The organism is Microbispora sp. ATCC PTA-5024 (assembly GCF_000511135.2).
Taxonomy (GTDB): Bacteria; Actinomycetota; Actinomycetes; order Streptosporangiales; family Streptosporangiaceae; genus Microbispora; species Microbispora corallina.
Map to the genome: position 1 here is coordinate 442,000 of NZ_KI866522.1, position 56,478 is coordinate 498,477.

Below are 56,478 nucleotides of genomic sequence, written 5' to 3' on the forward strand. Positions count from 1 at the left end.
CCCTAACCCCTCCATGTCGTAGATGGGCGCGCCCAGCTGAATGGGCACCCGCTCGTCCCAGTACGCCTTGTTCGACTCCCGCCGGCGTTCTGCCCGGCCACCCATGAATCCGGACGATACAGGGAAGCCGGCGAAGGCGCGCTGACGGGGATCGGGACACGAACGTTGCCAATCCGGCTGTCAACAGGCAACCCCCTGTGGGCCGGAACTCCCGGGCCCGATGATTGAGCGGCGACGCTGTGTTCCCGCCGTGCTGTCGAGGAGGTCAGCGTCGGCTCGCGGCCATCGCGCCACCGCCGCCGTACGGGACCGGGCTGCCGGCCGGCTCGCTGAGGGACCCTTGCAGCGGCCACCGGCGCTCCCCCACTGCGGCGAGCGTGTCGGCGCGAGAGGGTACGGGCGAACCGGTCAGGTGCGGGTGGGCGGATTGAGCGAGGTGTCGTGGGGCGACCAGAGCGTTTCATCGATGTCCACTTCGGACCGATAGCTTCCCTCGCTCGGGAACTGCGGGAGTTGAGAAGGAACGCCGGCAGCCCGCCCTACCGCGAACTGGCGCGGATGGCCGGCTACGCCCCCTCCACCCTGTCCACGGCTGCGAGCGGACGCGTGTTTCCCAGCAAGGAGGTCGTCGTCGCTTTCGCGCAGGCCTGTGGCGCGGATCCCGCCATGTGGGAGGAGCGATGGCGACTGGCCTCGGCGCTGCTCGGCTCGCGTCGCCGGCCCGATGACATCCAGTCCCGTCCGGAGCCGCTGGACGATGACGTCGAAGCCCACATGGCGCTGGTGCCGGAACGGACATCGCTCCCCGCGACGCTGCCTCCTGAGGTGGCGGACTTCGTGGGCCGCGGCCGCGAACTCGATACGGCGATCCGTGATCTGGGTGGTCGCGGAGCGAACCACGGCGGCCGGCGGGTACTGGTCATCACCGGTCCGCCCGGAGTCGGCAAGACCGCGTTCACAGTGCAGTTGGCGCACCGCCTGACGCCTGCGTTCCCCGAGGGCTGTCTTTTCGCCGATCTGCAGGACAAGCCCGGCGCGCCCGTCGACCCCGGCGAGATACTCACCAGGTTCCTGCGGGCGCTCGGCGTGCTTCCCGAGCACATTCCCGGCTCCGTGGAGGAGCAAAGCGCACTTTACATCGACATCGTTCGCAACCGGCGTCTCCTGATCGTGCTCGACAACGCGTTCAACGAGGTTCAGGTCAGGCCCCTGCTGCCCGGCAGTCCGACGTGCCGCGTGCTGATCACGAGCAGAAGGGTGCTGTACGGCCTGAGCAGCACTCGCACCCTTGTGCTCGACCCCCTGGTCGGAGACGAGGCCGTCGAGCTCTTCGTCCGCGTCTCCGCGCAGGGCTCCCCCACTCTCGACAGCGCGGAGGCCGAGGCGGTGGCCGAGCTGTGCGGCCGCTTTCCCCTCGCGCTCCGGATCGCGGGAGCCCGGCTGGAAGCACGGCGAAACTGGTCGGTCGGGCACATGGCCGATCGATTACGCGACGAACGGAGGCGGCTGAGTGAGCTGGTCGCCGGGGATCTGGCGGTCCGGGCCGCGTTCGCCCTCTCGTTCGAGCGCCTCGCAGTCGATGACCGGCTCATGTTCCGCCGTCTGGGGTTGATGCCCGGCGTGAACTTCGCGCCGGAGGCCGCAGCGGCCGTGGCCGGTGTCTCCGTCCTCGCCGCGGAGTTCAGCCTGGAGAGGCTGGTGGACGGCAACCTGCTCCAGTCCGTGGGGCCCCAGCGGTACCGCATGCACGACCTGTTGCGGTTGTACGCCGTGGAGCGAACGCGGATGGAGGACGGCGAGGCGGATCGGCTGGCGGCCGTGAGGCGGCTGCTGACCTGGTACGCCCGTACGAGCCATGCGGCGAGCATTGTGCTCATGCCGGCGCGTCGGCGCCCCCCACTTCAGACGCTCGACCCCGCGAGCGTGCCTCCGACGGCTTTCGGCGGATACGCGGACGCCATCGCCTGGTTCGAGGCCGAGCGTGCCAATCTGGTGGCCGCGACCACGCAGGCGGCGGACGTCGGCATGCCGAACGCCGCGTGGATCATCCCCTCGTCGTTGCTGGCCTTCTTCCAGTTGCGCAAGCACTGGCCCGACTGGATCGTCACGCACCGCGTCGGCCTCACAGAGGCCAGGGAGGCCGGAGACAAGTACGGCGAGGTCCTGATGCTTCAGGGACTCGGGATCGCCATGCGAGAGTTGCGCCGGTACGACGACGCCATCGAGCACCTCCTGTACGCCCAAGAGGCCGAGCACGACCTGGGCGACAAGTACGTCGAGGCCTCCATCCTCAACAGCCTCGCGGCCGTTCGATTCGACTGGGGACAGCCCGAACTCGCGGCGGAGGAGTACCAGCGTGTGCTTGCGATCTGCCGCGAGATCGGCAACACATGGGGTGAGGCCACGACGCTGAACAACCTCGGCGAGGTCTACTTCACCCTCCGCCGGTACGCCGACGCCGCCGCCTCGGCGGAGGCCGCGCTGTCGTTGTCCGGGGAGATCGGAAACCATTGGGGTGAAGGGTTCGCGCTCCACATTCTGGGCTGCACCCACGCGGAGTGGCAGCGACCCGACAGGGCGGCCGAGTACTTCACCAGGGCGCTCGAGACCAGGCAGGCGATCGGGGATCGGCAGGGCGAGGCCACCACCCTCACTCGCCTCGGAGATCTGCTGAACCGCGCGGGCCACCGCGGGGAGGCCAGGGAGCTGTGGCGGCGTGCGCTGACGATATTCAGGGAGATCGAGGACCCTCACGCCGGTGAGGTGGCCGCCCGGTTGGGGTCCTCCAGGAGCTCCGACGCGGACGCGAGGCCAGGTGAGGCGCTGGATGCGAGGGGGACGCAGTCGCCCGCGAGCACCAGCGTCAACTCGTCCGGATCGACGTGACGCGCGGCCGCGGCCACCACGGAGTGCGGCCGGATCCGGCCGATCGCCTTGGTACGCCGCTCCAGGAAGTCCGGCGACAGCCGACGTTCCAGTGCGGGTGCATAGAGATCGAGGGCCTGCTGGGTCGTCTGCGTCCGCACCGGCAGACTCCGGAGGAGGTTGTCCGCCGCGGCTCGTACGTCATCGGCGCGGACACGTCCCCTGCATACCCTTCCTATCTCCTGGAACATCGCCATGACGGCGGCCTCCGCCTTCGACGCGCCCACCGCGGTGAGGAAGAGCACCTGGCACTGGTATCCCCCGGGCACCGCCCGGGTGACCAGATCGGCCGTCACCCCGTACGTGTATCCCTTCTCCTCCCGGAGGACGGTGTTGAGCCTGGAGCCGGACCAGCCGCCGAGGGTGTGGACGGCGACCTCCAGAGCCGCGACGCCCGCGAGGTCGGGAACTCGAACGACACGCCCACAGGCCAGCACCGTCTGCGCCGACCGCGGCAGGTTCTCGATCACCACCCCGCTGCCGCCTGTGTCCGGCTGGGGAACCGGCTGGAGGGCCGGCCCGCTCCGGGGGCGCCATCCTCGGAAGGCACGGTTCGCCCATTCGCGGGCGTCCTGGGGGCCGAGGTCACCCGCGAGCAGCAGCGTCGCGCCTGACGGCGTGACGTGGCGACTCCACCAGGCGCGCGCGGCCGCCGCGTCGATTCTCTCGATGGTCTCCGGCACGCCACCGGGCGGCCGTCCGTATCCCGACACCGCCCCGTACGTCGCGGACGAGAACGCGCGCACGGCCCGCTCCCGCGGCTGGGCGGCCTCGCGCCGGGCTTCGACGAGGCGGCGGGCGACCAGCCGCGACACGTCCCCGGGGTCCAGCGCCGGCACGGTCACCGCCTCGGCCAGGAAGCTCAGTGCGGCATCGGCCTTGCTGATCGGCGCCGTCACGGTGAGGCTGGCCGCGTCCACAGTGGCCTCGGCGGTGAGCGCGGCCCCCTGACACTCCAGCCGGTGGGAGAAGGAGTTCGCGTCGTGCCGTATGGTCGCCATCGTCATCGCCTGGGCGGTCAGGCGGGCGACGCCCTGGAGGGCCGGCCCGTCGGCGACGGATCCGGTCGCGAGGATGAGTCGCGCCGAGAACATCCCCCGGCCCGGCATGGGAACGAGGAGGACCCGCAGCCCACCCTCGACCCCGTCCACCTGGACACCGGGAAGGTGGCAGGCCGCCCGGCGGGGCACGGCGGGGCGCGCCACCCGCGCCGGTTCCTTCGGCGCCTTGTCCGTGCTGCGCATGAATCCGCTCCTCTTGATCGGATGGGCGTCGTCAGGCGGGCTGATAGGTGAGCACGACTCTCCTCGACCGGTCGGCCAGCGCGCTGATCGCGTCGGCCACCTCCCGCGCGGGCACGGCGCGGATGCGCGCCATCACCTCTGAGGCCGACTCGGGAGAACCGGTCAGCATCGCGTGCCAGGAAAGCTCCTCCGCCTTGCCCCGTCCCAGATCGAGGCGGCTCAGCCAGCCCGCCTCGAGCTGCGCGATCGCGCGGTCGAGGTCACGCTGACAGACCCCGGTCTCGGCCAGCGTCTCCAGCTCGGCCTGACAGGCACGCTCGAGGACGCTCGGGCCCGTGCCGCCGCGCGGTGTGAGGCGGACGACGCCGAGGGAGGCGTCGCCGGCGAGGGGCACGACGTCGAACGTCGTCTCGGCGGCCAGGGCGCGTCCGCGGACGAGGCCGCGCGAGAGAACGCCGGCCGTTCCCCGCGCGAGCACCGCCGCGGCGAGGACGGCGGCATCGAGCGCGGTCGTGCCGGCGGGTGGGAGGCGGTGCGCCAGGAACACCTTCGGCGGAGCGTCCGAGGTCATGGTCATGCGGATCTCGTCACCGTCCGGGATACGCGGTGCGGTGACGAGGAGCGGAGCCTGACCTCGGCGGCTGATCCCGCCGAAGTAACGCTCGGCCCAGGCGAACGTCGTCTCGGCCTCGACCTGGCCGACCACGGTCAGCACGGCTCGGTCTGGGGAGTAGAACGTCTCGAAGAACGCTCGTGCGTCGTCGAGGGACGCCGAGTCGAGGTCGGCCATCGAGCCGATCGGCAGATGGTGATAGGGATGGCCGGCCGGGAAGAGGGCGGCGACCAGTAGCTCCAGCGCGGTGCCGTAGGGCACGGTGTCCATGGTCTGGCGACGCTCGTTCTTCACGACGTCGCGCTGCACGTCGAGGATGCGCTGGTCGAGCGCGTCGGGTAGTCCGGCGAGCCGGTCGGCCTCGAGCCAGAGCACCAGCTCCAGCGCACCGGACGGCACGGTTTCGAAGTAGCTCGTCGAGTCCATGGAGGTGGCCGCGTTCGCGAAGCCGCCGGCCTGCTGGATCAGGCGGGCGTGCTCGCCGTCCGCCGCACCCGGGGAGCCGGTGAACATCAGGTGCTCGAAGAGGTGTGCCAGGCCGGTGCGTCCCGGCCGCTCGTGCTTCGAGCCGACGAGGTACCTCAGATGAACCGCGGCCACCGATTGAGCGGGATCGGGACAGACGATCACCAGCATCCCGTTCGCGAGGCGCCGGGTCGCGCAGTCGAGCCGGACCCGGGACGCCGTATCCGGCATCGTCACCACTGATCCCTTTCAGCTTTCGTCGAATGATCCGGCGCGTTCAACGGCCTTTCTGCGAGCAGCTGAACGCGCCGGACCGATTTCACGAGCAGCAGATGACGTTGACGCTCGCGTGCCGCTCGAGAATGTCCTCGTCGTCGAACGAGTGGCCCTCGAGCTCACCCTGGCCACGGGACGCTGAATTGAGCTTCCTGGCCAGACGAACGGCGCTCTGAATGTCGGTGAGAGTTTCCTTCGAAACCTCGTCCTGCGGGTCGCCCTTGCTCATTTCTTTTCCTCCGAACGCAGTGGATGGACGGATGGTCAGGTGCAGCAGATGATGTTCGCGGCGGCGTGCCGGTCGAGGATGTCCTCGTCGTCGAACGAGTGTCCTTCGAGGTCACCGTCGGCCTTCGCCTCCTTGACGACCTGCGCCAGGCGAACCGCCGCCTGGATGTCGGAGCGGATCTGCGGGTCCAGTCCGTCCAGATCGATGTCGGCCATTTCCTCTCCCATCTTTACTCCGGGGCTTCGCCTCGAGATTAGATCGCCTTTTCTCGAGGCGTCAACCTCGTTTTTCCGAAGAAATTTACTTCCTGATTTCGGGCATGTTTGATCGACAGATGTCCCACGTATTTCCATCGCCTAGCGCCGTGAAATGAGAGACGCGGTGCGCTGGAATTCGAGAATGGGAACGGCGACGGCGCCGGCGCCGCGAACCATGCCGATCAGTTCCCGTGTCCTCTTCAGATGCGCCCCGGCCGCGGCGGAATCGCCCGCGTCGTGGGCCTGAAGGGCGCTGAGTTGCTCGCGCAGGATCCGCACATCCCAGCTGCCCGTGCCGTCCCCTGCCGGAGGCGCCGCCCCAGGCCAGTTCATCAGCGTCATTCTCGACCTGCACCGGAAGGCCGCCGCCACGAAGCCGATGCGCTCGTAAAGATCAGCGGCCGCGCCCGCCGCCTCGGCCGCCCTCGCGTGATCGCCGTCCAGTTCGGCGAGCATGGCTCCGAACTCGAGGGCTCCCGCCATGCCGGCGCGATGGTCGGCGTCCCTGAACACGTTCTCCGCCTCACGGAGCAGCCGCACGGCTTCGTCCCTGTCGCCGATGCGGCCGTGGAGGAACGCGGCGGGACAGCTCACCGCCGCCTGAAGCACCGGTGTGTCGGCCGTCCTCGCGCGCAGTTCGAGGCATTCCGCCAGTGCGGCCGGGACGGGTGTGTCGCCGTACGCCAGGCAGAGGGCGAGATTTCCATATATTTCGGCGACACCGAAGCAGTTTTCGGCGCCGAGTATCGTGAGGGCCTCTCTGAGCAGGTGCTCCGCCGTGGCGTAGTCACCCGCCCGCGCATGATGAAGTCCTTCGAACAGGAGAAGCCGGCTGCGTCCTCCGGCCTCACCGGCTCGCTCCGCGAGGCTCGTGGCCTCGGCGAGAAGGTCACCGTCCCATCCGCTCTCCGTGGACCGGATGGCGACTTCCGTCGCCTTGAGGTGGGCGGCCGCGGGGAGGTTGGCCTTGGCGGGGATCTCCCGCTGGAGCGCCGCGATCCGTTCCAGGGCGAGGGCGCCCTTACCCGCCGCCGCCAGGGCGTACGTCTCGACGGCGCCGATTTCGAGCCGGAGCGCCTGATCATCTCCGCACAGGTGTGCGGCTCTGCCCGCGAGCTCGAGAGCCAGCGGAATCTCCGATCGGGCCGCGACCAGCCGAGCCGCCGAGCACAAGGACATAGCCGCCCGTCTGCCCGCGTCACGCGCCTCGGGCGAGTCCGGGTCGAATTCACACAGGGCCCCGTACGCGCGCTCAGCGTGGACCGAGGCCGTTTCCATGGCGTCGGGCCGTTGCCTCGCCCGCTCCTGCAGCCGCCGCGTGATCCGACTGTGCACATCGGCCTGATCGGCCAGCGTCAGCCTCGAATACGCGACCTCGGCGACGACGCGCGAGCCCACATGGTGATCACGCGGATTGTCCAGCAGGAACCCCGCGGCGGACAACTCGCCCACCGCGAGATCGAAGTCCTTGTCGGCCAGACCGCAGGTGGCGGCCAGGTCGACCAGGTCGGCGTCGGCTCCCCAGGCCGCGCTGCAGGCCAGCACGCGTCGTGCCGCCGGGCCGAGGCGGTCCAGCCGGGCACCCAGGGCGGCCTCGGCCGACGGGGCTATGAGGTCGTCACCGCCCTCGGCGGCGAGCGCGACCAACTGCTCCAGGAAGAGCGGGTTGCCTCCGCCCCGCTTGACCACCTCGTCAGCCCGGTCGCGGGGCTCGGGAACACCGAGCGCGGCGGCGACATGGCCGAGCAGGTCGTAGGCGTCCTCGTCTTCCAGGGGCTCGAGGACCGCCCGCTCCGCCCGCGCCCCGTCGCCCAGCTTCACCTGCCGCCCGCTGAGCAGGAACGCCAGTGGTCCGAGCGACGCGTCGACGCCGTCCACGAACGCCCGGAGATGATCGGAGGCCCACTGATAGTCGTCGATCGCGACGAGCACGGGCCGCTCTCTGGACATCTCGGATAGGCGGCGCCGGATGGCCAGCCGAAGCTCGTCGGCGGCGCGCGGCACCTGGGGTCCTTCGCGCCCCTCGTCGCCGCGCCGTTCCGCGCCGGAGGCGAGCAGCCGATCGAGCCGGGTCAGCGGCCCCAGTCCCGAGTGATCCCCGATGGGCGGGCAGCTCAGCATGACCACGCGGCAGCCCGATGCGGTCTCCGCCTGTGCGCAGAGCTCGCGAACCAGGCGGGTCTTCCCCACGCCCACGTCCCCTTCGATCGCGAGCAGGGTGCCCGATGGTTCGGCCAGCATGCGGCTCAGCCGGTCGGAGAGGCGCTGCCGAAGGACGACCTGGTTGACATACCGGATCACTCCCTCACCGTTCGGGTCCTGCTCTCCGTCGTCGGAGGGCGGGCTGAGCCGCCACGCGCGGAGCGGCTTGTCGAAGCCCTTCGCCTGCACGGGGGGAAGGGGCCGGCACGGGACCGCGTGGCGTATGAGCAGCCAGGTCTTCAGATCGACGGCGGCACCGTTCTCGGGGGCGGCCGCCTGCAGCCGGGCCGCCCGGTTCATCACCGCGCCGATCGCGAATGAGGAGTCCCGCCCGGTCGCCACGACCCTTCCCGACGCGAGACCGAACCGGATGGACAGTTCGATGCCCCGTCTCCTGAGCGACTCGGCCTGTCCCGCCAGGCCGTCCATGGCGGCCCGAGCGGCGTTGGCCGCGTTGACGGCGTCGTCCTCACCGCCGTTGCCGGCTCCGAAGACCGCGACGATCGCGTCGCCGATGAACTTCTCCAGGCGCCCGCCCGCCCGGCTCAGCGCCCCGCCGACCTCGGTGAAGTACGCGTCGAGCACTCCGCTCCACACCTCGGGGCGCAGTCGTGCCGCCAGCTCGGTGGAGCGCGCCAGATCGCAGAACGCCACCGTCACGAATCGCAGATCCGGCGCCTCCCTGTCGTCCGACAGCGTGTTGCCGCACCGCATGCAGAAGCGCGCCTCCTGAGGGTTGGCGACCTGGCACCGACCGCACAGAACCGGATCAGCGGCTCCGGGGGTCATGTCCCACCTCCTCTCGTCGTCTCGGCCGTTCACCAGCAGAAACCCCCGCCGTCCATGTGTCCTTCGACGTCGTCGGCGACCTCGTCGAGCCGCACCTTGATGTCGGTCAGGAGCGCGACCTCCTCGTCGGTGAGCGACTCCAGGACGGCCAACTGCTCTTCGTTGGCCCATTCCAGGGCGAAGCCCAGCTCTGCCAGGCGATCGGAGTTGGTCATCGGCGTGTCCCCTTCCGCTTGGGCGTGATGGCCGTTGTGACATCGATCAGCCCCTCCGCCGACGCGAGCGCACTCGTGGTGAGAAGCCGATCCAGACGTTCGGTCAGCGGCAGGGCGTCGAGAACGCGCCGCAGCGAGGCGCCGTGTTCCGCGTCGAGGTCCGCGTGACCAACGATGGTTTTGAACGCCTCGGGTGGGAGGGCGCAGCGCCGGGCCAGCTCTTGTGCGAGGGCTCGCGGCGGCGGGTTCCATTCGAGCACGGCGATGTGCCCGAGCAGGGCCACCGGGTGCGCATGCCGGATCCAGTAATACTGGGCACCGATCAATCTCGCCACGGCCGGCGGCGCGTCGAATCGCCGAAGTTGATCCGGGTCCCCGCCCGCGAGGCCGTAGTCGCCGGCGACCCACGTGTCGTGGCCGGCCTCGCCGCTGACCTGCTCGCACAGGTACGCGCGCAGCGGTGCCGAAACGGGGTCGTCGGCAAGCCGGTCGCACTCGTCACGCGCGAGCGTGAGCAGGGGGACCGTCGCACGCATCATCGCGTACGACACCGCGAGCCACCGCCGGTAGGCGTCACCCGGCGCGTCCGTCTCCCACACGCGCGCCATGAGCCGCGACAGACCCGGCCGGAGGGCGCCGACGAGAGTGGACAGGCGCTGCGACCTCGACGCGCGGCCGGGAGACGCGCTGATGTTCATGGCGCCTCGACCATGGTCAGGAGCCCCTCGACCAGTCGCGTCGCCCCGGGGCCGTCTTCGAGGATGCCGTGCGCGGCCCAGCACGCCTCGCAGACGGTGGAGAACGGGCGTCGCGCCAGGTCGCGGAAGGGCGGCAGCTCGGCGAGCGGGCCGATGCCGCACGCGGCGAGCGCGCGTGGGATGGGGGAACGCCGGAGCCGGGTGAGGGCGGGCCCCACGTCTTCACGACGCCGGACGACGGTCCGGAGGGCGCCCGGGCCGCGGCCCATGATGACGGCCTCGTTGCAGCAGGCCGTCACCGTCCCGTCATACCGGATGGTGGGCGAGGACGCCAGGCCGCAGCGCACCGCCGGCGAGAGCGGCTGGGGCGGCGCCGCCGCGAACACATCCCGCCCCCGCCCCAGGCGCAGGGGGGTGATCGTATTGATCTCCGCCGCCTGCCGCCCGTCGCCGAGGAGTTCGCCGAGCATCCGGGACACCGCCTCCCGCCCGCCCGGTTCGTCGAGGACCTGGACGACGAGATGGCATCCCGCGTCGACGGCGGCTCTCGCCGCCGACCTCAGCCGGGCCGGCGTGACGCCCCTGGCATGGAAGCCGTCGGTGCTCAGGTATACCGTGGACACCTTCGCGAGCAGCCGCGTGATCCACGCCGGGGCCGACCGCTCCGAGGCCCAGTAGCCGCTGGTGAAGACGACCAGGGCCTTTCCGCTGTCGTGCAGCCCCTCGACCGCCCGGGTCAGGCCCCAGCGTTCGGCGAACGGCTCGCCACCCGACACCGCGACGACCTCGAGCTCCGGGATCGCGCCGATGCCGGCGACCACCTCGGTGAACAGCGCCCGGTCTCGGATCGTCGGGCCGTCCGGCCGGGAGCCTACGGAGCAGTGCGCGCACCGGACCGGGCACCGATCGGTCAGGAAGAGAAGGAGGGTCGCTCCCGGCGTGCGGCGCAACCGCTCGGCGTCGGCCACCGTCACCCGGCGCATTCCGCACCTCTACCGGGCCCGTCCCAGCCGAGGCCCACGAGTTCGGCATAGCGTGGCGAGCCCCAGCGGCGGGGAAAGGCGTATGGGTCGCGCCTCGCCGCGGCCCCGCCCGCGAGCGCCGCCACGATCGTGCCGTTCGGCGAGTGGAAGTAGTCCTCGGCACGCGCGGCGAGGCGGTGGTCGTCCGCCAGCCCCGCACAGGTCACGCAGGGATCGCGGCGACCACCGGGGGCCGGTTCGCCTGCTCCGAAGCGGCGTCGCACCTCGACCGGGCCCATGGTGCGCACCCCGGTGAGCACGGCCCGGGACAGCGCCCGCCGGCGCACCTCGGACCAGGTGTCGCGGGACGCGTGGCCGAGCACCAGATGCGACGGGCGGCTCGTCAGGACGAGACTCTCCCGGCTGCACGCGTAGACCGTGCCGTCATGTCCGACGAGCGGCCAGGTCGCCAGCGCGCACGGATCGGCGAGCGGCGCCGCAGCCGGCAGGTGTGGCCCCGCCGTGCGGACCGGCCAGATCCGCCGGGCCCTCCCCGTACGGCGCAGCCTGGTCACCAGAACGGGGATCCGATCGTCGAACTCCCGGCGGACGTCCTCGACGACGTCCTCGAGATAGGGATCGTCGTCGCCCTCTCCGGTGATCTGGAAGCTCACCGCGGGAACGATCTCCCGGATGCGGTGTACGGCACGGAACACGGCGTCCCGGCCGACCTGGCGCTCGTGGAAGACGTCCAGGCTGGCCGCGAAGTGGTCGAGGGACGGCAGGACGTTCTCGATCGCGCGGGGAATCGTCCCGCGGCCCCGGGCGAAGAACATGCCGGACAGAAGGTAGGCGCGGGTCCCCGCCTCCTTCGCCCGCGTCGCGAGCTCCCTGACGAGCCTCGGCCGGAGAAGCGGTTCACCCCCGGACATGAGGATGACCTCGGGCCGGTCCTCGAGGGCGAAGGAGCCGACCAGGGACAGGAACGACGCCGCCTCTCCCTGTTCGGACTCCGGGGAGGACTCGGTCGAGCAGTGCGCGCAGGCGAGGGGGCAACGCCTGGTCAGGGATAAGAGCAGCCCGGCGCAGGGCACCATACGCAGCCGCGCGATCTCGGCGAGATGCATGGGACTATCCCGCCTTGGCCAGCAGGTTGGTCAGGGCCGTGACGAACTCGTCGACGGTGGCGTCGTGGGCGCCGTCCCGCGGGCGAAGCGCCTCCTCCAACCTGGCGAGAGGCGGCAGCTCGGGACCCGTGGCCGGCCGCATGACGCGGGCGGCGACCAGCAGCGAGAGCGCCGCGCAGGACTGCTGCGCGAGCTCGGTGAGCATGTCGATGGCCGCGAGGTCGCCGAACCGATCCAGCCGGGGGTCGAGCACCTCGAGGACGCCGAGCGCCTCGCCCCCCACTTCCAGCGGAGCGGCCATGATCTCGTCGGGGACGTATCCCGTGGAGGCCGCGAAGGCCTTGTCGAAGCGGGAGTCACGCTGGAGGTCTCTTACGATGATCGTCTCCCCGGTGTTCCACACCCATCCGGCGATGCCGCGATCCGAGGGGAGGGCCATGCCGATGAGATGATCTTCCCCCTCCCCCGAGGACGCTTCGAAGACCAGCTCGTCGCGCCGCTTGTCGTAGAGGAAGACCGATGCCGCCGCCGCCGAAAAGGTCAGCCTGGCCAGCCGCACCGTGGAGCGGAGCATTTCGTCGTGCACGGTGGAGTCGAAGAGCCTGCCGGTGGAGAACGACGGGCCGTCTGCGAGCGGGATTGCCATGTTCGTTCCTTCGCGAGATTGCGAGAGTCAGATGAGGTTGCCGGCGACAGCGGCGAGAACGGATTTGAGCTGAGGGGTCCGGAACCCCGGGTGGCGCTCGAGCATCCGCGCACACAATCCCGCGACGTTGGGGGTGGCGAAGCTGTTGCCCGACAGGCGCGTCGTGCCGCCGTTCAACCAGGCGGCGTGGACGTTGACGCCGTTGGCGAAGAACTCGACCGGCGGGGTCGGGCTGATCTCTATGTACTCCGGGTCCGGCACGGCGTGCGAGCCCACGGATATCACTGAAGGGAACCGCCACGGGTAGCTGTTGACCGGCCGGTTGTGCGCCGCGCACACGATGGTCACACCGTTGAAGTAGGCCTCGTCGGTCAACTCGCGCAGCCGGTCCCTGAACGCCGGACGCTGGGTGGACAGGCTCAGGTTGACGACGCCGAACCGCTCGCGCACGGCCCACTCCAGGGCGGCCACGAGGGCACCGCCGCTGCCGCGGAGGTTCTTCCCCAGGACCCGTACGCTCACGAGTTCACAGTCGGGGGCGAGCCCCCGGATGATTCCCGCGCAGGCCGTTCCGTGGCCGGCGGAGTCGCCCTGGTCATCGGGGCCGACGGTCCAGGTCGTCTCCTCGCCGGACTCGGCGGCCTCGACGCGGAAGGTCTCCGCGCGCCCCCCGACCAGCGGATGGTCCGCGTCCAGGCCGCTGTCGATCACGCAGACGCGCACGCCCCGCCCGGTGGCCCCGCCCCATGCCCATGCCCGGGTCACCGGCTCGGGGAGACTCACCGCGTCCCTGCCCACGCCGGCGCCCACGGAGGTGTGGGCGAAGCGGATGGTGCGCCGTGCCTCCACCGGGGGAGTCGTCACGCCGTCTCTCCCGAGAGGTCCGCCACGGCCAGGGGCTCTGTCTCGTCGGAGGTCACGCCCGCGGCCGATCGGCCAAGAGCCATCAGGACGAGACAGACGAGCAGGACGGCGACCGCGGCGGCGATCACGGGTTGGAACGCCGAAGGGAACGTGGCCAGCCAGAGCGTCCCCAGCGTGATACCGCCAACCTGGGCGAGGTTGACCAGCGCGTCCACCCCCGCGAAGGCCCGGCCGAGGACGTTCTCGGGGATCTCGCTCTGCAACCCCGTCACGTAAAGCACGACGAGGAGAGTGCCGCCGATCCCGAAGACGGCCATGCCTCCCGCGACCAGCACGGAGGACCCGCTGACGAAGGACAGTGCGCCGATCGCCATGAGGCCGATCGAGCCGCGGGCTCCGGTCCGCGCCCGCGCGGGACTCCTGGCCAGGACCGAACCGAGCAGGCCGCCCGCGACACCGCCGGCCGCCTGCGCCGTCGCCAGCACACCGGCGAAGGAGGCGGGTTGGTGCAGGCCGTCGATGATGACGGCGTACACGATGCTGCTGAGCAGGCCGACGGTCAGCACGCAGGCCGAACCTGCGATGACGAGCATGCGGATGTGCGACTGGCGGCCGAGAATGCCCACGCCCTCGCGCACCGACGCCAGGTAGCCCTCCTTGACTCCGCCGCCCTCCGGCCGGCCCACGCCGTAGCTGCGCAACGGCAGGAGGAGCAGGATGCTTGCGACGAAACTGGACACGTCGAGCGCGACCACCCAGCGGATGCCGCCGAAGCGCGCGAACACCAGTGCGCCAAGGGTGGGGGCGATCACACGGGCGATCTGGCCGGCGGTCTGGAGGAAGCCGTTCATCGAGGAGAGCTGCGACTTCGCGGCGACCTGAGGCAGCAGGGAATCGCTGGAGATCATCACCAGGCCGGAGTTGACGCCCTGGAGCAACTGGATGACGTAGATCAGCCACACGTCGGAGGCGTCATGCACCAGCAGCGCGCTCGAGACCAGGACGATGCCGATGAGCTGACTGATGACCAGCAGAGCCAGCCTGTTGAAGCTGTCGACGAGCTGCCCCAGCAGAGGAAAGGCGAGTGTGGGCAGCGCGAAGACGAGCATGGACAGCGCGGCCGCGCCGTTGCTCCCGGTGAGGTCGCGCACCCACACCAGGATCGCGAGGGCGGACGCCATGCTTCCCAGCGTCGACAGGCTTCGCGCCCCCACCAGGCAGATCGCCGTGGACGCGCGCATCTTCTCGGTCATCGGCTACTCACCTTCGCCCGAGCGGGCGCCCGAGGAGGCGCTGGGGTGGCCCGGCCGGGCGGGGAGGCGCAGCCAGTCTTGCTGGGGCGCGGTCGAAGCGGGTGGGGAGAGGTGCGACATCGATGCCTCCTTCAGGCAAGAGGAACGGGGGCGAGGTCCGGGCCGTCCGGACCGGCCAGGACGGCTCGGCAGGGGTGGCGCAGGAGGCGATCGGCCAGATCGCGGTCGCCCGGGCCGAGCTCCAGCGGGTAGAGGTCGGGCGATCGGGCGACGACGACGCGCAGCCCGCGGTCCGACAGCCACGGTGGGGTGAGGTCCGCCGTGAACACGCCGATGCCCCGGCGATCCAGCGCGTGCGCCAGCCGGGCGACCACTTCGGCACTGGTCCCGCCGAGCTCGGGACACTTGGCCGTGCCGCTCCGCGCGTCCGCGTCCAGCCGGTCGAACCCGGTGCCCGACGCGTCGGTGAGGTGGTAGTACGCGTTGTCGGCGTAGTCATCGAAGGTGAGGGGTGCGCCCGGAGCCGTCGCCTGCCTCGTGGCCGCGAGGCCGTAGACGGCGGCGGCCTCCCCCATGGCGCGGCGGGCCGCCCGTTCGATCGTCCGGTCGGCGGCGCTGCCGACGGCCCGCACGGGACGGCCCGCGGACCGGCCGCGAAGCACGCAGAGGACCGTGGGCACCGCGTGGATCCCGGAAAGGTCGACCAGGGAGGGCTCGAGCCGCCGCGACCGGAGTAGGTCGAGCTCACGTTTGAGCGCGTCGCCCGCTACGCGCGGAGGGCTGAGCCGGCAGCGCCAGGTGACCATGAGGGCGTCTCGTTCGAGCAGTTCGAACAGGGCCCGTTCCAGCGCCTCGTCCGCCGACCCGCCCGCGGCGGCGCCGTTCGAGGAGGGGCGATCCGGCCGCGAATTGACCGGGCATCCGGGAGGGTGCAGATAGAACTCTCCCGCCGGCCGCGCGACCGGTGCTCCGGTGTGCAGGTCGACGGCCTCGATCAGGCGGCCGGAGAGCGGGCACCCGCTCGGCTCGCCGGGACGATCGGCCCCGGCCAGCGAGCGGGGCGGCTCGCGCAGGACCAGGCGCTCGGCGAACTCCGCCAGGGCGCGAACGCGGGCGCCCGCCTCGGTTTCGCAGCGGCCCTCGCCTCCGACGTCCACGACGGCTCCGTGCATCGGATCGACGGAGGCTCCCACGACCGTCACCCGGACGCCGCGGGCGGTGCTGTCCCGGGTGACGACGGTCTCCCGGGCCGGGCCGGCCTGACGTGAGACGAGCGTCTCGATCGAGAGCGGGGCGGGGGCCGGGGCCGGGGCGCGGTCTCCGCAGACGACGCAGCCGGGAACGGGCACGTACCGATGGCGCGTCACCGTCGTGACGTCACCGGCGGACAGTTCCAGGAACGACCCGGGCAGGGTCGCGTCCGCGCCGGTGAGCCAGGCCAGGGCGACGCCGGCGGCCAGCCCGGCGACCATGTGCGCCAGCCACGGTCCCGGCGGGGCGGAGCGCCGCTCGCGCAGCAGGAGCTCGTACTCACGCGGGTGTGCGACGTTCGCGCTGCGCCGCCGCCGGAAGCAATCCAGGCAGCCGCTTCTCCCGGGGACGATCAGCGGGCCGACGTGATGCGGCGCCGCGCCGCGCAGGTCGACCAGCAGCCAGGGTGCCCGTGACCGCGTCAGCCCTTCGTTGACCTGTCCCAGGCCGGACGCGTTCGGCTCGTCCGTCACCACGACGGCCAGTGCGTCGCCGCCCTCGGGCAGGTCGACGTGGTGGGTCACCGCGACGGGCAGCCCGGACAGCTCCCTGCTGAGAATCCCATAGATCGTGTCGGCGACATCGCCCCTGCCGTGCACGGCGACCGCGCCTGGGTCGGTGTGCCCCCGGCCCGGCCCCTGGATGCCGGTCCGGTTCTCCGCCGCCCGGAACCACGCGTACGGCGGCACCTCCACGGTTTCGCGTACCACCCCCGCCTTCCGGAGATCGTCCAGGAGGGGCCGGACATCCCGGTCGTCGAGGCCCACGGCGCCTGTCTCGCCGTCCAGCCGCTCGCGCAGGCGCCGAGCCGGCCCGCCGCGCGCCACGCCATACCACGTGCCGAGGGCGACGACGAGACCGTCCGGGAGGGGCGCCCAGCCGGCGAGCGGATGGAGCCGGTGATCAGTCATCGAGGACCAGCCCACGCGCGGCGGCGGCCAGATCCATGCGCCCCGCCCAGTTGAACTTGTAGCTCGGGCAGGCGATGTCGCCTTCCTTCCATCGCTTGGGGCAGCCGCCTCCGCAGACGGGCAGGAAGGGACAGCGGGCGCAGGGCCAGGCCTCGTCCTGGACCTCGTCGTACCACTGGTCGAACATTCCTGCCGGGCGGCGGTCGCCCGCGGTGAGATCCTCCACCGTCGCGACCAGGCCCCGGTCGCGGTCACCGGGCACGAGGGGGTGCTCCGAGCAGGAGTAGACGCCGCCGTCCGGGTCGACCACCTCGGCGCTTCGCGTGGTCGCGATGCACGTGCTCGCCCGGGCCGCCGCCGGCAGCAGGGAGACTTCGAAGCCGAGCGCCTGCGCCAGGCCGAGCCACTCCATCTCCTGCCCGGCGTAGCGTCGCCTGCCGATCTCCCGGTCCGACACGTCGTTGCCCCAGGAATGGACGGCCGCGAGGCTGAGCTTCACCCGCGGGTCGCCGCCCATCCCGTGACAGGCCAGATCCGCGATCAGGTCGCTCACATGATCCTCGTTGTGAACGTCGATGTTGACCCTGATCCCGAACCCCAGCCCCGGGTATCGCCCCTTGCGGACCACGTCGGAGATGAGCGAGACGACACGGGCGAAGCTGCCGGTGCCGTTCTTCTTGAGACGACGGCGGTCGTGGACCTCCGCCGGGCCGTCGAGCGTGATCTCGAACCAGCGGATCCGGCATTCCTCGTACAGCAGCGCGAGGTTCCGCTCGGTCAGGAGGCTGCCATTGGTCGTGATGTCCGACAGGTATTCCTTGCCCAGACGCTCCGCCTCGGCGACGAACGTCCGGCTCATCTCGCGGATGATGCGCAGCGCCATCAGCGGCTCGCCACCGAACCACATGATGTTCAGCCGCGTCGTCTCAGGGTCGGCGAGGGCGGCGAGCACCCGTTCGACCGTCGCGGTCGCGCGGCGTTCCCTGATGGCGGTCCTGCGGTGCTCCTGCCCGCAGTAGGCACAGGCCATGTTGCAGTACGCCGTGGGCATCAACGCGAACCGGCGCATCCGCGCGCCACTCCCGCCCTTGCGCATCCGCCCCAGCACGGTCGCCAGCTCCGCTTCGCCTTCCGGGACGACGGCCTCGACGTCGATCAGGCGCGCGAGCGAGTCCCCGGGGACCCGGTCGGTCTCGCCCGCCTCCAACCGGGCGGCGGTCTCCACCGCGAGGGGGAAGAGCGTTCCCGTCCGGGCCGAGTACGCGAGTCGGACGAGCTCGCCCTGGTCCGTCCGGTACCGGGAAGGGCTGAGAAGGAGGTGAGAGCTGCGCATGTAGGTCATTTCCGGCATAACGGCATCACCTCGTGCTCATGCGGGTGTCGAACACCCAGTCGTCGGTGAGCACCCGGCCGAACGCGGAGGCCAGGTCGATGTGCAGGCCGGCCGAATGCCGGGGAGTTCCGATCCGGGGCCGGTGCCCGAGCGAGAGCAGGAAGCCCGGCCGACGACGGTTGATCAGTCCGTTGTCCGGGACGAAGGGGCCGGCACCGTGGTTGGCGTTGACCTCCACCGAGCCGGCCACGCCGCAGTCGCCGAACGCGAGCGCCCGGCTCAGGAGCTTGGCGACGCGCGGATCCGGGCAGTCCAGGTCCACGACCCGGCTGTCCTTCACGACCAGGGTGGCCGGGCTCGCGGCCAGGCGCACATCGAAGGCGATCGGGCGGTTGACGGTGATCGCGCCGTCGGCGACGAACACCCCGTCCAGCACTGGATCGACGGCGAAGACGCCGCCCGGAGGCAGGACGTCATCAGGGCTGCTCCGCCATCCGTCCCCGGCGGGTGGGCGGCTCACCCGCAGGCGCGCGCCACCGGCCGTCTCGAGGTCCACTTCGGGGAGGGCGTTGAGGCGTCGCGCGAGATCCCGATTCGTCTTCGCGACGATCCCCCGGCTCGGGAGGGCCCACCCGTCGAACGGTTCGGGACGGCATCCGGTCACGCGGCTCACGGAGACCGGGCAGGTTCTGCCCGCACATGCGAGGATCAGCTCGTCCAGCCCCTCGATCAGGTCGTGCTCCAGCGTGACGAGCGTGACGCGGGAACCGGCGCGCTCCAGGCGGTCGAGGGCCTCGTTCACGCGGCCCATGTACGAGGTGTCGGGACTGCCGGCCGCCACCGGAGTGATCGTGTGACCCTCGCGCTCGGCACGGGCGGCGAGCCGGATCGCCTGAGCGGTGTTCTCCACCGAGAACAGCACGAGCACCGCTTCTCGCGGGGCGAGGTCGAGCCAGCCGTCGAAGAGGGAGTCGATATCGGATGGCACGTCTTCGGATGTCAATCGGCCCATGCGCGGATTGAAGTCTTCGCCAGACTGCCCCTCAATCCATCCGAAGGGGGAGGAGACCGACCTTGTCCCCTCAAGAGGATGGTGCGGTCGGGATCGGTCTCCCCCAACGGGGGGATTATCCGGAGGAGACCAGCGGGCTTCAATCGCTGGCATGTCGACTGCGCCTCTGATCGGATCCGGGGCACGGCTCGCCCAGGCTCTCGGCGGGTCCGCCGCCGGATTCGCCGGCCGGATCGCCCTGCCGGGCGAAGCCGGGTACGACCGGTCGCGCTGGGTCTGGCGGGATCACGTGCACTGCCGCCCGGCCGCGATCGCGTCGGCGACCGGCGCGGCGGACGTCCGGGCCGCGGTGCTGGCCGCCCGAGATCTGGGCGAGCCCTTCGCGGTGCGCGCGACGGGCCACGGCCAGCTCGTCCCGTTCACCGGAGGGCTGCTGCTGAACACCTCGGCCATGTCCCATGTCCGGGTTGACCCGGCCAGGAGCATGGCGAGGGTCGGCTGCGGCGCCCGGCTCCGGCGGGTGATCGAGGCCGCGCTTCCCTTCGGTCTCGCCCCGATCTCCGGCTCGTCCCCATGGGTGGGGGCCGCCGGCTACACCCTCGGCGGGGGCACCGGCCTGCTGGCGCGCAAGTACGGCTTCGCCGCCGACAGCCTGCTCGGCGGCGAGCTCGTCACGGCAGACGGACGGATCACGGTCTTCGGGCCCGGCGACGACCCGGATCTCCTGTGGGCCCTGCGCGGCGGGGGCGGCAACTTCGGCGTGGTCACCTCCCTCGACATCCGCCTTCATCCCGTCGGCGAGGTCTACTCGGGCAGCCTCGCACTGCCGATCTCCCGCGCCGCCGAGCTGATCGCCTTCTACCGTGACTGGGTGTCCGGGCAGCCCGACGAGCTCGTGTCGTCTCTCGTCGTCGTGACCATGCCCGACGCGCCCGACGTGCCCGACCGGATGCGGGGACGGCGAGTCGTCGTGGTCCGGGCGACCTACCTGGGCCCCGCTCGGACCGGTGAAGGGATGCTCACGCCGTTCCGCCGTGGCTTCGGCCGTCCGTTGCTCGGCGGATTCCGGGCGATGGACTACGCCGCCAAGGCGCTCATCGGCCCCCCGCGCTCGTTCCGTCAGGCTCGCGACCACGTCGCCCTGCTCCCTGCGTTCCCCGACGCCGTGCTGGACGCCCTCGTCGCCGCGGCGGACTCCGCACTGCCCCTGCTGGAGCTGCGTCACTGGGGCGGAGCGACGACCCGCGTCTCTCCCGAGGAATCTCCTGTCGGACATCGCGACGTGGTCTTCTCAGTCACGGCGGAGGCGCCGATCGGCTCGGTGGCCGCCGAATCGGATCTGGTGGCGCTCGCTGACCGGCTGCGGCCGCATTCCACGGGCAGGTCGTTCCTGAATTTCCTCAACGACGCCTCCGGAGTGGAGAACGCCTACCAGAGGAAAACATATCGGCGACTTCGCGAGCTGAAACTCGTCCACGACCCGGAGAATTTCTTTCGATTCATGCCTAATATACGGCCGTCGTGTACGGCTACCCAGGCTGACGTGGTTGATCGGTTGATCGATGCGACGCGCCCGGACGGGCGTTGTTCACCGAACAATTCGTCGTCTTGACCGAAGATCCAGTTCTGTCTACCGTTGACTCGGACCCGCCGGAAGCAGCATTTCGAGGGACTGCTTGATGGAGTCAGAGAATTACGCCGAAAGGCGTCCAGTCGTGGCCGTGGCGGCGGCGGAAGAGGTAACGGAAATGGTGGCGGCCGGCCTGGGTCGCCGGGCCGACGTGTTCCCTGTCACTCCGCACCGCTATTCCGGAGAGACAGAGTGGAATCCGCTGGCCGCCATCGGGCCGCAATTGGTGATAGCGTCCGACGACTCACCGCGGGTGATCGGAGACTGCTGGCGATCGGGCATCCCGGTCCTCCGCATCGGGCGGTCGGCCGGGCACGTCGAAGTGGGGCCGCGGCTTCAGCGAGGGCTGACCGCGTGCGCGAACTGCCTGAGCCGGGGCCGCGCCGCGGCCTTCACCACCGAGAGCCGCACCGAGAGCCGCACCGACAGCCGCACCGACAGCCGCACCGACAGCCGCACCGGGAGCAGGGCCGCGCCGGCTCCAGGCGCCGACGAGCTCCTCAGCGCGATGGCCGTGCGTGAGGCGTCCCTGATCCTCCGTCGTGTCGCCACGCGGTCGGGCCATCGGGTCCTTCATAGAGTCGACATCCGCACCCATCACGCCACCCGCTTCCTGGTCACGCCGTACCCCGGGTGCCCGGAGTGCGGCGGGGGCATCCGCCACAGGGACGGGAACGCCGCACTCGTCGAGGCGTACGAGTGGCAGATGGAACGGCCTCCTCCGGCGATAGCCGCCGGCGGCGTGCTCCCCGAGCGGAACGCCTGCCAGGCGCACGGCGGGGTCCCCCGGGCAGGCCCCGGTCTTCCGGCCGTCCGGCTGCCCCCGACGCCCGGGGTTCCCTCCCCCACCGGAACCCTGAGCCGTCAATCCGTCGCGGGATTGCTCTCTCGCGTGGCCGGTCGCCGCTCGGAGCCGGGGCGCCGATGGGCGCCCAGCGGAGGCAATCTGGGCTCTGTCGAGCTGTACGTCCTGTCCAGGCGAGGTTCGTTCCGATATGACGACGAGGCCCACGCACTGATCGCGTGTGGCCCTACCCCCATCGAGGCTCCCATCGAGCCGGCTCCCGGGGCCCTGCACATCGTCATGGTGGGCCGTGTGGACCGCCTCTCCCCCAAGTACGGACCGTTCGCCCACCGGCTGGCCCACCTCGACGCGGGATGCGCGGCGACCCAGCTCGTGGCCATCGCACGGGCGTACGGACTCGACGTCACCTTCGTCGGCGGCCGGGACGACCGGCTGTCCGCCGCCCTGGGCCTGCGTCCACCTGCGGTGGTGATGACCGCGATCGCACTCGTTCAAGGGAAGGAACACGAGACATGCCCTTGATCCCCATCGACGAGCCGGCTCGAGCGGTGGCCGGACTGCTCGGCGGTCGACAAGACATCCGCCCGGCCCGGCCCGCGGCCCACGCCGGGCCATCGGCGGAACAGGTCGCCCGGGTGCTCCGGTGTCGTCGTGCGGTCAGATCGTTCGGCGAGGAGGCGATATCCGCCGATCTGCTACTGCAGGTGATCGACGACGCCCCGCGCCTGTGGACTCCGTACAACGAACACGAGCTGGTCCTGCTTGTGGGCGCGTCCCACGTTCGGGGAATGGCCGAAGGGTTGTACCGGGTGGGCCAAGGGGCGTGCGCACTCCTCGCCTCTGATTGCGGCCTGGGCGCCGTACGCGAGTTCTACGGCGATGGCGCGGCGTCGGTGTTCGTCTGTGGTGACGTCGGGGCGGCCTGCGCGCCGCGCGGCGTCGGCTACGGCGGCCTTCTCGTTCGAGCCGGGGCGCTGGGTCACGCATGCTGGCTGTCGGCCATCTCGTCCGGCCTGGTGGGTTGCGCGTACGGTGGGACCTGCGGCGAGATCACCAAGGCCGCCGACCGATGGCGGCCGGGCCTGCGCCACCTGTTCACCGTGACCCTCGGATTCGCACCGGCTCCGGAGACCCAGGCGGCAGGCAACAGTGAAGATCCTCTTAGTTAACGACAACATCTTGGCCCGCAGTGGGGTCGCGGCGATCATCGAGGCCCAGCCGGACCTGCAGATCGTGGCCATGGCCACCACACTGGCGCAGGCGCTGCGTCTTGGCGCAGGTCTGCGGCCCGACCTCTTCATCGTGGACGTCCCTCGAGTGGACGACGGGGTCATGCACGCGACCCGCCTTCTTTGCGCGAGCGGCATGGAGTCGCGCGTACTCCTCCTCACCTCCGACACGGGCGGATACGAGATCGATCTCCTGCGGTACCGAACCTGCGTGCTCAAGAGCCAGGACATCGCGGCGAGCGAGCTGGTGGCGATTATCAGAGTCGTGGGATCGGGCTACCTCCCCATGGACGGCGAGCTCGTGAGAAGGCTGGCCGACACGCTCCCCTCCCAGCACGACGACGATGTGGAGGCTCACCTGGTAGGCAGTCTCACCCGCCGTCAGCGTGAGGTGCTGAACCTGATGGCGATGGGCCTGTCCAATCCAGAGATCGCCCAGCGCCTGACGCTTGCGACATCGACGGTGAAGTCGCACGTCAAGGACATCTTCGAACGGCTCGGCACAACCAACCGCCTCCAGACGGTGATCTACGCGAACAACGTCGGGGAGTTGCCGAGCACGGGTGGAGGGCCGAAGACCTCCGGCCGCTGTTCACGCGACCTGTACGGGCTGTGACTGCGGCAGGACCTCGTTTCAGGCTCCGATCCAGGCGTCGACGAGGTCGAGCCGCTCGAGTGGGGGCTCGGGCGGGCGGAATCCGAGTGCCTCGGTCAGGACGCTGTCGACGACCGGGTGGAGGCGTTCCTCGGCGAATGTCTGCCAGTCGGCCTCGGACTCCCACACGTCGACGTAGCGCAGGCCGTTGCCGGTGCGGTAGGCCAGGTGCGCGATGAGCCCCTTGGGCGGCTCGGGTCCCAGTCCCTCCTTGATGCGGGCGTAGACGTCGGGCCCGATCGGGACCTCGTAGGTGAACGCGTGTGCCATGGGTCCTCCCTGGCGACTTTGATCCGAATTCACTTCGGACGAATAGTGTTAGCATGAGCCGCGTGGCAGGACAGGTCAAGAGGCGCTACGACGCCAGCGGGCGGCGGGAGGCGGCCGAGGCCAACCGGCGGGCCATCCTGGAGACGGCCCGCGAGCTGTTCACCTCCCGCGGCTACGGGGCCACGACGATGAGCGACATCGCCGAGCGGGCCGGCGTCGCCCTGGACACCGTCTACGCCGCGGTGGGCCGCAAGCCCGCGCTCTTCCTGCAGTTGGTGGAGACCGCGCTGTCCGGCACCGACCGGGCCGTCCCCGCCCGGCAACGCGGATACGTACAGGCCATCCGCGCCGAACCCGACGCCGGGCGCAAGCTGGAGATATACGCGCACGCGATCGGCGAGATCCACAGCAGGCTGGCGCCGCTGCTGCGCGTCGCCCAGACGGCGACGCATCCGGAGGTCCGCGAGGTCTGGCGGGACATCGCCCACCGGCGCGCGGCGAACATGCGTGAGCTGGCACAGGAACTCGTCGGCACCGGACAGGTGCGGCCGGGGCTCGACGTGGACGAGATCGCCGACGTCGTCTGGGCGACCAACTCGCCGGAGTTCTACTGCCTGCTGGTCGAGGACCGGGGCTGGCCCGCGGAGCGGTTCACCGCGTGGCTGGCCGACACCTGGCGTCGGCTGCTCATCGTCTGACGTCCGGGCCGGGGACCACCGACCGGCTGCGGGCCCGTTTCGAGACCCCCGTGCCACCGGGCCGGCATGCTGGGGAGGGCACGGGCGGGCGGCACACCGTTTTCCGCCCAGCGGCAGGGGCGATTGATCCGCACGGCCGGGGAAGTGGCGAGGCGCTTGTCGGTCACCACGCTCCTGGCCGACCATCTGTCCGGGACCCGCTGACCCCCGCGCGGATGCGCCCAGGGCGGAATTCGCGACGATCACAAGGAGACAGTCATGTCCGCTGATACGACCGGCGACTCGACCACGCCGCAGACCAGCCTCGGTCCGTTCTCCTCGCCGGGCGCCGCCCCGACGCCGTGGGAGGCGACGGAGTGGGCACTGCGCCGGACCCAGAAATTCCAGCTGTGCACGGTACGCCGGGATGGCCGCCCCCACGTGACACCGTTGCTGGCGATCTGGGCGTTCGGCGCGATGTGGTTCACCACCGGCGACAGCGAGCAGAAGGCCAAGAACCTCAGCGCCAACCCCTACTGCGCGCTGACCACCGGAACGGACACCCTGACCCGCATGGACTACGTCATCGAAGGCACCGCGAGCCTGGTCACCGACCAGGCGACCAGGCAGACCGTGGCGACCGCGTTCGAGCAGGCCTATGGCTGGCACCTCACCCGCGAGGACGGAACCTGGTACCGACTGGGCGACGCCGTTCGGACCGGGACTGTTCAGCTCTACCGGGTCCAGCCGGACAAGGGGTTCGCCTTCGCCACCGGTACCCACTCGTCCCAGACCCGCTACCGGTGGAGTTGAGGGCATCAGCGACCAGACCATCCGCGGATCGGCGGCCACCTGCCGCACAGCGCGGCCCGCCTTCAGCAGGTCCAGGACGGGTGCGACGGAACTCGGAGGCCCTGGCCAGGCGGAACCGGTGAGGCCGCGAAACGCCAGGCCCAGGCCGAGCACGACGACGACGCAGGCCGTGACGATCGGCACCGTCGCCGACAGACGGGCCGCGACGCCGTGGCTCCTCGCCGCGACCCGGTGCAGCGACCCGGCCAGCCTGACCAGGAGCAGCCCCGCGGCGGTGAGCGAGGCGGCCATCCCGACGCCGTAGGCGAACACGAGGGCGATCCCGAACCAGGTGCGGCGAGCGCGACCGCGCCGAGCAGGACGACGAGCGCCGACGGGCTGGGCACCAGTCCCCCGGCCACTCCCATGCCCACCAGCCCGCGGCGCGAGCCCCGCTCCTTCCGCCCGTGATCTCCTCGCTCCAGGAGCGCCACCCCGCCGCCCTCCGCGCTCCGAGGTCCGCCACCGTCACCGTGCCCGTGGCCGTGTCCATGCGCGTGGTCGTGATGACTGGGTTCCTGTCCATGACGGCCCTGCCAGGCCGACCTCAGGAGACCCGCCCCGATGACGGCGATCAGCAGGCCGCCGGCCGGTCCGAGCCAGCGGACCACGGACTCGCCGGTGAGGGTGGAGAAGACGGTCAGCAGCAGACCGGTCACCGTGGCGCCGACGCCCTGGTAGGTCCAGGGCACGCCCGTCAGGGGCTGGCGTGGCCGGAGATACCGGCCTTGATGCGGGAGCGTCGGCAACAGCGCCGGCCTCGTCGAGGACGGCCCCGGTCGCCGCCGGCGGTGGCGCGTGTGGCGCGCCGGACGCTCCGGATCGGCAAGCAGCGGACACGACGGAACGCGACCCGCCCGGTGGTCGCGGAGAGGTGGGGGCGCCCGATGTGGCCGCGGCGGTGCTTGGGAGGATGGTCCCGGCGCACCGCCGGACTGAGCCGCTGTGGAGGCCTGATGTCGGACGACCTGCTGCCCTGGCTGGACGAGCACACGATCACCGTCGCCGCCGGGCCCGAGGCGCTGTGGCAGGCGGCGGCCCTGGTGTTCGCCCGGTCCTTCTCGCGCGGTTCCTCGGCCCGCTACGCCCGGATCGTGAGAGCCGAGCCGTGTGCGAAGGCCTGGCCCTGGCCGCCCGCCGAGGGCTCGACCGTGCCGGGTTTCCGGGTCATGTCGGCCGTACCCGGACGAGACCTGGCGCTGGCCGGGCGGCACCGCTTCTCGGACTACACCCTCGTGTTCCGGATCGAGCCGCTCGGGCCGGCCCTCAGCCGGCTGCGGGCCGAGAGCCGGGCCGCCTTCCCGGGCGCCGCCGGGCGCGGCTACCGCATGCTGGTGATCGGCACCGGAGCCCACGTGCTCGGCATGCGCCGCCTGCTCGCGGCGATCCGCCGCCAGGCCGAGGCGACCGCCTCTTAGGGGATCACCGCTGGAGCGCCGCCGTACGGACCGGGTCGGGGCGGGCAGCCTCGACGCGACCGGGCAATCGGTGCACCATCGGTGCTATGCCCGCCCTTGCCCCCGGCGATCCGCGCCAGCTCGGTGAGTACTGGCTGGCGGGCCGTCTGGGAGAGGGCGGGCAGGGCGTCGTCTACGAGGGGTACGACGCGTCCGGGCGGCGTGTCGCGATCAAGGTGTTGCACCCGAGCGCCGGGGCCGAGCTGCGCGGAAGGTTCGCCAAGGAGGCCGCGGCCACCCGAGCGGTGGCGGCGTTCTGCACGGCCCGCGTCCTGTCCGTCGAGCTCGACGGCGTCCGGCCCTACATCGTCAGCGAGTACGTCGGCGGGCCCAGCCTGCGCCGGGCCGTCGAGAGCGGCGGCCCCTACGGCCCGGACGACCTGCGCCGGCTGGCCACCGGCATCGCCACCGCGCTGACCGCCATCCACGAGGCCGGGGTGATCCACCGCGATCTCAAGCCCGACAACATCCTGATCGGCCCCGACGGCCCTCGCGTCATCGACTTCGGCATCGCGCGGACCTCCGAGATGTCCCTCACGCCGACCGGCCAGGTCGCCGGCACACCCGCCTTCATGGCCCCCGAGACCGTGGTCGGCCGGCGCGCCGGGCCCGCCGTGGACGTCTGGGCGTGGGGCGCCGTCGTCCTCTACGCGGCCATCGGCCGCGACCCCTTCGAAGGGGAGAACCTGGCCGCGCTGCTGCACCGCATCCTGGCCACCGACATCGACGTGTCCTTCCTCCAGGAGCCGCTGCGCGATCTCGTCGCCGCGGCGCTCGCCAAGGACCCCGACGACCGTCCGACCTCCCGGTCCCTGCTGCTGTCGCTCGTCGGCGGCCGCGGGCTGAGCGCGGACGCGCTGCTGGCCGAGGGCAGCAGGGCCGCCGAACGGATACGACCCCCGGCGCAGCTGTCGCCGCCGCCCCTCGAATCGGTCGCCGAGCAGGTCTACCGGCGCCTGCGCGGCACCGACCAGGCGCTCGTGCCCCAGATCATGCTCCGGATGGTCATGCCCGGCGACGGCGCCGAGGACATGTTGCGCGAGGTCCCCTCCGACGAACTCGACGACGGCGTCGTCCAGCCGCCCGTCCTCGAACGCGTCCTGACCGGGTTCGTCCGCGCGGAGCTGGTCGTCCGCAACGGCGAGACGGTCTCGCTCGCCAACGCCGCCCTGCTGCGCGCCTGGCCCCGGATGCGTGAGTGGATCGACGCCGACCGCGACGGGCTGCGCGTCCACCGCCGCCTCGGCGCCGCCGCCCAGCACTGGGACGCCCACGGCCGCCGCACCGCCGACCTCTACCAGGGCAGCGCCCTGGAGACCGCGCTCAGCTGGGCCGCCACCGGCCGCCAGCACGTCACCCTCAACCTCGTCGAGAACGCCTTCCTCGACGCCGGCCTGGCCCACAGCCGGATCCGCGACCGGCGCCGCAGGCAGATCACCGCCGCCCTGTCGGGGTTGCTGGTCATCGCGCTCGCCGCCGGCGGCGTCGCCGTCACGCAACGGGCGGAGGCCGTACGGGAACGTGACATCGGCCTGGCCCGCGCCCTTGCGGCGGAGGCCGAGACGGCGCGCGCCGACGATCCGCTGCGCGCGATGACACTCAGCGTGCGCGCCTGGCGGCTCGCCCCGGTGCTGGAGGCGAGGGCCGCCCTGTACGGCTCGGTGTCCCAGCTGGAGGACGACGTCTTCCGGCCGTCGAACGTGACGGGGGCCGCGGTGTTCGCGCTCAGCCACGACGGGCGGCGGCTGGCGATCGCCGACTCGGGCCGGGCGTCGGTGTGGGACGTCCGGACGCGGCGCCGGGTCGCCGAGGTGGACATCCCCGGCGGCGCGGTGACCGCTGCCGCCTTCAACCCCGACGGCCGGGTGCTGGCCGTGGCCGGCCCGACGGTCACCACCTGGGACCTCACCACCTCGCGCCCCGCCGGACCCGCCTTCGGCAGGGGCGGGAGCGAACTGACCTTCAGTCCCGGCGGCCGATACATGGCGATCGTCGATGTGAAGGCGGGCCGCTGGCAGGTGTGGGAGCCCGGCTCGGGCCGCCTGGTCGTCGACCGCCCGGGCCCGGACGTCAAGGCCGTCGCCATGTCGGACCGGTTCGCCGCACCCATGGTCACCGGACGGCGGTTCGAGTTCTGGGACCTGGCCACCGGCGCCCGCGTGGACGCACCCGACGGCGGCAGGGGCGCGGCCGTCGCCTTCGGTCCCGGCGGCGCGGTAGCGGTCTGCGCCGGAGACCAGGTGCGGATTCACCGTCCCGAGGGCGCCGACGTCGTCCTGGAGGGCGCGGCCGCCGCGCGCATGGAGTTCAGCCCCGACGGCGCGCTGCTGCTCACCTTCGACTGGTCGGCCATCGGCGTCTGGTCGGCCGTCACGGGCCGCAGTCTCCTTTCCTACGGTCTCGACGACTCCGGCGGCGGGCTGACCGCGGCCGTCGGACCCGGCGACCGCACCCTGAGCTATCTGCGCGGCGACGGGTCCGTGGTGACCGTCTCCCTGGGCGACCTCACCGGCGCCCCGGGCACGGCACACGGGATCGCGAGCGGCCAGCTCAGCGGGGACGGCCGTCTCGCCGCCTACTCGGACGGCACCCGCGTATGGCTGCGCGACACCCGCCGTGGTGCGGCCGTCGCCCTGGGCGAAGGGCTGGCGCTCGCCTTCTCCCCCGACGGGCGGACACTCGCGACGGGGGCCCTGGCCTCGCCCGACGTGACGGTCTGGGACCTCGTGACGTGGCCCCCCACGGTGCTCACCCGCCTGAGGCGCCCGCCGGGCACGTGGCCCAGAGGACTGGCCTTCAGCCCGTCGGGCCGCTACCTCGCCGTCGCTCCGGCCCGCGACGACACCTGGGGTCCTGTGGAGGTCTGGCGAACCGCGGTCGCGACGGGCGGATCGTCCGCCGTTCCCTGGAGCCGGGTTCCCGGGCCGGGGCCGTCGCCCGGGCCGCCCGGCGCGGACGCGATGGCCTTCGACCCGGCTGACACGGCGCTGGCCGTGGGGAGCGAGCACAACGCCCTGGTGTCCCTGACCGGAGGGCGGAGCGCCGCGGGCTCCTTCGGGGCCAGCGGAACGGGCGTGAGGTCGGTGGCCTTCAGCCGCAGCGGTGCGATCATCGCCACCGGGTTCAGCGACGTGGGCGTCGCCCTGTGGGACGCGACGACCCATGCGCGGATCGGGCAGCTCGCCATGCCCGGAGACGAGGCGACGGCGCTGGCGTTCTCACCGGACGACCGATACCTCGCCGTCGGCGGTCAGAGCGGCGAGGTGAGCCTGTGGGACGTGGCGTCGCGGCGGCCGCTGGGCACGCCGTACCGGATGCAGGCGGGCGTCGTCCTGTCACTCGCGTTCACCCCCGACGGCCGCCGGCTGCTCAGCCTGGCGGAGGACGAGGTGCTGCGCACGTATCCGATCGACCCGCGGGCGGCGCTGAACGTCGTGTGCGCGCGGTTGGCGCTCTATGGGAGGGACTGTCCAACGTCATGAACTGGCTCACCACGCTCCTGCGGCGGCTCCTCGACTTCCTCCGATGGCTGCTCGGCCTCCTGCGCGGCGGCACGGTCGGCGTCGACGTCCCCGCGCACATCGTCTTCGCCGAGGTCGATCCCGACCCGGTGCTCCTCGTCGCCGGATCGGGGGCGTCGGTCGGGGTCCGGGTGGTCACCGCGGGCGGGCGCGACGAGACGCTGACCGGAACGCTCACCGCACCCGACGGGACGACCGCGCCGCTGGCCTTCCGCGCCGCGCTGACGACTCCCGAGGAGACCTCGTGGGAGGCCGACGGCCCGCTGCCGGTGGCCGCCGCCGGCTCCTGGGGGCTCTCCCTCATGTACGGCGAGGCGGCGGCCGAGGTGACGTTCACCGCGGAGGAACCCGACGCCCGGCAGGCCACCCGGTTCCCGGCGTTCGACGTCACGCCCGAGGAGGAGGACGCCGGAACCCCGATCCTGCTGCGCGGGAAACTGGAGGTGCAGGTGGGCGGCGGCCAGGAGTTCGCCGGGTTCGCCGACCAGCCGGTGACGCTCGAGTTCCGCTACCCGGACTCCTTCGCCTGGATCGAGATCACCGACACGGTGACCGGACCGAGGGGCGACTTCGAGGTGACCGTCACGGCCGAGGAGTCGAGGTTCTGGCGGGCGGCCTACGATCCCCCCGAGGACGTGCCCGGCCCGGTCATGACGTTCGCCGCCGGCCGGGCGAGAGCGGCGAGCGCGACGCGCGGCGCCCGGAGCCGTGAGGCCCGGAACACGGCCCGGGTGCCTCCGGAGTTCCTGCACGTCCGCATCTTCAGCTTCGCCGCGTCCCCCTCGACGATCGGGTCGAAGGAGGACGTGGTGTTCAGCGGCTACCTCAAGCGGAGGCGGGAGAAGGACAAGAACAGGAGCTGGGCGAACTACTCCGGCAGGAGCGTCGGGGTGAAGCAGAAGGACGGTTCGCCGTCAGGAGCGGACGTCACCCGCAACAACGGCTTCTTCACCGTCGGCTTCACCCCCGGGGAGACCGGCACGTGGAAGGCCCACTACCAGAAACGCGGCACCAGCGAGGGCAACGGCAATGCCAGCGTCACGGTGAAGCGGAAGTGAAGGCCATCGGGACCACCCGCCCGGGCGCACGGACGCCGTCCCGCCGACGGCGGTCCTGCGCCCGGAACCGCGGGCGGGACCCGGGGGTGGTCAGGAGCGGGTCCACCTCTGGTTGGCGCCGCCGTTGCAGGTCCAGATCTGCACCTTGGTTCCGTTGGCGGTCTGGTTGCCGTTAACGTCCAGGCACAGGTTCGACTGGACGCCCACGACGCTGCCGTTGGAGTTGAGGGTCCACTTCTGGTTGACGCCGCCGTTGCAGTCCCAGATGCCCACCGTGGACCCGGCCGTCGTCTTCTGGTCGAACACGTCGAGGCATTTGGCGCCGCCGAACGCGCGCAGTTCCCCGGCGGAGGTGAGGGACCACTTCTGGCCCCCGCCGCCGTTGCAGTCGTAGATCTGCGCGGTCGAGCCGTTGACGGCGGCGCCGCCGGTGACGTCGAGGCAGCGGCCCGACTGGGCGCCGACGAGCGAGAAGCTCTGCGAGGGCACCGCGGCCCAGGTGCCGGTGGCCGTGTCGATGGTCCAGGCGTCGTAGTAGGTGCTCATCGACGCGGTGCCGCCGTTGATTGTGAGCGGCAGCCAGACGGGGAGGGAGCTGTTGAGGTCGTTGGAGTTCCACCGGTCGCCGATGTAGACGTACGTGGTGCCGGACGAACCGGAGACCGGCAGGACGAACGAGGTCTGGGAGTCGAACGTACGGCTGCCGGACGGGGCGAAGGTGCTGAATCCGCTCCACGGGCCGGACGGCGAGCCTGCGGTGGCGTAGACGTTGTCGTTGGTGGACCAGCCCGTGAGGTGCGAGGCGAACAGCAGGTACCGCCCGTTCACCTTCACCATGGCCGGGGACTCCAGGTCGGCGAGCACGGCCGCCGAGCTCACCGCCTGGGTGTAGTCGTTCGAGAGCCGGTCGATGCGCAGGCCGTGGGCGCGGTCCTCGGTCAGCAGGTACGCCGTGCCGTCGTCGTCCTTGAACAGGCCGATGTCCCGGCTTTCGAACCCGAGGGGGCGGGAGGAGCCCCGATAGGTGTACGGCCCGCACGGCGTCGGGCTCGTGGCCACCCCGGCGCGCGCGTCGCTGTAGGAGGAGTTGTCGATGTGCATCCACATCACGTACTGGCCGGTGGCGGAGTTGTAGAGCACCTTGGGCCGCTCCACGATGCGCCCGGCCGCGAGGTCGCCACTGCTCTGGCGGCTCAGCGCGTTGCCCACCCTGGTCCAGGTGGCGAGGTCGGTCGAGGAGTAGCAGGCCACTGCGGTGAACGTGGCGCCTGCCGTCTTGTCCTCGCCGACCATGTAGTACGTCGAACCGACCTTGAACACGCCGGCGCCGTGCGCCTGCAGCCGGTTGCCCGCGGTGTCGTACCAGAGCACACCGGGGTGGATCGTCGCTGCGGCGGACAGGGCCGGAGCGGGCACGAGCAGTCCGGCGATCGTGAGAACGGCCGCGATGAGCGTCGTCGACCAGGCCAGTCTTCTTCTCATGGTTGCCAATCCGATCGCGGTGGACGGAGCGCCCCGTTCACCGCGGCGCAGGACCACGTGCCGGCCGCGGGCGTCGGACGTGCGTCGGAAGCTATCCGCGGTTCGGGCGCGGGGCAACGGCGAGGGGGCGGCCGGCTCCCGCCCTCCCCCGCTGACCTGGGCACGGGACCGACCCACCGGACACGGCGGAGGAAACTTTCACGGCTCCTCAGCTCGGAACGCCGCCGGCCCGGAAGCCGGCGGGAGGCGGAGCGTGCGCGGGCAGTGGACCTGCGCCGCTCGGCCTCCCGTACGGCCTCGCAGTGATCACATGGTGCGTCGCCGGATCGCCGCCTCGAGGTTGTCGAGCTCGTCGCCCCGATGGGCGCGGTGCTGCTGCGTCCACGTGTCGTCGTGGAGGGGGTCGAGCGTCATGACCAGGGTCGTGCGGTCACCGGCGGGCTCGATGTCGATGGTCGTCAGGTGCTCGTACGGCTCGTGGTCCGGCACGAAGTCGATCGGCGACACGTAGGCGAGGCGGGTCGGCGCCGCGACCTCGGTGAACGTCTTGTGCAACTCGCTCGAGAGCGGCATGCCGGCGTCCCGCATGTACGCGACCTGCTCCGGGGCGGTCGCGGTCATGGTGAACCGCACCTGGCCGCCGGGCCTGACCTCGAGCTCGCTCACCCGGCTCTCGAAGCCCTTGGGCGCCCACCACTCCTCGAGGCCGGCGGCGGTGGTCAGCAGCTCCCAGACCAGCTCCGCCGGGGCGTCGTAGGTGCGCTCGAGCCGCGCGGCGTTCGGGCCGGTCGTGTATTCGGTGGTCATGGAATCCTCCTCGGTCGATCGGTCGGTCGGTGTTCAGTCCCAGCGGCTGATCTCGCCGGCGGGGTACGCGGCGAACGCGCCGCTTTCCGCGCCGGTCTTGAGGCTGGTGAGGTAGGAACCCCAGTTGGTGCTGCATCCGCTCATGAACTCCCCGGCCTCCTGCCAGCCGGCATGGGTGAACAGAAGCGTGGTGCCGCCGTCATCCCTGGGCCGGAGCGTGAAGCTGATCCGGGTGTCGATCCAGCTGTCGGGTCCTTCGATGACCCGCCACACCACGTGGTCGGGGGTGTCGGTGAGGACCTCCATCACCGCGGCGGGCTTGTCGGCGTCGCCGAAGCAGACGCCGAAGCCGGAGCCGACGGCGTGGTCGCCCGTGAGCGGCCGCCCGGTCCACCAGAGGGCGATGCCGTCGGTGGAGGCGATGAGGTCGTGCACCCGCTGCGAGGGGGCGTCGATGCTGATTCGGTGCAGGATGTCAGGCAATGTGGGTCCTTCGGTCGGCCGGCCGGCGAGGACGTCGGCCGGGTCGATTGGGCGGCTGCTCGGGCCCCCTCTCGGGGGATCCGCAGCAGTGACGAACGGCCGGACGCCGGACGGACACCCGCGCCGGAAAAAAATTCGCGGGCGGTCGCCGTCCGTCCACGGCGCCGCCGTTCGTCTGATACTCGAAGCGGCACAGACCTGCGACAGGAGGACATATGCAGTACGCGTTGCTGGCCTACTCCCCCCCGGAGGACACGGACCGGGCGTCGCGCCCCATTCCGGGTGGCCTCGCCCATCTGCTCGACCGGCCGGACGTCACCGGATGGGCGCGGCTCCACGCCGACGAGTCGGCGACGACGCTGCGCAACGACGACGGACGGATGCTGCTGACCGACGGGCCGTTCATCGACAGCAAGGAGTACCTGGCCGGCCTGATCCTCATCGAGGCCGACAACCTCGACCAGGCGCTCGCCATCGCCGCGGAGATGCTCGAGGAGACCAGGCCCGGCACCGCGATCGAGGTGCGGCCCATCCTCGACGGACGCTTCCGTGGCGCTTGACGCCGTCTTCCGCGACCAGTGGGGCCGCGTGCTGGCCACCCTGGTCGGAATCCTCGGCGACATCGAGCTCGCCGAGGACGCGGCCGCCGAAGCGTTCGCCATCGCCGCCGAACGCTGGCCGCGCGACGGGGAACCGGCCAACCCCACCGGCTGGCTCGTCGCGACCGCACGCAACCGCGCCATCGACCACCTGCGCCGCCGGCAGGTCCTGGCCGACAAGACGACGCTTCTCGCCCGCGACATCGAGACCGGGCCGCGGCCACCGGAGGCTTTCGTGGACGACTCCGCCACCATCCCGGACGAGCGGCTGGAGCTGATCTTCACCTGCTGCCACCCGGCGCTCGCCCTCGAGGCGCAGGTGGCGCTCACCCTGCGCACCCTCGGCGGCCTGTCCACCGACGAGATCGCGCTCGCGTTCCTCGTCCCGTTCGAGACCCTGAGCAAGCGGCTGACCAGGGCGAAACACAAGATCCGCAATGCGGGCATCCCGTTCGCCGTGCCGCCCGACCATCAGCTTCCCGACCGGCTGGCGGCCGTCCTCGCCGTGGTCTACCTGATCTTCAACCAGGGCTGGGGCGGCGGCCGTGTCGACCTCGCCGCGGAGGCGATCCACCTCGGCCGCGCGCTCGCCGACCTGATGCCGGACGAACCCGAAGTCCTCGCGTTGCTGGCGCTGATGCTGCTGCACGACGCCCGTAAGGCGGCCCGCCTGCGCGACGGTCAGATCATCCAGCTCGACGACCAGGACCGTACGCTGTGGGACGCCCGGCAGATCGACCAGGGCCGAGAGCTGCTGCGGCGGGCCATGGCGCACGGACGCAGCGGGCCGTACCTGGTGCAGGCGGCCATCGCCGACCTGCACCTGCAGGAGCCCCGCGACTGGGGTCAGATCGCCGCGCTGTACCGGACGCTCGCCCGGCAGACCGGCTCGCCGATCGTCGAGATGAACCTCGCCGTCGCCGTGGCCGCGATCGACGGGCCCGAGGCCGGACTGGCCATCCTCGACGGCCTCGACCTCGACCACTACCGGTACTTCCACTCCACCCGCGCCGAGCTCCTGCGTAGCGCCGGCCGCGACGGCGAGGCCCACCAGGCGTACCGCCGGGCGCTCAGCGCCGCGCAGACCGAGCCGGAACAGCGCTTCCTCGCCGACCGGGTGGCCGAGACCGCACCCTCCGCCGTGAGTGAGCCCCGCCAGACCGGCGCGTGAGCGTCTGCCGGGTTTGTCTTCCCCACCGCAGGAATCGATCAATAGAGTATGAGCGACGGAAGCTCGAACTTCGCTGGGAGGGCGCCCGCTCATGGTTCCCGACGGTTTCGTTCGCGCCCTGGACGTCTTTGAGGCGGTTCTGGCGGCGACGCCGCCCGATCGCTGGGAGTCGCCTTCGCCGTGTGAGGGCTGGCACGCCATCGATGTGGCGGGCCATGTCATCGCCGGACTGTCGGTGATCGAGGCTCGTGCCGCCGGCCGGCCCCTCCCCGAGGCCGACCCTGACTGGCGGGAGGCGGCGGGCGAGGATCCCGTGGCGACGTGGCGGGCCGCGCGCGCCCGCGTGATGACCCTCCTGGGACCCGAGGCGCTGGCTCGCCGGATACAGCTGGCGTTGGGCCTGGAGATCACGCTGAGCGAGTGGCTTGAGCGGTATCCGCTGGAACTGCTCGTGCACACGTGGGACCTGGCGCAGGCCACGGGACAGGTCGTCGTCCTGGAGCCCGACCTGGTACGCGCGGCCCTGGAGACGGCGAAGGAGTTCGCGCCGCAGGGCCGGGAGGCGGGCATGCTGGGGCCGGAACGTGCCGTCGCCGACGACGCCGACGACCAGACGCGCCTGCTGGCGGTCTTCGGCCGAAGCGTCGGCGGCTGACCCGGCGCCGTGGAGCACCTGCCGCCCGACGAGGTGCGGGTCTACGTCCTTCCCGTCCCCGAGTGCCGGTCGGCGACGCCTGACAGATGGGCCAGCAGCAGGTCCAGCGGCCGCGGCACGCGGTCGAGATCGAGCGCCGCGACGAGCAGCGCCGAGTAGCGGATCTTGCGGCCGCTGCCCGCTCCCATGAACCGGCGCAGCTGGTCGTGCGTGGTGCCTTCGCGCCATGCGGGTTGCCTCTGCAGCGTGCGGAACGAGCCCAGCTCGCCCTCGGCATCGATCACCCGCTCCACAGCGGCGGTGCCGAGGGCCCGGATCAGCTCGTCTTCCAGGTCGGCGACGCACACGAAGAACCCGAGCGCCTCCAGATCACCGCGGGTGAGATCGGACCCGAGGCCGGCGCGCTCGAGCCCCCGCCGGATGTCGCCCTCCTCCCCCGCGTCGCACAGACCGGCCAGCCGCAGATTGCGCCCGGACGGACCGAACCTGCCGAGGTACGTCCCGATGCTCCTGGCGCCGCCCATCGCCACAATGGAGATGCCTTCGGGGGCCAGGTTCCGGCCACGGCGCTCGGCCAACGCCTCGACGGCCGACTTGTCACTTGCTCCCTCGACCAGGACGACGGCCCGCGTGTCGCTCACGAGCCCAGCCTCGCACCCGAGGCTGGGCAGGTTCATCCTTTTTACGCGCCCCGCCCCGGCCGTACGGTCATCCGGCGAAGAGCTGGGTGAGCTTCTGGACCAGCTCGTAGACGCCGTATGCGAAGGGCAGCCCGACCCAGGCCCACGCGAGCACCATCAGCCCCGTGTGCCGTCGCGCACCGGCGTCCGGCTGCTGCGAGTCCGCGGATGTCATCGCGTCCGTCCCCTCTCCGCCGCCCGCGTCTCGGGCTCCGCCGTCGGTCGCTCGTGGTACCGCTCGCTCACCGGCCGGATCAGCTCGTTGGCGAGGAAGCCGACGGCGAGCAGGCCGATCATGATGTAGAGCGAGGTGGTGTACAGGGCGGGCCCGGTGCGGCCCGCGGCCTTCTGCGCGTCGGCGATCGCGTTGACGATCAGCGGGCCGAGCACGCCCGCCGTCGACCAGGCCGTCAGCAGCCGGCCGTGGATCGCGCCGACCTGGTGGCTGCCGAACAGATCCTTCAGGTACGCCGGCACCGTGGCGAAGCCGCCGCCGTAGAAGGACAGGATGCCGAGGGCGCACACGATGAACAGCGGCCTGGAGGCGTTCCCGGTCAGCGCGATCACGAGGTACAGCAGCGCGCCGACCCCGAGGTAGACGCGGTACATGTTCTTGCGCCCGATCAGGTCGGAGGTGGACGACCACACGAAGCGTCCCGTCATGTTCGCCAGCGACAGCAGCGCGACGAAGCCCGCGGCCGCGCTCACTGCCACCGGTGTCGCCGTCCCGGCGAAGAAGTCCGTGATCATCGGAGCGGCCTTCTCCAGGATCCCGATGCCGGCCGTGACGTTGAAGCACAGCACGATCCACAGGAAGTAGAACTGCGGGGTGCGGATCGCGTTGCGGGCCGAGACGTCGGCGGTCGTGACCAGGGCCCGGGTCGCGGCCCGGCCCGGCTCCCACCCGGCCGGTCGCCAGCCCTCCGCCGGGACCCGCACCAGCAGCACGCCCATCGTCATGAAGACCGCGTAGACGACGCCGTGCACGAGGAAGGTCCTGGCGATCCCCCCGGTGTCCGTGCCGAACGCCGACAGCATCTGCGCCGACCACGGCGAGGCGATGAGAGCGCCCCCGCCGAAACCCATGATGGCGATGCCGGTGGCCATGCCCGGCCGGTCCGGGAACCACTTGATCAACGTGGAGACCGGCGAGATGTAGCCGATGCCGAGCCCGATCCCGCCGACGAAGCCGTACCCGAGGACGACCAGCCAGTACTGCCGGGTGGCCACGCCGAGGGCGGACAGCAGGAATCCGGAGGAGAAGCACACCATCGAGACGAACATGGACCACCGGGGCCCGTTGCGCTCCACGAGCGTGCCGCCGAAGGCGGCCGACAGGCCGAGCATGACGATGCCCAGCTGGAACGGCAGGGCGCTCTGCGTGCCCGACAGGCCGAGCGACGACTCCAGCGGCGGTTTGAAGACACTCCACGCGTACGCCTGGCCGATGGCCAGGTGCACGGAGAGCGCGGCGGGCGGCACCAGCCAGCGACTCCAGGTGGGCGGGGCGACGGTACGTGAACGGCTGAGGAATCCGGGGGCGCGTACGACGTTCGTTCTGTCTACCACCCTCCCGCCGTATCACATACGGTATTCCGCACTCCGAATCCCACTCGGTCTTTACGGCAAGCGGTCAGGAACGATCGGCGAACGGTCGGCACCTGTGTACGGCGACGGGGTCACTGCTCGCTCTGCAGATCGAGAAAGGCCAGCGCCGCGCAGTGCGGGCACAGGTGGGCCTCCTGCGGGGCGGGGCCGGGGTAGTCGATGAGCGTGCCGGCGATGGTGTGGAGGTAGACCCGTTGCCCGCAGAGCGCGGTCGCCGGCCCGGGCTCGGTCGCGTCGGCCACGGCGTGCCGTTCCCGGTGAGTGGGCCCTGACTGACCCAGCGCGAACGCCATGAGCCGAGGTTATGGAACGGTGCAATGGCGGGTGCAGTAGGGAGTTCTCTACTCCTTGTTGTGGCTCCCACCTGCGGCAATGCCCGGTTCGACCGGGTATCTGGGTCTGGGTGGCGGTGTGTCTGGTTGTCACCCCAGCAGGAGTTCGGCGACCGACTCCGGGGCCTCATGCATCGCGTCGTGGCCGGTCGGGAGGTCGTGGACCTGCCACCCGGGATCGGCGAGGAGCCGGGCGCGGAGTCCGGCGAACGGCGTCCGGTCCTCCCATCCCGAGCAGTAGACGAACTCCCGGCGCGGGACCTGGGCGAACGCGCCGGTGAGCCGGATCGCCTGCAGGAACGAGGCGAGAGGATGGGGACGGCGGCGGGGATCGCCGCCCTGCGGCGGCCGGACGGCGTAGCCGGTGGTGGCGGCGCCGGCGGCGAACACGTCCCGGAAACGATCGTTCGTCGACGACCAGCACGACTCGCCGTCGCGCGGTACGTAGGCGTCGAGATGCACCAGTCGTGAGATCCGGCCCTCAGCGCGATCGGCGGCGGCGGCGATCACCATCCCGGCGTAGCTGTGGCCGACCAGCGTCGCGTCGGTGATGTGGGCGCGATCGAGGAGCCGCAGAACGTCGCCGGCGTGCGTGTCGAGGTTGGCGGTCGCGACCGTCGCGTCGTCGTCGTCCGGCCGCAGACCGGTCAACGTCAGGGCGTGAACGGCATGGCCGGCACGCTCCAGCAGCGGAACCACCGCCTCGAACGACCAGGCGCCCTTCCAGCCTCCGGGCACGAGCACGAACGTCGCCATGGGTTTCTCCTTCTCCTCGAACCGCTGGACCGAGGCCGGACGCCTCGGCGACATGTGGATCGGCCGGGCGCTCCGCGCGACCGACGACCAGTCCGCATGCAGACAGTGTCACCAGACGCCGATGTGGCGGACCACCGATAGAATGCCAACCGATGCCCGTTCGCCGCCAATCTCGCCGGATCGCCGGAGTGACGTCCCACATCTGGCCGTCCGGCGGGCGCCACCTCTGGCCGTCCGGTGAGACGAGCGCGGTGCAGTCGCACGCGCGGGGACACCTGGTGTACGCGGCCGGCGGTGTCCTGGCGGTCCACACCGAGCGCGGCACGTCGATCGTCCCCGCCAACCGGGTCGCCTGGACCCCCGCCGGGTTCACGCACTACCACCGCGCCCACGGCGACACCGACATGCGGATCGTCTTTCTCCCGCCGTCCCTCGCCCGGCTCGTCCCCGGCCATCCAGCCGTGTTCCTGGCCTCCGGCCTCGCGCGGGAGGTCCTGCTCGCCCTGACCGGCCCCCGCAACTACGACGACGCCGCGCCCGGCTACAGCCGCTCCGCGCGCTCCCGCCTTCTTCGGGTCCTCGTCGACGAACTCCGCGAGGCACACGAACAGCCGCTGCACCTGCCGGAGCCGCGGGACGACCGGCTGCGCGCCATCGCCCGGATGCTGCACGAGAATCCGGGGGACAACACCTCGCTGGCCGAGCTCGGGACGACGATCGGGGCCGGCACCCGCACCCTCAGCCGGCTGTTCCGCAACGAACTCGGCATGACCTTCTACGAATGGCGCACGCAGCTACGCGTCTACCACGCGCTCGTGCTCCTCGCCGAGGGGCACGACACCACCCAGACCGCCTACGCCTGCGGATGGGCCAACCCCAGCGGCTTCATCGCGGCGTTCACCGGCATCCTCGGAACGACCCCGGGCCGCTACCGGACCGGTCGCCAGACCGCCCCCCGCGCCTCTGCTGACGTTCACCGGCACCAGCGACGGAGTTCCTGAGCTCGCCAGCAGCTTTCGGGAGTTGCGCCGCCGACGGCTGGTCATCGCCCGCGCGGTCAGGTTCGCGGTGGGGCTCACGTCCGGGCTCGTGATCGTGATGCAGACCCGATGAGACGCCGGCCGCCGTGCGTCAGCCGTGACTGATGACCGCCTTGCCGAATCCGCCGACCGACTCGCAGTACGCGAAAGCCGCCGGGACGTCCTCGAACGGGAAGACCCAGTCGATCACGGGACATAGCCGATGCGCCTCGACGGCGCGGTTCATCTGGACGAAGTGGGCCCGGCTGCCCGTGGCCACCCGGCGCAGCACCGCGCCGGCCATGAACAGGGCCGCGGGATCGACGGGCGCGGCCCCCTCGGCTCCGGACAGCCAGTAGCCGACGAGCGCCACCTCACCGCTGGGGCGACGGACCTCAGCGACTGGTGGAGTGGTCCCGCCGTGTCGACGACGCGGTCGACGCCGACGCCCCCGGTCAGCGCGCGCACCTCGGACGACCAGTCCGGGTGCTCCCGGTAGTCGATCACCTCGTCCGCCCCGAGAGCCCTCAGCCGTTCGGCCTTGGCGGCACTGGACGTCGTCACGATCACCCGGGCGCCGGACAGCTTGGCGAACCGCAGGACGAACAGCGACACGGCTCCAGAACTTAGGGTCAGCACGGTCGAGCCCGGATGCGGCGCCTCGCCGGTAGTGAGGGCGTTCCACGCGGTCACCGCGGCCAACGGCAGCGCCGCGGCCTCCTCGAACGACAGGTGGTCCGGGACGCGGACCACGCCGTCCTCGCTGAGCAGCGCGTACTCGGTCAGCACACCGTCGATCATCGTGCCGAGCTGCGCGGCGTCCTCGCGCCTGAACGGGCCGTCGAGCCAGCGCGGGAAGACCGTGGCCGCCACGCGGTCGCCCGGCTTCACGCGGGTGACGTCCTGGCCGACGGCGACGACCTCCCCGGCCCCTTCGCAGCCCGGCACCACGCCGGGCCGGGTGGGAAGCGGATAGTCGCCGGCCAGCACCAGGAGGTCGCGGAAACCGAGGGAATTCGCCCGCATCCTACGAGGACCTGCCCGCGCCCCGGTTCGGGCTCGTCCCGGTCCTGGACGGTCAACCCGGCGAGCCCATGACCAGGTTCGAGTCGATAGCTCTTCATCGCAACCTTTCACGCCGTGCCGTTCCGTGCGCGGGCCACCTGGGGACGCCGCGCGCCGATGTCGGGATCATGGGGGCAGCCGCGACATCGGGCAATTCCCCAGAGAGAATCGGCTGATATCGGAGGGGGCGGATAGGAACCCGGCCTCGTGCTGAGCCGATACACCCAGCCCGTGCCCTGCACCCTGCGGGAACCTGAGCCGAGCCACGTACTCGAGCATCCTTCCGATCACCATTTGTGTACATCTGCCGCACAGCTGCGCCAGCGAGAGACGATGCGCTGGTGAACGGGGCGCCCACCGTGGTGGCCGATCCTGGGTGCCGCAGCAGTAGTGGCCGCGCTGGCCGTCGTGCTCAGCATGACCGGCCGCGTCCTCACCCTCTCTCGGCGTGGACATCGAGGACGTTAGAGCTGGGGCAGTTGCTATAATTCATGGGTCGGCCTTCGGCGCGCCGGGTTGGGTGCGCGCGAAGGCTTTTTTCATGCCTTCTCACACATCTGCCTCCGGCACACCTCCCACCACCTACCGTGACCTGCTCCGCAACCGTGAGTTCGTCGGCCTGTACGCCGGCTTCACACTGACGGTCGCCGCGAGCACGTTGTCGGGCTTCGCGCTCGGCACGTTGGTCGACCAGCAGACCAAGTCCCCGTTCCTGACCGCGGTGAGCATGTACGGCGCCACCTTCGCGACGGTACTCGGTGCGCTGACGCTGATGTCGGTCGCGGACGGAAGCCGTCCTCGCCGGACCCTCGTCGCGCTCCAGTGCGTCTCGCTCGTAGGTGTTGCCGCACAGGCGGTTCCAGGGCTGTCGCTCGCCGCCCGGTTCGGTCTGCTCCTTGTGCTGGGATTCTTCCAGTCCCTGGGAACGGGGGCGCGGATGGGGCTGCTCGCCGAGGTGGTGCCGACCTCCACATATGCACTGGCACGTTCGCTGATGAACATCACCTCAGGAGGTATGGCCATCCTCGGCTACGCCATTGGAGCCGTACTGCTGCGGTACCTGAGCCCGCAGGAGGTCTTCGCCGTCGCAACGGCCCTGACCGGCGCCGGATTGATCATTGTGGCGGCGACCGTCCGGGAACGCTCGATCCGTCTGACCCGTCGCCCTGGACTGCGCCAGACCTGGACGACGAACATCGAGCTTTTCTCCCACTCCGGCCAACGCGCGCTGCTGCTGAACCTATGGGTCCCCAATGGCCTGATCGTCGGCTGCGAGGCCCTGTTCATCTCCTACGCCCCCCATCACGCCGGCGTCTTCCTGGCCGCCGGATCGGCAGGCATGCTCCTCGGTGACCTGACGATCGGACGACTGCTCACCGCCGAGCAGCGGCGCCGCTGCGCATTCGCCCTGCGACTGCTGCTCGCCGTCCCCTACCTGCTGTTCGCCATCCATCCGCCCGTGCTGGTGGCGACAGCCGCGGTGTTCATCGCGAGTGTCGGCTTCGCCGCCACCCTGCCGCTCCAGGAGCAGCTCCTGGAGCTGACCCCTGATCCGGTCCGTGGCCAGGTCCAGGGAGTCGAGTCCGCCGGCCGGATGACGTGGCAAAGTATCGGCGCCGCTATCGCCGGCGGCATTGCTCAGCACTTCACCGCCGCCACGGTCATCACTTCTGTGGCCGCCGTCTCCATCGCCGTCACCGTTTTCTCCCGGCCCTTCGTGCTCCGCGCCCGAGCCGTCCGTATCGAAGCGGCCAACGCATAGAGACCCCCACGACGTGGCGAGCGGCGGGCGCATCCGGACGCGCCCGCCGCGTGCCCGGGGTCATCTCCGCGTCAGCGCCATCACTCCCGCGGCGGCCGCCCAGACGCCGATGAGCGACCCGACCGGGAACAGGGGGTCGAACCGGTCGGTGAACGCGATGGTCACGGAGGCGAGCGCGAAGGCCAGCCCGCCGACCAGGCCGAGCGTAAGCGTGATGCGGTTGCCGACCGTCCGGGTGATGCCGCCGGCGACGGCGAGGAACACGATGCTCAGGGCCCAGAGCGTGTCGACGATCGTCTCGTTCCACGTCTGCAACGTGGAGACGGTCGTCGGCCGACCCGCCACGAGGGAGTCGGCCTCCAGCGCGGAGAACAGGTGCGCGGTCATGCCGACGGTGGCGAGGACGCCGACGCCGGCGACGACCTTGGTCGCCCTGGCCATGCGCTCGCCGAGGTCGTCGCGGCGCGAGATCGCGAAGATCCCGGCGGCGAACAGGCCCATCGAGAGCAGCAGCAGCGTATGCGAGGGATACCAGCTCGGCTGCACGAGCATCTCGTGCAACTGCTGAACCTTGTTGCCCTCGCCGCTGTCGCCCGGATGGGTGGCGCCGCCGGCGATGAAGGCGATGCCGCCCAGCACCAGGCAGACGCCGCTGACCCGGTTGAGCCGCCAGATGGTGGAAGGGCGCGTCATGTCCGGCGCCGACGTGCTCATAGCTGCCTCCTCGTGCAGGCCGATGATGGGTCAACGGTGGCCGACGGACGCCCTTTCGCGGATGCGTGCACGCCCTGCTCCGCCGCAGGGAAAACCCTCATCCGCAGGGGGTGGGCGCTGTGTCACCATTCGGGGGTGGCCGTAGCCGTGAACGCGTACGACGAGGCCCCGCCGGCAGCCCGCGAGGCAGGACTGGGCGTGGTGGCGCTGGTGGTCGCCGTGCTCGTCAGTTACGGGTGGTATCTCGGATTCCACCTCGCCAACGCCCACAACGGGCTGATCGCGGCGTCGTGGACGGCGGTCGGGATCTACGTCGTCCGGATGCGGCCCCGGCACCGCGAGGGCTGGCTGTTCATCGTCACCGGTGTGGTGCACGCCGTGATGTTCTTCGGCCGGCAGTACGGCCTGCACGAAGGCCCGCTGCCGGCGGCGTCGTGGCTCGGGTGGATCGGCGTCTGGCCACTGCCACTCGCGATCGCGGTGTTCGGCTGGACGCTGATGGCGTTCCCCGACGGCAGGCCGCTGTCCCCGGGGTGGCTCCGCGCCGCCTGGGGGATGGTCGCGGTGGCGGGCGCGATGGCGACTGCCTCCGCGTTGTGGCCGGCGGAGTACGACCGGACCGGTCTGGTCGCGCAGCACCCGTTCGCTCTGCCGGGGGCCGCGGCGGCCGCCCGGGTGTGGGACTACGTGCAGTTCGGCTACCTGCTCTTCCAGGCGCTCTGGACGGTCGCGGTCGTCGTCCGGCTGCGGCGCGCCGACGGCGACGAGGCGCGCCGGATGCGGTGGCTGGCGTACGCGGTCGTGATGGGCATCCTGGTCCTGGTGGCCGGCCTGGTGATCCTCGGCAGCCCGGTGCCGGGACTGCTCGCCCTGCCGCTCGTTCCGGTCGCCGCCGCGTTCGGGATACTGAGGTACCGGCTCTACGACATCGATCCCGTCATCAACAAGACCATCGTCGTCGGAGCGATGCTGCTGTTCATCACCGCGGGCTACGTCGCGCTCGTGGTCGGCGTCGGCGGGCTGGTGCCGGTGGAGGAACGATGGCTGTCGCTGCTCGCGACCGTCGTCGTCGCGGTCGTGTTCGAGCCGCTGCGGCGACGTGCCCAGCGTCTGGCCGACCGGCTCGTCTACGGGCCACGGGCGACGCCGTACGAGGCACTGTCCCGGCTGTCCGCCCAGCTCACCGCGGCGCCCGAGGAGCTGCTCGACGGGATCGCCGCGACGATCGCGAGCGCGCTCGGCGCACGGGAGGTGGTCGTCTGGGTCGGCGACGAGGCGTGCATGGTCCCGCGGGCGGGCTGGCCTCACCCCGTGGGACCGGTCGAGCCGGCGCCCCTGGCCGGGCTGCACCAGGGGCCGCACCACGGGCCGAACTGGCATCTGCGGCCGATCGTCGACCAGGGCACGGCGCGTGGCGCGGTCGCCGTCCGCAAACCGCCCGGCGAGCCCCTGGCCGCGGCCGAGGAGCGGCTGCTGACGGACCTGGTCGCGCAGACCGGCCTGGTCATCCTCCAGCAGGAGCAGGCCCAGCAGCTGCAGTCGGCCGCGCGGCGCATCGTCTCGGCGGGGGACGCGGCCCGGCGGCGCCTGGAGCGCGACCTCCACGACGGCGTGCAACTGCGGCTGGTGACGCTGGGGCTGGAGCTCGGCGCTCTCGCCGAGCAGGCGAAGGCGTCCGGCGACGGCCTGCTCGCGTCCAGGGCCAGGGACGCGCGCGCTCAGCTGCTGGAGGCGACGGCGGATCTTCGCGAACTGGCCCGTGGCCTGCATCCCATGGTGCTCGCCCAGGACGGTCTGGAGGCCGCGCTGGCCGCCGTTGCCGACAGGTCCGCCATCCCCGTACGGCTGCGGGTGAGCGTCGGGAGCAGGCTTCCGCGCGAGATCGAGGCGACGGCCTACTACCTGGTCAGCGAGTCGATCACGAACGCGGCGCGGCACTCGGCGGCGAGCGTGGTGACCGTCGACGTCGCCGCGGGCGACGACGGATTGCGGATCGCGGTGAGCGACGACGGCCGTGGCGGTGCGCGGCCCGCGGCGGGCAGCGGCCTCCAGGGGCTCGCCGACCGGGTCGCCGCGCTGGGAGCCAGGCTCGAACTCGACAGCCCCGCCGGGGCCGGGACGCGGCTGAGGACGGTCCTGCCATGCGGGTGATCGTCGCCGACGACGCGCTGCTGTTCCGGGAGGGGATGACGCGCATCCTCACCGAGATGGGGTTCGAGGTGATCGGCCTGGCGCGCCACGGCGCCGAGCTGGTCGGCCTGGTACGCCGGGATCCCCCCGCCGTGGTCATCACCGACCTGCGGATGCCGCCGGGCTTCGCCGACGAGGGCATCGAGGCCGCCACCGAGATCCGGTCCTTCGCCCCGCACGTGGGACTCATGCTGCTGTCGCAGCACGTCGAGGTGCACCACGCGCTGCGGCTCATGAACGACTTCGACGGCGCGGTCGGCTACCTCCTCAAGGACCGGGTGTCGGATCTCGGAGCGTTCGCCGTCGACATCCGCCGAGTCGCGGCCGGCGAGGTCGTCATCGACCCGGAGCTGGTGTCGCGGCTGGTCGGCCGCCGCCGGGAGCACGACCCCCTCGCCGAGCTCACCGATCGCGAGCGCGAGGTCCTGGCGCTGATGGCCCAGGGTCTGACCAACGCGGCACTGGCCAAGGAGCTCTTCGTCAGCCCGAAGACCGTCGAGGGCTACGTGCGCAGCGTCTTCACCAAGCTCGGTCTCGCACCGGGCGAGCGGGAGCACCGGCGCGTGCTGGCGGTGCTGCAGTTCCTGCGCAAGCACTGACCCGCTCGACCGGTACGGCGACTCCCGCGATCAACGGCTGACGGGACCGGCTTCCGCCGGGGTGAAGCCGAACACGTCCCCGTAGAAGGACAGTTCGGCCTCCAGCGCGGCGACCATGGCGGCGCGGCCCCGGAAGCCGTGCCCCTCCCCCTCGAAGAGCAGGTGGCGGTGGGGCACCCCCTGCTCGGCCATCCGTTCCAGGAACCGCTTGCTCTGATCGGGCGGGCAGATCACGTCGTCGGCGCCCTGCAGGAGGAGGAACGGGGTGGTGACCGCCGCGGTACGGGACGCCGGCGACCGCTCGTGGTAGCGCTCCGGCACGGACGCCGGGGGCCCGACGAGCGAGTCGAGGTAGTGCGCCTCGAAGTCGTGGGTGAGGCCCTGAGCCAGAGACCACAGGTCAAGCACCGGGTAGTAGAGCGTTGCGCACGCGTAGACGTCGGTCGCCGACAGGGAGACCGCGGCCGTGAAGCCGCCAGCGCTGTGCCCCCGGATCGCCAGGCGCCCGGCGGCGGCCACCCCCTCCCGGACCAGCGCGCGGGCGACCGCCGCGCAGTCGTCGACGTCCACCACGCCCCACTGACCGCGCAGCCGCTCGCGGTACGCGCGCCCGTAGCCGGGGGTGCCCCCGTAGTTGACGTCGACGACGCCGATGCCCCGCGACGTGAAGTAGGCGATCTCCAGGTTCAGCGTGAGGGGCGCCCGCAGCCCGGGGCCGCCGTGGGCCCAGACGACATACGGAGGCCGTTCGCGCTCGGGGCCGGTGGCGTCCCGGTTTTGCGGCTCGTACACGTTGGCGTGGATCGGCCGCCCGCCGGGACCGGTGAACACGCGCGACACCGGCTCGGGAAGGAACTTCGGGTCGACGGGGACGCGGGGCGCCGGGTTCACCGGGCGGCCCGTCACGGTGGCCGTGTCCACCTCGACGACCTCGTACGGCGACCGGCTGTCGGCGGCGACGCCCACGACGCGGCCGCCGGTGGCATCGAGGTGCGGCAGCCACTCGGTCCACGGCCCGGCCACGTCGACCGGCGCGCCTCCGGCCGCGTCCATGACCGCCAGGCGCTGCGCCCCGGCGCCGTGCAGCACGGCGACGCGCCCGCCCGGCAGCGGGACGAACCAGCGCAGGCCGAGGCGCTGGCAGCCGGCGACGTCCTCCTCGGCCGGGTGGAGCGCCTCGGCGGCGCCGGTCTCCGGGTCGACGCTGTACAGAGTCCACCAGCCGGTGCGCTCGCAGGCGGCCAGCACCCGTCCGTCCGCTCCCCACTCGGCCTGGGCGACCGGGTCTCCCGGCCCGCCGGTCAATGTGCGGACCCTCCGGGCCGTGCCGTCCGGGCCGATGTCGGCGATGCGCAGCTCGGCGGCGTCCCACGGCATGTGCGGGTGATCCCAGGCGAGCCAGACCGCCTGCCGCCCGTCCGGGGAGAACCTGGCGCCCGAGACGAAGCGGTGCCCGTCGTCGCAGACCTGGCGCACCGCGGCCCGGTCCCCGGCGGCGGACCCGTCCAGCGGGACGGCGACCAGCAGCCGCCGCAGGTCGCCCGGGCCCTCTCCGGTGAACTCCTCCAGCACGCAGCGGACCTCGCCCCGGGCCGGGTCGATCTCGGGCTCCGCCCAGCGCAGGCCGCCGCCGACCGGCGAGACCGGGGTCAGCGGCCGCGGCCGGGCGTCCGGGACGTCCGGCTCGCACGCGTACAACCGCTGGTCGGGGAGGTGGACGAACACGGCCACCACGCCCCGGTCCCCCGGCGCCGCCGCCCAGGGCCGGCCGCCGTACTCGATCACCCTGCTGCGGACGTTCCACGGGGCCGGCAGCACGGAGACCGCCGAGCCGTCCCGCGTCCGCCGCATGAGCACGGTGCGGCCGTCCTCCTCTGGACGCGGCTCGACCCACCAGACCTCGTCGCCGACGAGACCGACGTACGACGGGAAGGCCGGCTGCCCCGCGGTCATGCCCGTGGTCGCCAGCTCCGCCGTGATCGGCGACGCCCACGACCCGTACGGCGCGGGAGCAGCGCTCATCGGTTCTTCTCCTTCGCATCGTCGAGCCTGACACGGCGAATCAGGAATCCCCGCCGCATAACGTATCTAGCCCCCCAAACCACACCAAAAGAGACCGGTCAGGAATCGAGAAGCGCCGGTCAGCGAGCCGCAACTAGCCTGACCACCCCGGGTCGACGCGACCCACGACTCCAAGGAGTGACGATGAGCGACTCTTCCACCGAGGGAATCAAGACCGTCCTGCACCCCGTGTCCGACCTGGCCAAGGCCAAGGAGGTGTACGCCGCCCTGCTGGGCATGGAGCCGCAGCACGACAGCGCCTACTACGTGGGCTTCGACGTCGCCGGCCAGCACATCGGGCTGGTGCCGGGCGGCGGGCCGCAGGGCATGAGCTCGCCGGTCGCGTACTGGCACGTGCCGGACATCGAGGCGAAGCTGGCCGAGGTGACCGCCGCGGGGGCCGTCGTGAAGGAGGCCGCGCACGACGTCGGCGGCGGCCGCCTGGTGGCCACCGTCACCGACCTCGACGGCAACGTCCTCGGCCTGCTCCAGGACTGAGCGGCACGTGACGGCGGCGCCGAACGCGACCCCGGCCGGCGTCGGCCGGACGGGCGTCGCGCCCGGCGGACGCCGCCCATCAGGTAGACAGTGGACTGTCGCCGCGACCGCGGCCCCCGCCCACCGGGACGGAGAGAGGATGAGCATGACCACGAGGACGGACAGGCAGTCGCCCGAGCCGCACGTCGCCGACAGCCACGATCTGATCCGCGTGCACGGCGCGCGCGAGAACAACCTCAAGGACGTCAGCGTCGAGCTCCCCAAGCGCCGGCTGACGGTGTTCACCGGCGTCTCCGGCTCGGGCAAGAGCTCGCTGGTGTTCGACACGATCGCGGCCGAGTCGCAGCGGCTGATCAACGAGACCTACAGCGCCTTCGTGCAGGGGTTCATGCCGACGCTGGCACGGCCCGAGGTCGACGTGCTCGACGGGCTGACGACGGCGATCATCGTCGACCAGCAGCGGATGGGCGCCGACCCCCGTTCCACGGTCGGCACCGCCACCGACGCCAACGCCATGCTGCGCATCCTGTTCAGCCGGCTCGGGCGGCCGTACATCGGCTCCCCCCAGGCGTTCTCCTTCAACGTCGCCTCGGTCAGCGGAGCCGGCTCGATCTCCATGGAGCGCGAGGGCCGGACCGTCAAGGAGCGCCGCACCTTCAGCGTCACCGGCGGCATGTGCCCGCGCTGCGAGGGCCGCGGCTCGGTCAACGACATCGACCTGACGCAGCTGTACGACGACACCAAGTCGCTCAACGAGGGCGCGCTCACGATCCCCGGCTACAGCATGGACGGCTGGTACGGCCGGATCTTCAGCGGCTGCGGCTTCTTCGACCCGGACAAGCCGATCAGGAAGTTCACGAAGAAGGAGCTCGACGACCTGCTCCACAAGGAGCCGACCAAGATCAAGGTCGACAACATCAACCTGACGTACGAGGGCCTGATCCCGAGGATCCAGAAGTCGATGTTGTCCAAGGACGTCGCCTCCCTGCAGCCGCACATCCGCGCGTTCGTCGAGCGGGCCGTGACGTTCACCACCTGCCCCGAGTGCGGCGGCACCCGCCTCAGCGAGGCGGCCCGGTCGTCGAAGATCAAGGGGATCAGCATCGCCGACGCCTGCGCGATGCAGATCAGCGACCTGGCCGCATGGGTCGGCGGCCTCGACGAGCCGTCGGTGGCGCCGCTGCTCGTCGCGCTGCACCATACCCTCGAGTCGTTCGTGGAGATCGGGCTGGGCTACCTCTCGCTCGACCGGCCGTCGGGCACGCTGTCGGGCGGCGAGGCGCAGCGCACCAAGATGATCCGCCACCTCGGCTCCTCGCTCACCGACGTCACCTACGTCTTCGACGAGCCCACCATCGGACTGCACCCCCACGACATCCAGCGGATGAACGACCTGCTCCTGCGGCTGCGGGACAAGGGCAACACGGTGCTCGTCGTGGAGCACAAGCCGGAGATGATCCAGATCGCCGACCACGTCGTCGACCTCGGTCCCGGCGCCGGCACGGCGGGCGGCAGCGTCTGCTTCGAGGGCACGGTCGACGGGCTGCGGGCCAGCGGGACCCTCACCGGGCGGCACCTGGACGACCGCGCCTCCCTGAAGCCGTCGGTGCGGACGCCCTCGGGCGTGCTGGAGGTGCGCGGCGCCCGCGCCCACAACCTGCGGGACGTCGACGTCGACATCCCGCTCGGCGTGCTCGTCGCCGTCACCGGGGTGGCGGGCTCGGGCAAGAGCTCGCTGATCCACGGCTCGGTGTCGGGGCGGGACGGCGTAGTCGCTGTCGACCAGACCCCGATCCGCGGCTCGCGGCGGAGCAACCCGGCGACGTACACCGGACTACTCGACCCGATCCGCAAGGCGTTCGCGAAGGCCAACGGCGTGAAGCCGGCGCTGTTCAGCGCCAACTCGGAGGGCGCCTGCCCCGCCTGCAACGGCGCCGGCGTCATCTACACCGACCTGGCGATGATGGCCGGCGTCGCCACCACCTGCGAGGAGTGCGAGGGGAAGCGCTACCAGGCCTCGGTGCTGGAATACCACCTCGGCGGACGCGACATCAGCGAGGTCCTCGCGATGTCGGTGGTGGAGGCGGAGGAGTTCTTCGGCGCCGGCGAGGCCCGCACGCCGGCCGCCCACGCCGTCCTCGGCCGGCTCGCCGACGTCGGGCTCGGCTACCTCAGCCTCGGCCAGCCGCTCACCACGCTGTCGGGCGGCGAGCGGCAGCGGCTCAAGCTGGCCACCCACATGGCCGCCAACGGCGGCGTCTACGTCCTCGACGAGCCGACCGCCGGTCTCCACCTCGCCGACGTCGAGCAGTTGCTCGGCCTGCTCGACCGGCTCGTCGACTCCGGCAAGTCGGTCATCGTCATCGAGCACCACCAGGCGGTCATGGCGCACGCCGACTGGATCATCGACCTCGGTCCCGGCGCCGGCCACGACGGCGGCCGGGTCGTCTTCGAGGGCACCCCGGCCGACCTCGTCGCCGCCCGCTCCACCCTCACCGGCGAGCACCTCGCGGCCTACGTGGGCGGCTGACCCGGGCCGCGGAGCGGCCGCTCGCGCGGGGGCGAGTGGACGAGCCGCCGCCGACCTGGGAAAATGCCGACGTGCACCACAACCGCTCCACACCCGACGACGTCGTTCCCCCGCAGCGCCTGCGCGACCTCGCGCTGCTGCGGCGGGTGCGCGACCGGATGGACCGGGAGTACGCGCGGCCGCTGGACGTCGAGGCGCTCGCCCGCGGGGTGAACATGTCGGCCGGGCACCTCAGCCGGGAGTTCCGGCGCGCCTACGGAGAGTCGCCGTACGCGTATCTGATGACGCGGCGCATCGAGCGGGCGATGGCGCTGCTGCGCCGCGGCGACCTCAGCGTCACCGAGGTCTGCTTCGCGGTCGGCTGCTCGTCGCTGGGCACGTTCAGCACCCGCTTCACCGAGCTGGTCGGGATGCCGCCCAGCGCCTACCGGCGGGAGGCGGCCCGTGCCACGGCGGGGCTGCCATCGTGCGTGGCGAAACAGGTGACGAGGCCGATCAGGAATCGAGAAGCCCCGGCCGGCGCGCCGCAACTAGCCTGACCGGCATGGACATCACCATCCACACCTGCGCGCTTCCGCACGACGACCCGGAGGCCTCCCTGGCCTTCTACCGCGACACCCTCGGTTTCGAGGTCCGCACCGACGTCGGGCACGGCAGGATGCGCTGGATCACGGTCGGTCCTCCCGGCCAGCCCGGCACCTCGATCCTCCTCGCGCCGCCGGCGGCCGACCCCGGCATCACCGACGAGGAGCGCCGCACCATCGTCGAGATGATGGCCAAGGGCACCTACGGCTGGCTCCTGCTGGCCACCCGTGACCTCGACGACACGTTCGAGAAGCTGCAGGCCGGGGACGCCGAGGTCGTCCAGGAGCCGATGGAGCAGCCGTACGGGGTCCGCGACTGCGCCTTCCGCGACCCCGCGGGCAACCTGCTCCGCATCCAGGAGCTTCGCTGAGGGGTCGCTGTCGGCGACCTTTTGAGTAGGGGTGTACTCATCCCCGCGCGGCACGCCTCATGTGACGGTGGTGCGTGTCTCACTCAGCGAAGGGCGGCCGCGTGGAAAGCGAACTGTTCCCCATCGTCAGCGCAATCCTGGCCGGACTGCTGATCGAGCTGGTCCGGCCCTCGGCCCGGCTGTGGGCCGGCGGGCTGCTCGCGCTCGTCCTGGGCGCTCTCGCCACGTTCGTCAGCGGGGAGTCCGAGATCAGCTGGGCCTTCCTGCTCTTCGACATCCCGCTCGTCGCGGTCACCTCGTTCGCGACGATCTGGGCGGTCCGCCTGCTTCGCCGCCGGTCGGCGGAACGGTCGTGAACCGCGACGGCGGATTCCGCTGGTCCCGGGCCGGTTCGCTCGGCATCCGGATGGACGAGGCCGGCGACCGATGGTGGTCGGGGCGGGTGACCAGCCTCCTCGTCCGTTCCGACGGCCGGGTCCTGGCGGGCACGGAGACCGGCGGGGTCTGGGTCGCCGACGAGGACGGCCGGGCCGGGCTCGCGCTGAGCGCGGCGTGGGAGCGCCCCGAGATCGGCGCCATGGCGTTCGGCCCGGACGGCGAGGGGCACGTGTTCGCCGGGGGCGGGGGTTTGTACGTGACCGACCAGTCGAGCGCCCTGCCGCTGCTCGACTGGCACCCGATCACCTCGATCCAGGCCCGTTCGCCGGGAGGCGTCGTCGCCCTCGGCGTCCTGACGACGCCGCGCCGCCTGGTGGTGGCGTGCGGGGCGGGCGTCCTGTGGTCCGACATCCCGGCGGCCACTCCGGGCGGGTGGGCCGACGGGTACGTCTGGAACGCCGTGACCGGCCTCCCGGACGTCTTCAGCATGGCGATCGGGTCTCGGGACCGGACGCCGCGCGCCCAGCCGGCTGGGGTGCAGGACACGACGATCGTCCTGGGAGCGGCGGGCGGCGGCATCCGGGTCGGCGACTGGCGGAGCGGAGCGCTCACGTTCACGCAGGCCACCGTCAACGGGATCAACCCGAGCGACATGTCCGCGACCTCGGTGGCGGCCTGCGAGCGGCAGCCCAGCCGCCTGTACGCCGCGGTCAGCGGACGGAACGGGCGACTGCTGGCCGTCCTGCGCTCCGACGACGGCGGCGACGTCTGGAACGTCTGCGGCTACACCCCCGAGGAGTTCGGCCTCCTCGACGGCTACCTCGGCGACGCCGGGCAGTTCCACTCGGCCGTCGGCGTGCACCGCACGCGCCCCGACACCCTCGCGGTGGGATGGCTGGGCGGCCCCGCCTACTCCACCGACGGCGGGATCACCTGGAGCCGGCCCGGAGGAGACGTCCACGCCGACAAACACGCCGTCGTCTTCGCCCCCGACGGCGGCGGCCGGGTGTACGTCGGATGCGACGGCGGCGTGTTCTCCACCGACGACATGGGCGGCTCCTACCGCAGCCTGTGGAACAGGCCCCTGCCGACGCTCCAGTGCTACAGCAGCGACGGCGCCCGCCAGTCATGGGGAGGGGCCGGGGTCAGCGCGCAGATCCCGGGCATCGTCGCGACGGGCACCCAGGACAACGGCAACGTGTTCGCCGTCGTCGAGCCGGGCGGAGAGGAGTACCGCCCGCTCACCGACGGAGACGGGGGGTTCTGCGCCGCGCTGACCGCGATCCCGTGGGTGCTCACCGTCCTGTCCCTGCAGGCCGGCCCGTCGCCCATCGTCGCGCACCACTGGAACGAGACCGAGCGGCGCTTCGACGTGACGTACGAGCCGAAGATCGTCGCCGCCGGGCCCGGGCAGAAGGCAGGCGATCCGCTGCGGGCGCCGCTGTGCGTGGAGGCCGTGACCCGTCCGCGGCTGAACTCGCACGACCCCGCCATGCACGCGGTGGCGACGGTGGGCCCGAACCTGTACGGCCTGGTCGCCGAGCCCGGGCTGGGAGGCGGCGGCTCCTCCGGCGGCGGCCCCGAGGTCGTCTGGGGCGGCGGCACCCCTGCCTGGCGGTACCTGGGATCGGCGCCCGACAACCTGGATCTGTGGGCCGCCGGCTCCTACAACGGCGACCTCGTCTACGCAGGCACCGGCAACCGGCGCATGTTCGGCTTCGACCGCAAGGGCGGCCGGACCGAGTTCGGGGTGCTCGACCTGCCGCGCAACGCCGGGGTCATCCACCGCATCGTGCAGCTCGCGGATCTGTCGGCGTTCGCCGTCAACCGGACCGCCAAGGGGTCGATCCTGTACTACCAGTCGGGCGGGTTCGCGTGGCGGCCCGTCTTCGAGCCGGGCGACACCATCTGGGCCTTCGAGGTGTGCGGCGACCAGGAGCACGGGGCGGTCCTCGTGGCGGCGACGGAGACCGCCGTCCACTCCAGCTACGACTGGGGCGCCACCTGGTACGTCGCCTCGGACGGGCTCCCGCGAAACCCCCGCTGCGCCGACCTGCGCCATCGGGCCGACAGCGTCGGGGGACGTGTCTATCTGTCCACGTACGGATGGTCCATCTGGGCCGCCGAGCTGCCGGACGGACCGCCGCCGCCGCACGCCGAGGACCTCCGCCTGGCCCCCGAGCTGCGCCGGCTTCTCTCCCTCACCCAAAGACTGTGGGCCGACGGCGACACCGAGGGCGCCCACCGGAACGCCCTCCAGGCCCTGGAGACGTACCGGGACCTCGCCCGGACCGATGCCGACGCCGAGACGCCCGAGGTCGCCGGCGACCTGGTGGCCTTCGCGGGTTATCTCCCGCCGCAGCCCGCTGTGGAGGCGGCCGAGGCGGGCGTCGCGGTCTACCGCCGGCTAGCCGCCCTCGACCCCGCTCACCGGCGCGCCCTGGCCTCCGCCCTCTACCAGCTCGCCGTACGCCGCTACTCCGCCGCGCCTCCCGGTCGGGCCGGCGCCGATGCGGACGAGCCCGGCCGGGAGGCCATCGCGATCGACCTCGAAGCCCTCCCCGAGATGACTCCGTCCGGGAAGCTCGGCGTGGCCGGTGAGCTCGAGTACGTGACCGGCTACATCGTTCCGGGCCAGGTCGCCATCGACGCCGCCGCCGTCGCCACCCAGGTCTTCCGCGACGCCGCCGGCGCCGACGCCTCCCTGG

At 71.7% G+C, this 56,478-nt stretch carries 51 protein-coding genes and 1 pseudogene; 24 read left to right on the forward strand and 28 right to left on the reverse strand.

Going from position 1 to position 56,478, the window contains the following annotated elements; translation table 11 throughout:
- Positions 1–441: 441 nt before the first annotated feature.
- Positions 442–2,730 (forward strand): annotated as a pseudogene (locus MPTA5024_RS02035) (ATP-binding protein); the annotation flags it as partial.
- A gap of 20 nt (positions 2,731–2,750) precedes the next feature.
- Here the strand turns inward: MPTA5024_RS02035 and MPTA5024_RS39195 are convergent.
- The 15 genes from MPTA5024_RS39195 to MPTA5024_RS02110 all read right to left on the reverse strand — a co-directional run bounded on the left by MPTA5024_RS39195 (position 2,751) and on the right by MPTA5024_RS02110 (position 19,248).
- Positions 2,751–4,169 (reverse strand): M16 family metallopeptidase, encoded by a 1,419-nt coding sequence (locus MPTA5024_RS39195; RefSeq protein WP_084369375.1) that lies wholly within the window; start codon positions 4,167–4,169, stop codon positions 2,751–2,753.
- A gap of 31 nt (positions 4,170–4,200) precedes the next feature.
- On the reverse strand, positions 4,201–5,478 hold the full coding sequence (locus tag MPTA5024_RS02045; protein WP_051457994.1) for a M16 family metallopeptidase: 1,278 nt from the start codon (positions 5,476–5,478) through the stop codon (positions 4,201–4,203).
- Positions 5,479–5,566: 88 nt separating this feature from the next.
- Positions 5,567–5,752 (reverse strand): hypothetical protein, encoded by a 186-nt coding sequence (locus MPTA5024_RS02050; RefSeq protein WP_036319147.1) that lies wholly within the window; start codon positions 5,750–5,752, stop codon positions 5,567–5,569.
- Between the two features lie 35 nt (positions 5,753–5,787).
- On the reverse strand, positions 5,788–5,967 hold the full coding sequence (locus tag MPTA5024_RS02055; RefSeq protein ID WP_036319149.1) for a hypothetical protein: 180 nt from the start codon (positions 5,965–5,967) through the stop codon (positions 5,788–5,790).
- A gap of 141 nt (positions 5,968–6,108) precedes the next feature.
- The gene (locus tag MPTA5024_RS02060; protein WP_198166905.1) at positions 6,109–9,000 is read right to left on the reverse strand and encodes an adenylate/guanylate cyclase domain-containing protein; all 2,892 of its coding nucleotides are present in this window, start codon (positions 8,998–9,000) and stop codon (positions 6,109–6,111) included.
- A gap of 29 nt (positions 9,001–9,029) precedes the next feature.
- Entirely contained in the window at positions 9,030–9,215 is a 186-nt protein-coding gene (locus MPTA5024_RS41735; protein WP_036319154.1) for an aroma-sacti cluster domain-containing protein, read from the reverse strand.
- Positions 9,212–9,913 carry an iron-containing redox enzyme family protein gene (locus tag MPTA5024_RS02070; RefSeq protein WP_051457606.1) on the reverse strand — a complete coding sequence of 234 codons (702 nt, stop codon included), beginning with the start codon at positions 9,911–9,913 and terminating at the stop codon, positions 9,212–9,214. Before MPTA5024_RS02070 ends, MPTA5024_RS41735 begins: the two co-directional genes overlap by 4 nt.
- Positions 9,910–10,896, reverse strand: coding sequence for a radical SAM protein (locus tag MPTA5024_RS02075; protein WP_036319157.1), 987 nt, complete (start codon positions 10,894–10,896; stop codon positions 9,910–9,912). Before MPTA5024_RS02075 ends, MPTA5024_RS02070 begins: the two co-directional genes overlap by 4 nt.
- Positions 10,884–12,002: a radical SAM protein gene (locus MPTA5024_RS02080; RefSeq protein ID WP_051457607.1), complete on the reverse strand. Its 1,119-nt coding sequence runs from the start codon at positions 12,000–12,002 to the stop codon at positions 10,884–10,886. Before MPTA5024_RS02080 ends, MPTA5024_RS02075 begins: the two co-directional genes overlap by 13 nt.
- A gap of 4 nt (positions 12,003–12,006) precedes the next feature.
- Positions 12,007–12,648 carry a GAF domain-containing protein gene (locus MPTA5024_RS02085; RefSeq protein WP_051457608.1) on the reverse strand — a complete coding sequence of 214 codons (642 nt, stop codon included), beginning with the start codon at positions 12,646–12,648 and terminating at the stop codon, positions 12,007–12,009.
- A 27-nt stretch (positions 12,649–12,675) separates the two neighbouring features.
- On the reverse strand, positions 12,676–13,512 hold the full coding sequence (locus MPTA5024_RS02090) for a S8 family peptidase (RefSeq protein WP_051457609.1): 837 nt from the start codon (positions 13,510–13,512) through the stop codon (positions 12,676–12,678).
- Complete coding sequence (locus MPTA5024_RS02095) at positions 13,509–14,765, reverse strand: MFS transporter (RefSeq protein ID WP_036319160.1); 1,257 nt, start codon at positions 14,763–14,765, stop codon at positions 13,509–13,511. The genes MPTA5024_RS02090 and MPTA5024_RS02095 overlap by 4 nt, the downstream gene beginning before the upstream one ends.
- Before the next feature lie 131 nt (positions 14,766–14,896).
- A complete protein-coding gene (locus tag MPTA5024_RS02100; protein WP_157099250.1) occupies positions 14,897–16,927 on the reverse strand; it encodes a TOMM precursor leader peptide-binding protein in 2,031 nt (676 codons plus the stop codon).
- A complete protein-coding gene (locus MPTA5024_RS02105; RefSeq protein WP_084369378.1) occupies positions 16,920–18,278 on the reverse strand; it encodes a radical SAM/SPASM domain-containing protein in 1,359 nt (452 codons plus the stop codon). The genes MPTA5024_RS02100 and MPTA5024_RS02105 overlap by 8 nt, the downstream gene beginning before the upstream one ends.
- Positions 18,279–18,285: 7 nt before the next feature.
- Entirely contained in the window at positions 18,286–19,248 is a 963-nt protein-coding gene (locus MPTA5024_RS02110; protein WP_036319162.1) for a hypothetical protein, read from the reverse strand.
- A 175-nt stretch (positions 19,249–19,423) separates the two neighbouring features.
- Between MPTA5024_RS02110 and MPTA5024_RS02115 the strand changes: the two genes are divergently transcribed.
- The 4 genes from MPTA5024_RS02115 (at position 19,424) to MPTA5024_RS02130 (ending at position 23,552) form a co-directional block, all read left to right on the forward strand.
- Complete coding sequence (locus tag MPTA5024_RS02115; protein WP_051457611.1) at positions 19,424–20,884, forward strand: FAD-binding oxidoreductase; 1,461 nt, start codon at positions 19,424–19,426, stop codon at positions 20,882–20,884.
- Between the two features lie 136 nt (positions 20,885–21,020).
- On the forward strand, positions 21,021–22,229 hold the full coding sequence (locus MPTA5024_RS44570; RefSeq protein ID WP_442922040.1) for a TOMM precursor leader peptide-binding protein: 1,209 nt from the start codon (positions 21,021–21,023) through the stop codon (positions 22,227–22,229).
- Positions 22,220–22,876 (forward strand): hypothetical protein, encoded by a 657-nt coding sequence (locus MPTA5024_RS02125; protein WP_036319168.1) that lies wholly within the window; start codon positions 22,220–22,222, stop codon positions 22,874–22,876. Before MPTA5024_RS44570 ends, MPTA5024_RS02125 begins: the two co-directional genes overlap by 10 nt.
- A gap of 10 nt (positions 22,877–22,886) precedes the next feature.
- Positions 22,887–23,552, forward strand: coding sequence for a LuxR C-terminal-related transcriptional regulator (locus MPTA5024_RS02130; RefSeq protein WP_051457612.1), 666 nt, complete (start codon positions 22,887–22,889; stop codon positions 23,550–23,552).
- A gap of 18 nt (positions 23,553–23,570) precedes the next feature.
- On the opposite strand, the gene MPTA5024_RS02135 is transcribed toward MPTA5024_RS02130, so the two are convergent.
- Complete coding sequence (locus MPTA5024_RS02135) at positions 23,571–23,861, reverse strand: hypothetical protein (RefSeq protein ID WP_036319132.1); 291 nt, start codon at positions 23,859–23,861, stop codon at positions 23,571–23,573.
- Positions 23,862–23,923: 62 nt separating this feature from the next.
- Between MPTA5024_RS02135 and MPTA5024_RS02140 the strand changes: the two genes are divergently transcribed.
- The 6 genes from MPTA5024_RS02140 (at position 23,924) to MPTA5024_RS02160 (ending at position 31,426) form a co-directional block, all read left to right on the forward strand.
- Entirely contained in the window at positions 23,924–24,559 is a 636-nt protein-coding gene (locus MPTA5024_RS02140) for a TetR/AcrR family transcriptional regulator (RefSeq protein WP_442922012.1), read from the forward strand.
- A gap of 258 nt (positions 24,560–24,817) precedes the next feature.
- The gene (locus MPTA5024_RS02145) at positions 24,818–25,351 is read left to right on the forward strand and encodes a pyridoxamine 5'-phosphate oxidase family protein (RefSeq protein ID WP_036319173.1); all 534 of its coding nucleotides are present in this window, start codon (positions 24,818–24,820) and stop codon (positions 25,349–25,351) included.
- Between the two features lie 169 nt (positions 25,352–25,520).
- Positions 25,521–25,655: a hypothetical protein gene (locus MPTA5024_RS44135; protein ID WP_269750526.1), complete on the forward strand. Its 135-nt coding sequence runs from the start codon at positions 25,521–25,523 to the stop codon at positions 25,653–25,655.
- Between the two features lie 691 nt (positions 25,656–26,346).
- Positions 26,347–26,808, forward strand: a complete 462-nt coding sequence (locus MPTA5024_RS02150; protein ID WP_036322839.1) for a hypothetical protein — start codon at positions 26,347–26,349, stop codon at positions 26,806–26,808.
- A gap of 86 nt (positions 26,809–26,894) precedes the next feature.
- Positions 26,895–30,329, forward strand: coding sequence for a WD40 repeat domain-containing serine/threonine protein kinase (locus MPTA5024_RS02155; protein WP_051457613.1), 3,435 nt, complete (start codon positions 26,895–26,897; stop codon positions 30,327–30,329).
- Entirely contained in the window at positions 30,326–31,426 is a 1,101-nt protein-coding gene (locus MPTA5024_RS02160; RefSeq protein WP_036319176.1) for a hypothetical protein, read from the forward strand. The genes MPTA5024_RS02155 and MPTA5024_RS02160 overlap by 4 nt, the downstream gene beginning before the upstream one ends.
- Before the next feature lie 90 nt (positions 31,427–31,516).
- On the opposite strand, the gene MPTA5024_RS02165 is transcribed toward MPTA5024_RS02160, so the two are convergent.
- The 3 genes from MPTA5024_RS02165 to MPTA5024_RS02175 all read right to left on the reverse strand — a co-directional run bounded on the left by MPTA5024_RS02165 (position 31,517) and on the right by MPTA5024_RS02175 (position 34,198).
- Complete coding sequence (locus tag MPTA5024_RS02165; RefSeq protein WP_036319178.1) at positions 31,517–32,908, reverse strand: ricin-type beta-trefoil lectin domain protein; 1,392 nt, start codon at positions 32,906–32,908, stop codon at positions 31,517–31,519.
- A gap of 306 nt (positions 32,909–33,214) precedes the next feature.
- Complete coding sequence (locus tag MPTA5024_RS02170; RefSeq protein ID WP_036319179.1) at positions 33,215–33,715, reverse strand: SRPBCC family protein; 501 nt, start codon at positions 33,713–33,715, stop codon at positions 33,215–33,217.
- 33 nt (positions 33,716–33,748) lie between these two features.
- Positions 33,749–34,198: an SRPBCC family protein gene (locus MPTA5024_RS02175; protein WP_036319181.1), complete on the reverse strand. Its 450-nt coding sequence runs from the start codon at positions 34,196–34,198 to the stop codon at positions 33,749–33,751.
- Positions 34,199–34,413: 215 nt separating this feature from the next.
- Here MPTA5024_RS02175 and MPTA5024_RS02180 point away from each other — a divergent pair, with 215 nt between their 5' ends.
- From MPTA5024_RS02180 to MPTA5024_RS02190, 3 genes are all read left to right on the forward strand, one after another.
- On the forward strand, positions 34,414–34,758 hold the full coding sequence (locus tag MPTA5024_RS02180) for a YciI family protein (RefSeq protein WP_036319184.1): 345 nt from the start codon (positions 34,414–34,416) through the stop codon (positions 34,756–34,758).
- Entirely contained in the window at positions 34,748–35,968 is a 1,221-nt protein-coding gene (locus MPTA5024_RS02185) for an RNA polymerase sigma factor (protein WP_036319186.1), read from the forward strand. The genes MPTA5024_RS02180 and MPTA5024_RS02185 overlap by 11 nt, the downstream gene beginning before the upstream one ends.
- A gap of 91 nt (positions 35,969–36,059) precedes the next feature.
- Positions 36,060–36,623 (forward strand): TIGR03086 family metal-binding protein, encoded by a 564-nt coding sequence (locus MPTA5024_RS02190; protein ID WP_036319189.1) that lies wholly within the window; start codon positions 36,060–36,062, stop codon positions 36,621–36,623.
- Positions 36,624–36,664: 41 nt separating this feature from the next.
- On the opposite strand, the gene MPTA5024_RS02195 is transcribed toward MPTA5024_RS02190, so the two are convergent.
- The 5 genes from MPTA5024_RS02195 to MPTA5024_RS02205 all read right to left on the reverse strand — a co-directional run bounded on the left by MPTA5024_RS02195 (position 36,665) and on the right by MPTA5024_RS02205 (position 39,999).
- Entirely contained in the window at positions 36,665–37,264 is a 600-nt protein-coding gene (locus tag MPTA5024_RS02195; protein ID WP_036322843.1) for a TOPRIM nucleotidyl transferase/hydrolase domain-containing protein, read from the reverse strand.
- Between the two features lie 67 nt (positions 37,265–37,331).
- A complete protein-coding gene (locus MPTA5024_RS41740) occupies positions 37,332–37,478 on the reverse strand; it encodes an MFS transporter small subunit (RefSeq protein ID WP_198166906.1) in 147 nt (48 codons plus the stop codon).
- A complete protein-coding gene (locus tag MPTA5024_RS02200) occupies positions 37,475–38,872 on the reverse strand; it encodes an L-lactate MFS transporter (RefSeq protein WP_051457615.1) in 1,398 nt (465 codons plus the stop codon). Before MPTA5024_RS02200 ends, MPTA5024_RS41740 begins: the two co-directional genes overlap by 4 nt.
- A gap of 110 nt (positions 38,873–38,982) precedes the next feature.
- Positions 38,983–39,204, reverse strand: a complete 222-nt coding sequence (locus MPTA5024_RS40545) for a hypothetical protein (protein WP_157099252.1) — start codon at positions 39,202–39,204, stop codon at positions 38,983–38,985.
- A gap of 129 nt (positions 39,205–39,333) precedes the next feature.
- Positions 39,334–39,999, reverse strand: coding sequence for an alpha/beta fold hydrolase (locus MPTA5024_RS02205; protein ID WP_036322848.1), 666 nt, complete (start codon positions 39,997–39,999; stop codon positions 39,334–39,336).
- 152 nt (positions 40,000–40,151) lie between these two features.
- Between MPTA5024_RS02205 and MPTA5024_RS02210 the strand changes: the two genes are divergently transcribed.
- A complete protein-coding gene (locus MPTA5024_RS02210) occupies positions 40,152–41,000 on the forward strand; it encodes an AraC family transcriptional regulator (RefSeq protein WP_198166907.1) in 849 nt (282 codons plus the stop codon).
- Positions 41,001–41,130: 130 nt separating this feature from the next.
- Here MPTA5024_RS02210 and MPTA5024_RS44575 read toward each other — a convergent pair whose 3' ends face one another.
- Together MPTA5024_RS44575 and MPTA5024_RS02215 are read right to left on the reverse strand one after the other, a co-directional pair.
- On the reverse strand, positions 41,131–41,322 hold the full coding sequence (locus MPTA5024_RS44575) for a zinc-binding dehydrogenase (RefSeq protein ID WP_442922013.1): 192 nt from the start codon (positions 41,320–41,322) through the stop codon (positions 41,131–41,133).
- Positions 41,262–42,044: a zinc-dependent alcohol dehydrogenase family protein gene (locus MPTA5024_RS02215; RefSeq protein WP_198166909.1), complete on the reverse strand. Its 783-nt coding sequence runs from the start codon at positions 42,042–42,044 to the stop codon at positions 41,262–41,264. Before MPTA5024_RS02215 ends, MPTA5024_RS44575 begins: the two co-directional genes overlap by 61 nt.
- A gap of 487 nt (positions 42,045–42,531) precedes the next feature.
- Here MPTA5024_RS02215 and MPTA5024_RS02220 point away from each other — a divergent pair, with 487 nt between their 5' ends.
- Positions 42,532–43,845 (forward strand): MFS transporter, encoded by a 1,314-nt coding sequence (locus MPTA5024_RS02220; protein ID WP_198166910.1) that lies wholly within the window; start codon positions 42,532–42,534, stop codon positions 43,843–43,845.
- A 60-nt stretch (positions 43,846–43,905) separates the two neighbouring features.
- On the opposite strand, the gene MPTA5024_RS02225 is transcribed toward MPTA5024_RS02220, so the two are convergent.
- A complete protein-coding gene (locus tag MPTA5024_RS02225; protein ID WP_036319191.1) occupies positions 43,906–44,559 on the reverse strand; it encodes a hypothetical protein in 654 nt (217 codons plus the stop codon).
- Positions 44,560–44,694: 135 nt separating this feature from the next.
- Here MPTA5024_RS02225 and MPTA5024_RS02230 point away from each other — a divergent pair, with 135 nt between their 5' ends.
- On the forward strand, positions 44,695–46,710 hold the full coding sequence (locus MPTA5024_RS02230) for a sensor histidine kinase (RefSeq protein WP_198166911.1): 2,016 nt from the start codon (positions 44,695–44,697) through the stop codon (positions 46,708–46,710).
- Positions 46,701–47,348 (forward strand): response regulator transcription factor, encoded by a 648-nt coding sequence (locus MPTA5024_RS02235; protein ID WP_036319197.1) that lies wholly within the window; start codon positions 46,701–46,703, stop codon positions 47,346–47,348. Before MPTA5024_RS02230 ends, MPTA5024_RS02235 begins: the two co-directional genes overlap by 10 nt.
- 30 nt (positions 47,349–47,378) lie before the next feature.
- Here the strand turns inward: MPTA5024_RS02235 and MPTA5024_RS02240 are convergent, their stop codons facing one another.
- Complete coding sequence (locus tag MPTA5024_RS02240; protein WP_036319199.1) at positions 47,379–49,370, reverse strand: S9 family peptidase; 1,992 nt, start codon at positions 49,368–49,370, stop codon at positions 47,379–47,381.
- A gap of 183 nt (positions 49,371–49,553) precedes the next feature.
- Between MPTA5024_RS02240 and MPTA5024_RS02245 the strand changes: the two genes are divergently transcribed.
- The 6 genes from MPTA5024_RS02245 to MPTA5024_RS41750 all read left to right on the forward strand — a co-directional run.
- The gene (locus MPTA5024_RS02245; protein WP_036319202.1) at positions 49,554–49,907 is read left to right on the forward strand and encodes a VOC family protein; all 354 of its coding nucleotides are present in this window, start codon (positions 49,554–49,556) and stop codon (positions 49,905–49,907) included.
- A 139-nt stretch (positions 49,908–50,046) separates the two neighbouring features.
- Positions 50,047–52,437 (forward strand): excinuclease ABC subunit UvrA, encoded by a 2,391-nt coding sequence (locus tag MPTA5024_RS02250; RefSeq protein WP_036319205.1) that lies wholly within the window; start codon positions 50,047–50,049, stop codon positions 52,435–52,437.
- 158 nt (positions 52,438–52,595) lie between these two features.
- A complete protein-coding gene (locus MPTA5024_RS02255; RefSeq protein WP_198167063.1) occupies positions 52,596–52,976 on the forward strand; it encodes a helix-turn-helix transcriptional regulator in 381 nt (126 codons plus the stop codon).
- 5 nt (positions 52,977–52,981) lie between these two features.
- Positions 52,982–53,392, forward strand: coding sequence for a VOC family protein (locus MPTA5024_RS02260; RefSeq protein WP_036319208.1), 411 nt, complete (start codon positions 52,982–52,984; stop codon positions 53,390–53,392).
- 101 nt (positions 53,393–53,493) lie between these two features.
- Positions 53,494–53,748: a hypothetical protein gene (locus MPTA5024_RS02265; protein WP_036319211.1), complete on the forward strand. Its 255-nt coding sequence runs from the start codon at positions 53,494–53,496 to the stop codon at positions 53,746–53,748.
- A partial coding sequence (locus tag MPTA5024_RS41750) for a WD40/YVTN/BNR-like repeat-containing protein (RefSeq protein WP_036319213.1) occupies positions 53,745–56,478 on the forward strand: 2,734 nt, incomplete at its 3' end. The genes MPTA5024_RS02265 and MPTA5024_RS41750, both read left to right, overlap by 4 nt.

Bases quoted from the DNA above. Each gene is read 5' to 3' on its own strand.
- MPTA5024_RS39195 (WP_084369375.1), bottom strand. From the start codon at position 4,169: ATGCGCAGCACGGACAAGGCGCCGAAGGAACCGGCGCGGGTGGCGCGC.
- MPTA5024_RS02045 (WP_051457994.1), bottom strand. From the start codon at position 5,478: ATGCCGGATACGGCGTCCCGGGTCCGGCTCGACTGCGCGACCCGGCGC.
- MPTA5024_RS02050 (WP_036319147.1), bottom strand. From the start codon at position 5,752: ATGAGCAAGGGCGACCCGCAGGACGAGGTTTCGAAGGAAACTCTCACC.
- MPTA5024_RS02055 (WP_036319149.1), bottom strand. From the start codon at position 5,967: ATGGCCGACATCGATCTGGACGGACTGGACCCGCAGATCCGCTCCGAC.
- MPTA5024_RS02060 (WP_198166905.1), bottom strand. From the start codon at position 9,000: ATGACCCCCGGAGCCGCTGATCCGGTTCTGTGCGGTCGGTGCCAGGTC.
- MPTA5024_RS41735 (WP_036319154.1), bottom strand. From the start codon at position 9,215: ATGACCAACTCCGATCGCCTGGCAGAGCTGGGCTTCGCCCTGGAATGG.
- MPTA5024_RS02070 (WP_051457606.1), bottom strand. From the start codon at position 9,913: ATGAACATCAGCGCGTCTCCCGGCCGCGCGTCGAGGTCGCAGCGCCTG.
- MPTA5024_RS02075 (WP_036319157.1), bottom strand. From the start codon at position 10,896: ATGCGCCGGGTGACGGTGGCCGACGCCGAGCGGTTGCGCCGCACGCCG.
- MPTA5024_RS02080 (WP_051457607.1), bottom strand. From the start codon at position 12,002: ATGCATCTCGCCGAGATCGCGCGGCTGCGTATGGTGCCCTGCGCCGGG.
- MPTA5024_RS02085 (WP_051457608.1), bottom strand. From the start codon at position 12,648: ATGGCAATCCCGCTCGCAGACGGCCCGTCGTTCTCCACCGGCAGGCTC.
- MPTA5024_RS02095 (WP_036319160.1), bottom strand. From the start codon at position 14,765: ATGACCGAGAAGATGCGCGCGTCCACGGCGATCTGCCTGGTGGGGGCG.
- MPTA5024_RS02100 (WP_157099250.1), bottom strand. From the start codon at position 16,927: ATGACTGATCACCGGCTCCATCCGCTCGCCGGCTGGGCGCCCCTCCCG.
- MPTA5024_RS02105 (WP_084369378.1), bottom strand. From the start codon at position 18,278: ATGCCGGAAATGACCTACATGCGCAGCTCTCACCTCCTTCTCAGCCCT.
- MPTA5024_RS02115 (WP_051457611.1), top strand. From the start codon at position 19,424: ATGTCGACTGCGCCTCTGATCGGATCCGGGGCACGGCTCGCCCAGGCT.
- MPTA5024_RS44570 (WP_442922040.1), top strand. From the start codon at position 21,021: ATGGTGGCGGCCGGCCTGGGTCGCCGGGCCGACGTGTTCCCTGTCACT.
- MPTA5024_RS02125 (WP_036319168.1), top strand. From the start codon at position 22,220: ATGCCCTTGATCCCCATCGACGAGCCGGCTCGAGCGGTGGCCGGACTG.
- MPTA5024_RS02135 (WP_036319132.1), bottom strand. From the start codon at position 23,861: ATGGCACACGCGTTCACCTACGAGGTCCCGATCGGGCCCGACGTCTAC.
- MPTA5024_RS02145 (WP_036319173.1), top strand. From the start codon at position 24,818: ATGTCCGCTGATACGACCGGCGACTCGACCACGCCGCAGACCAGCCTC.
- MPTA5024_RS02150 (WP_036322839.1), top strand. From the start codon at position 26,347: ATGTCGGACGACCTGCTGCCCTGGCTGGACGAGCACACGATCACCGTC.
- MPTA5024_RS02155 (WP_051457613.1), top strand. From the start codon at position 26,895: ATGCCCGCCCTTGCCCCCGGCGATCCGCGCCAGCTCGGTGAGTACTGG.
- MPTA5024_RS02160 (WP_036319176.1), top strand. From the start codon at position 30,326: ATGAACTGGCTCACCACGCTCCTGCGGCGGCTCCTCGACTTCCTCCGA.
- MPTA5024_RS02165 (WP_036319178.1), bottom strand. From the start codon at position 32,908: ATGAGAAGAAGACTGGCCTGGTCGACGACGCTCATCGCGGCCGTTCTC.
- MPTA5024_RS02170 (WP_036319179.1), bottom strand. From the start codon at position 33,715: ATGACCACCGAATACACGACCGGCCCGAACGCCGCGCGGCTCGAGCGC.
- MPTA5024_RS02180 (WP_036319184.1), top strand. From the start codon at position 34,414: ATGCAGTACGCGTTGCTGGCCTACTCCCCCCCGGAGGACACGGACCGG.
- MPTA5024_RS02190 (WP_036319189.1), top strand. From the start codon at position 36,060: ATGGTTCCCGACGGTTTCGTTCGCGCCCTGGACGTCTTTGAGGCGGTT.
- MPTA5024_RS41740 (WP_198166906.1), bottom strand. From the start codon at position 37,478: ATGACATCCGCGGACTCGCAGCAGCCGGACGCCGGTGCGCGACGGCAC.
- MPTA5024_RS40545 (WP_157099252.1), bottom strand. From the start codon at position 39,204: ATGGCGTTCGCGCTGGGTCAGTCAGGGCCCACTCACCGGGAACGGCAC.
- MPTA5024_RS02205 (WP_036322848.1), bottom strand. From the start codon at position 39,999: ATGGCGACGTTCGTGCTCGTGCCCGGAGGCTGGAAGGGCGCCTGGTCG.
- MPTA5024_RS02210 (WP_198166907.1), top strand. From the start codon at position 40,152: ATGCCCGTTCGCCGCCAATCTCGCCGGATCGCCGGAGTGACGTCCCAC.
- MPTA5024_RS44575 (WP_442922013.1), bottom strand. From the start codon at position 41,322: ATGGCCGGCGCGGTGCTGCGCCGGGTGGCCACGGGCAGCCGGGCCCAC.
- MPTA5024_RS02215 (WP_198166909.1), bottom strand. From the start codon at position 42,044: ATGCGGGCGAATTCCCTCGGTTTCCGCGACCTCCTGGTGCTGGCCGGC.
- MPTA5024_RS02225 (WP_036319191.1), bottom strand. From the start codon at position 44,559: ATGAGCACGTCGGCGCCGGACATGACGCGCCCTTCCACCATCTGGCGG.
- MPTA5024_RS02235 (WP_036319197.1), top strand. From the start codon at position 46,701: ATGCGGGTGATCGTCGCCGACGACGCGCTGCTGTTCCGGGAGGGGATG.
- MPTA5024_RS02240 (WP_036319199.1), bottom strand. From the start codon at position 49,370: ATGAGCGCTGCTCCCGCGCCGTACGGGTCGTGGGCGTCGCCGATCACG.
- MPTA5024_RS02245 (WP_036319202.1), top strand. From the start codon at position 49,554: ATGAGCGACTCTTCCACCGAGGGAATCAAGACCGTCCTGCACCCCGTG.
- MPTA5024_RS02250 (WP_036319205.1), top strand. From the start codon at position 50,047: ATGAGCATGACCACGAGGACGGACAGGCAGTCGCCCGAGCCGCACGTC.
- MPTA5024_RS02255 (WP_198167063.1), top strand. From the start codon at position 52,596: ATGGACCGGGAGTACGCGCGGCCGCTGGACGTCGAGGCGCTCGCCCGC.
- MPTA5024_RS02260 (WP_036319208.1), top strand. From the start codon at position 52,982: ATGGACATCACCATCCACACCTGCGCGCTTCCGCACGACGACCCGGAG.